Here is a 56111-nt window from a genome sequence, read left to right on the forward strand (position 1 = left end):
TGAAGAAGAAAAGATGAAACAACAATTCTCTACAGCCAGCAGTTACAGTGAAGCCTGTGACCTGCTGCGTTCCGGGTACGTTAAGCACGTGCGCCTGAACTGGAATATCGGTAGTGATGAGTTTTTTCGCATTGCTTCCGACTGGTGTGAAACCGGCGCAAAAATTAAAAAAGATGACGATGGCTTTATTATTTCGCTAAAAGGTTTTCCTATTCCGCGCCAGCATTAATGAAATCACTACACCGCTGTCATCGTAATGACATGCGGCGTGGGCAAGATGGAACTGCAATTTTATAAAACATCTCATATTCATCATGGATGGTGGTTTTTGACGGGCTGATCGCAGCCCGTCGATATTTTATTATATAATTTTACGTGTTCTCGCCATTTCTTTCTGTTGCGTAAGAGTCTGCCACAGCGGTTGTAAAATGCTGAAGGCGTTGCGCAATTCCGTATCTGGTAGCGTGAAAGGCAAACGTAAATAACGGTCGAAGGCACCTTCCAGACCGAATCGCGTACCGGTGCCGATATGAATGCCGGCATTCTCAGCGCGCACCGAGAACTGCGTTGCCAACATCTCCGGCAGCTCCACCCAAAACGATAGCCCGCCCTCGGGGACGGAAAAGCGCCAGTGGGGAAAATATTCCGCCATCAACGCAGCGCACATATCACGACGCGCGGCCAGCATTGCCCGCCGTTGCGGCAACAGTGTTTGTTCGTTCTCAAGTAGCCAACAACAAGCCAGCTGTTCCAGCAGCGGCGAACCGAGATCGAGCGTATCCCGCGCCTGGATGAGCGAGGCAATAGTCCGCGCCGGGGCGCGGATCCAGCCAATTCGCAGTCCTCCCCAGAACGTTTTACCCGCTGAACCAATAGTGATTATTGGCGCTTCCGGATTGAAAGCCGCCAGCGGCGCCGGCGGCGGGGCGTTGTACCATAAATCGACCATCGTTTCGTCGGCGACCAGCGTCGTTCGCGTGCTGGCGGCCAAATCGGCGACGCGCTGCCGGGTTTCGCTATCCATGCAGCGACCGGTGGGATTATGAAAATCCGGCATCATAAAGGCCAGCCGCGGCGAAGTTTGCGCAATGGTCGCCGCCAGGCCGTCGCAGTCCCAGCCCTTTTCCGGTAACGCGACGCCTACCGGTCGGCAGGAGGCGCCGCGAATAGCGTTAATCGCCATCGGGTAAGAGGGCGCGTCAACCACCACCCGGTCGCCAGGCCCGGTTAACAGACGCAGTACCAGGGCAAATCCGCTCAGCGCGCCATTCACAATCATCACTTCATCCGCCTGCGTCGGCAGGCCGCGTTCGCTATAGCGGCGGGCAATGACTGCGCGCAAATCGACTAACCCCTGCTGATCATACCCGGTATAGGACAAATACTGCGGCATCAGCGTCAGCGCGTGGCTGTAGGCTTGATGAATCTCCGGTCCGGCGCTGAGGGCGGCGGTGGCGAGATTGACCGATGGCGCCGAAAGCGTCTGCTCGCCGGGAAGTAGCGGACCGGCAGGTAGCGCAATGCGTGAACCACTCCCCTGGCGACTTTGCAGATAGCCTTCTTCTCGCAATAACCCCAGCGCGCTGGCGATAGTGGTGCGGCTAACATTTAGCGCCGTCGCCAGTTCTCGTTCGCCGGGCAGACGGGTCTCCAGCGCCAGCCGTCCATCGAGGATCAACAGACGCAGCGCTTCCGCCAGCTGCCGCCACAGCGGCGCGCGCGAGGAAGGGGACTGCCAGTTGCCGAGCAGGCGTACCAGTGATTGTGTTCCAAAACGACGTACTGACATAGCGATCCACTTTTAAAAAACTGGCCATTAATTACCAATCCATTTTTGCTGATGATGGGGGCATTCGCAATACATACTGAGGTGTTTATGGTCCGTCGCTTGCTACAACTTTATATTGGTCTGGTTCTCTATGGCGTGTCGACGGCGTTATTCGTCCATGCCAACCTCGGGGCCGATCCGTGGGATGTGTTTCATCTGGGGGTGGCGAAACAGCTTAATATCAGTTTCGGCACGGTGATTATTGTGACCGGCGCCGCGGTGCTGCTGCTGTGGATCCCGCTGCGTCAGATGCCGGGTCTCGGTACCATTAGCAATGTCATCGTGCTTGGCCTTGCTGCCGATGCCACGCTCGCGGTACTTCCGCCGCTGGAATCGCTGCCCGCGCGTAGTCTGCTGCTAGCCGGCGCGGTAGTGATGAATGCGATAGCTACCGGGATGTATATCGGCGCCGGTTTTGGTCCCGGGCCGCGTGATGGCCTGATGACCGGATTGCATGCGCGAACCGGCTGGTCTTTGCGTGGTATCCGTACCGCCATCGAAGTCTCGGTGCTGCTAATTGGCTGGCTGCTGGGCGGCAAAGTAGGGGTCGGCACCGTGGTTTACGCCTTTGCTATCGGCCCGCTGATCCAGCTGTTTTTACCCTGGTTCCGTCAACCGCGGCCAGTCAGCGCGGCGGTGAAAAGCCGGGAGCTGGCGTCCTGAAATCGCCGTTCGCGATAGCAGCGACTAAACTTATCACTCAGACGCCGACGGATATGCCGCCGGCGCTGTTCACTTCGGAGACTCACTCATGAAGTATGTTGATGGTTTTGTCGTTGCCGTCCCTGCGGAAAATAAGGAGGCATACCGCGAACTGGCAGCAAAATCGGCGCCGCTATTTAAAGAGTTTGGCGCCACGCGCGTGGTGGAGTGTTGGTCGGATGATGTCCCGGAAGGGAAGCTGACGGATTTCCGCATGTCGGTTAAAGCGCAGGCGGATGAGGAAGTGGTTTTCAGTTGGATCGAGTACCCGTCTAAGGAGATCAGGGATGCGGCCAATGCGAAAATGATGAGCGACCCGCGGATCAAAGCGCTTAGCGATAGCTTGCCTTTTGACGGCAAGCGTATGATCTTCGGTGGGTTTGCGCCGATTCTTGACGAGTAAATCCGGCGGCGCGACTGGTTGCCAGCGCGCCGCACATGAATTAATGCGCTTTAATATTATGTTCCGCCCACTGAACAAATTCCTCTTTCGGTAGCGCCTTACAATACAGCCAGCCTTGCGCGTAATTGACGCCATGCGCGCGCAGCCAGTCGCGCTGAGCGGGCGTTTCCACCCCTTCGGCGACAATCGCCAGATTCAGCGCCTTCGCCATCTCAATGATATGCGGCGTCAGCGGCTTATATTCCAGCGTATCGACAAATGACTTGTCGATCTTCAGCGTATCCACATCCAGCGTCTGCAGGTAGCTGAGGCTGGAATAGCCGGTGCCGAAATCATCGATCGAGATCCGGTGTCCCGCCTGGCGATAGCCAATAATTACCGGCAGGGTGGTTTGCGGATCGACAAAACCGCGTTCGGTAAGCTCAAGAGGGATCTGTTCCGCATTGACTCCCCAGCGCGCCAGCTGCTCCTTGAGTAGCGTGGGTAATGTAGGCGAGCGCAGGTCATCAACCGACAGATTTATGGAGACATGCATCTGCGGATGTTGGCGCAGCCAGGGGCCGAGGTCGGCGAAGATTTTGCGCACAATATCTTCGGTCAACCGGGTGATAAGCCCGGTTTGCTCAGCCAGCGGGATAAAGATATCGGGTGATAAAAAAGTGCCATCCGGCTGCTGCCAGCGGGCCAGCGCTTCTGCGCCGGCGATTTTGCCATCTTCCAGCGAGACTATCGGCTGATAGTAAACCTGGATGGCATCGGATTGCAGCGCATCCAGCATGCCATAACGTGGCGAACGTAATCTGCGCAGCAGGCGTAGAAGTAAAAAAGAGGTCAACAGGCTGGTAAAGAGCCCTATCGGCAGCCATAACAGCAGCTGCTGGCGAAGGCGCGCATCCAGGGGCTGCGTGGACGACCAACTTGCGACGCCAAGACCCAGTTCCGGGATAATATGCACGCGATAGACGGTGTCATTCAGCGTTAGCGTCTCGCTATGGAGGTTTTTAATTCGCGTCCAAACCGCGGGATCGAGAGGTTGGCTGCTGATCACCACCTGATCGTGCTCAGAGCCGAATAATATCGTATGGATCTTTTCCTGGCCGCTGGCAATAACATCAATAAATGATATCGGGTCGATCATCACAATATGATTTTTGTTGCCGAAGGCGGTCATGCGATGTTGCAGGCCGAGGTCATTGATCGAGGTAAGCCAGGTACTGTAGCCGTCGGCGGTCACGTGATCGGGTTGTGGGAATGTCACTGAAACCCGATGATCTTCAAGTGATGAGCACATCGGTACCGAATTACGCAACCATAGTACCTCCTGCACGTAGCGATGGGTGTAGGCAATGCGGCGCATATTCAGCAAATGTTCTGGTGAACAGGCGGTGGCGCTGTGAGCATCGGCTTCTTGTAATGCTTCTTTGGCCTGAGTGGCGACCTGTTCCACGCGCATCACAATACGCTTTGAGTAGTGGTCGAGCTCGCTATAAAACTGCGCCTGCGCCTGACGCATTGCCAGCCAGATGCTTAGGGCGATGGGGAGTACGATAGCGAGAATAAGCACCCCTGTAACCAGACTCATTAAATGGCGAGTCGTCATGGGTATGTCCTTATTTTAACGGGGATTGCACAGAGTATACGCGAAAGCGGAAAAAAGACTCGGATCGCGAATACCGCGATTTGGAGGGGAGGGGGCCGCAAATCATCGTCCATTGAGGCTCCGCGTGGTGCTCGTTGAAGCCGCTAATTTCGTATGGTTGATCTTTAGCTATGAACGGTGTACCTTAATTGTTATGTTATAACATATTGATTGAGGTTCGCCATGAAAGCTAATATTCATCCGCACTACCGTACCGTCGTTTTCCACGATACGAGCGTGAACGAGTACTTCAAAGTGGGATCCACCATTAAAACCGAGCGTGAGATTGAACTGGATGGCGTGACCTATCCGTATGTCACCTTAGATGTTTCGTCTAAATCCCATCCGTATTACACCGGTAAGCAGAAAACGCATGCCACCGAAGGTAGCGCCGCCCGTTTCCGTCAGCGCTTCGGTGGTTTTATTGATGCCAAAAGGAGCTAAATATGCAGGTACTGAACTCATTGCGTAGCGCTAAACAGCGCCACCCGGATTGCCAGATAGTGAAACGCAAAGGGCGGTTGTACGTTATCTGCAAAAGTAACCCGCGCTTTAAAGCGGTGCAGGGGCGTAAAAAACGGCGTTAATTCGTAGGCTTGCGAAAGCTCTCCAGCGTGCGATATTGCTGGCCGTTGGCATCAAAATTACCGGCGGCCAGCCACTGACGCATTGCGCTATCCACCTGCGGCCACTCGCTATCAATAATGGAAAACCAGTCGGTATCGCGATTGTGGCCTTTTATCACCAGCGCTTGTCGAAAGCGCCCCTCGAACTGAAAGCCTAAGCGCAGCGCCGCGCGCCGCGATGGTTCATTCAGGCTATTGCATTTCCACTCATAGCGGCGGTAGCCGAGCGACTCAAAGACATAACGCATCAGCAGCCACTGTGCTTCGGTGGCCATTGCTTTGCGGCTTAGCAGCGGCGAAAAGTGAACATGGCCGACTTCAACGACGCCGTTTTTGGCGTCAATACGCATCAGCGCTAGCGATCCGACCGGTTGCCCACTGCGTTCATCAATCACCGCGAAGTGAAGCGGATCGTTTAGCTCGCTGATGCTGGCAATCCAGGCGCTGAACTCGGCAACGCTGTTTTCCGGTTCACGCAAAAGCCAGGTCCAGGCGCGGGTATCAGGCGCCTGTCGATAGGCGTTGAACAGCGCTTGCGCGTGTTTAACGGCAAGCGGTTCCAGGCGGCATGACTGTCCTTGCAAGGTCTGGCGCTGCGGCCAGGGACGCGGCTGCCAGTCAGGTAAAGCGTCGCCAACGAGTTGGTTAAATTGGTTGTATTGCGTCATCGGTCAAGTCCTGTTTGCGGGAAGAGTCCTGAGATTAAACGTCTACTGGTTCCATAAAAAGGGCCATAAGGGTATCTTTTGATGGTGCCACGAGGAGCCATGATGAATATTCCGGACGATGCTTTTTTTACCCTGCTGACGCGCGGGATACAGCAGCGGGGAGACGCGACGCTACAGCGCGCGCTCTATCAGGCGCTGCGCGAGGCCATTTTACAGGGCGAGCTACTCAGTCATAGCCGGTTGTCGGGGGCGCGCGTTATTGCTCAGCGTGCTGGCGTATCGCGCAATACCGTGAACAGCGCGCTAGAACAGCTGGCGATAGAGGGATATCTGATCCGCAGTCGTCAGGGGACTTATGTCGCGGCGCTCAATACGCTGGTGGAAAGCGAACCGACGCCGCCAAAGGTTGTGTTACCTGAGCGCTTGCGCGCACTACCGCTGCCGGGGCGACGGGATTCGCCGGCACTGTTGCTGACTACCGGCATGCCCGCGGTGAACTACTTCCCGCTGGCTATCTGGCGCCGTTTGCTCGATCGGGTGCTGCGCGAGGACGGCAGCACGATTCTTGGGTATGGGGAGGCGGCCGGTGAACCGGCGCTGCGCGAGGCGATTGCCCGTCATCTGACCTTATCCCGGGGCATTCGCTGCACAGCGCGGCAAATTGTGATCACTGAAGGCGCGCTGGAGGGGGTTAATCTTTGCACGCATCTGCTGAGCGAGGCGGGGGATACCGCCTGGGTCGAAGAGCCCGGTTATTTCGGCGCCAAAAGCGTGTTTATTAAAGCCGGTCTGCAAATAAAGGGAATTGCGGTTGATAGCGATGGCATGCGGCCAGATACCGCGGAAGAGCGGGCGCCGAGGCTTATTTTTACCTCACCTTCGCACCAGTATCCGAGCGGGGCGGTGATGAGCGCCGGGCGCCGTCTGGCGTTGCTGGAGTATGCCCGCCAGCATGATGCGTGGATTATTGAAGATGACTATGACAGCGAGTTTCGCTACAGCGGCGAACCCATTCAGGCGATGCTCGGCATGGTGGCGCAGGCGCCGGTGGTTTACCTTGGTACCTTCAGTAAAACGCTCTTCCCGTCACTTAGGATAGGATTTGCAGTAATGCCTCCGGCGCTGGCCGAGGCGGCGCAGGAGGCGATCGGCGCGCTGTTGCGCGGCGGCCATCGGCTGGAGCAGCGTGCGCTGGCGCTGTTCATCGAAGAGGGGCATTATGCGCGCCATCTGGCTTCAATGCGCCGGTTGTATCGTCGGCGTCAGCAGCTGTTACGCGAGGCGGTCGCAAGCGAATTCGCGCTGGCGAATGAGATTTGGGGCGGAGAGGGCGGGCTGCATTTAACCGTCGCCATTGATGGCATCGACGATGTGCAAATTGTCGAGCAGGCGCGACGTTATCAAATGGCACCAGCGGCGCTAAGCCGCTTTTATCTTAACCAGCAGACCGCGCGTAGCGGCCTGGTGTTGGGATATGGTAATACATCAGCGGCGCATTTCGTACCGGCGCTGCGGACGTTGAACCGGCTAATCAAGCAGCAACGCGGGTCAAGGTGAAAACATCGTAGAACGAGAGTTCACCTTTCGTGGCGATCATTTTCTGCAGTTGGGCTTTCTGCTCATGAGCGACCTGCGGCGATTGCAGAATACCGTCAATCAGCTGCTCAGGGACGAAACGGGTGTTATACCATTCGCCGTTATAACAGACGCGAAAATCGAGCACGTCGATATCTTCATAACGGTAACGCGGGTAGACGTCAAAGAAGAAAAAGCCGTTCAACAGAACAAACAGGACGACCAGCAGCCATACGGAATCAACCAGCGTCTCAGAGCGCAGCATGACGACGAGAGTGGCCAAAAAGGCGGCGTACATGGCGACAAATAGCCACGGGTGATTGCGAATAAAACTGATACTAAAACGCGGGCGATTATCGCGTTTTTCTTTTTCGTTCAGTTCCTCAATGGTGTTGGTTAGCAGGCGCTGTATTTCTGTCATTTTAATCCCCGAATTCTTCGTAGAGCCCGGCATTTCAGGCTCTACGGCTCAGTTTGGCAGTTATTTTATGTTGCCGGAGACTGGGGTTAAAGTAACAGATCAGTTACAGAAAAGCATAACAGTTACTATTATTCGGTTAATAGCTGCTTGATGATTTTTGCAGGATTACCGCCGACCACCGCATTGGCCGGCACATCTTTCACCACCACGGCGCCGGATGCGATAACCGCGTTGTCGCCGATTGTTACGCCGGGGTTGATAACCGCCCGGCCGCCAATCCACACGTTATGGCCGATAACCACCGGTTTTCCGTACTCAATACCGCTATTGCGTTCCGTCGGATCCAGTGGATGGGTGGCGGTATAGATATGCACGCCCGGCGCCAGCATACAGTTATCGCCAATCCGGATCGGGCAAACATCGAGCATCACGCAGTCAAAGTTAGCGTAAAAATTGGCGCCGAGGCTGATGTTATAGCCGTAATCGCAGCGGAAAGTGGGTTCAATATAGGCGTCGGTCGCCTTGCCAAAAAGTTCAGCCAGCAGCGTGGCGCGTATTTCGCGTTCATCCGGCACAGAGTGATTGTAACGGTGCAGTACCTGCCTGGCGTGCAGGCGGTCTGCTTTTAAGGTGGCGTCTCCAGCCAGATATGGCTCGCCGGCGATCATTTTCCTTTTCTCTTCGCTCATGGTCTTCTCCTGGTTAAAGAAGAAACAGTATAAAGCGAAACCGGTTTCATATGCAGCAATACGGGACTCAGACGTTTAATATTCTGATCAATCCCTGTTGAGGTGCCGTTGTATTAATGACAGAAAATGAACTAGCGGATAAATTTCCATACTGAAGTTGGGATTTTGTCGTATAGCTTATTCATGGTCAATTCAGCAAGACGATGATCGGCTGCTGAGTAAAATACCGCCAATTCATTGTCGGAAAGTTCATATTTATTCTTTTCAATTACGCGCTCCAGCGTATCAATTGTCTGACAGCGGCGTAAACGCATCAAATAGTCTGTTTTAGTTAATGGTTTACCAGACATCATTTCACCTTTTGAATGTAATAATTCTAACAAGAAAGACTCGCCGGGTTCTCCCGGCTGGCGTTGACAAAGCATCGGAATAGGCGATTGCCTGATTTGCGCCATTTTTGGAGATCGCTTGTGTTTATGCCATAACTACTGAACAGCATAAAAGTGTCATCCAGGTATTCGTCAAGCTGAGAAATCAGCTTATTATCCTCAGCATACTTAATTTTATAATTAAGCGCGTAAGTTGCTATGTGCTCGATCAATTCATTTAATTGAAGATTCACCGCCGAAGTGGGGTCGTTAACCCAGCCGCGGTTGCTCTCTTCCAGGTTTGCAAGGCAGTCATGATACAGGGTTTCGCAGAGATATCTAAGCTGCGCGATATCATGTCTTTTTGGCGAGTACTCGTCCATAACACATCCCCTTGTAAGTGGTTTAAACGACGACTAACAAACACCGTTGTGGGATGAAGACCAGGCTCAAACATTGTAATCCTGTGATTTAACTATAATCCAGTCTCAAAAACATTTCACCGTGCTATTACGAAAAATTACAATAAATACGGTTAATTTATCTTAAAAAAACAGATCCTATTATACGGATTCCTTTTATGTTTGGCGAAACTGGAACGTCAGCCTTATATATCATCAGTTTATCTGATTGACGCCTGCCTGCAGCGAGAAGGTTGTCGGGAAGTTGTTGGTGATTAAGAATATTCTGAATAAAGCCTGATGGTGAAGCCGATAACGGAAATCTTGATAAAGATAGAACAACGTTCATCAATGTATATTATATGTCAGAACGTAAAATAAACAATAACAATGTGTGCGTTTAAATACCCCTAAAGAAAAAGGGCCGCAAACGCGGCCCTTAGCTTAAGCAAGATTAATGATGCTCAACCGGATGGTTATGCTCAATATCTTCAGTTTTCTTACTGAAGCGGCGACGAACCACCACGAAGAACACCGGCACGAAGAAGATCGCCAGAACCGTCGCGGTCACCATCCCGCCCATTACGCCGGTACCGACAGCGTTCTGCGCGCCGGAACCTGCGCCTGAGCTGATAACCAGTGGCATTACCCCGAGGATAAACGCCAGAGAGGTCATCAGGATTGGGCGCAGACGCATACGAACCGCTTCCAGCGTCGCTTCAATCAGGCCTTTGCCTTCTTTTTCCATCAGGTCTTTGGCGAATTCAACGATAAGTATCGCGTTCTTCGCCGACAGGCCGATGGTCGTCAGCAGGCCGACCTGGAAGTAAACGTCGTTAGTCAGCCCGCGGAAGGTTGCCGCTAACAGCGCGCCAACAACACCCAACGGTACCACCAGCATGACGGAGAACGGAATCGACCAGCTCTCGTACAACGCCGCCAGACACAGGAAGACGACGATAAGCGAGATAGCGTACAGCGCCGGGGCCTGGTTGCCTGACAGGCGTTCCTGATAGGACATACCGGTCCAGTCGTAGCCGACGCCAGAAGGCAGTTTGCTTGCCAGCTGTTCCATCATCGCCATCGCTTCACCCGTACTGCGGCCCGGGGCTGCCTGACCGAGGATTTCCATCGATGGCAGACCGTTGTAACGCTCCAGACGCGGTGAACCATATTCCCAGTGGGAAGTGGAGAAGGCGGAGAACGGCACCATTTGGCCATCGCTGCCGCGTACATACCAGTTGCCGATATCTTCTGGCAGCATACGGTATTTCGCTTCAGACATGACGTACACTTTCTTCACGCGACCGCGGTCGATGAAGTCGTTGACGTAGCTGCCGCCCCACGCTGCGCCGAGGGTGGTGTTAATGTCGCTAATTGAAACACCCAGCGCCTGCGCTTTTTCCTGATCGATATCGATCTTGAACTGCGGCGTATCTTCCAGGCCGTTAGGACGCACGCCGACCAGCAGATCGGGATGCTGCGCGACCATACCAAACAGCTGGTTACGCGCCTGAGTTAATTTCTCATGCCCTAAACCACCCTGATCGATAAGCTGGAAGTCAAAGCCGGTAGCGGTACCCAGTTCGACGATCGCCGGCAGGTTAAAGGCGAAGACCATCGCATCTTTAATCTGCGAGAAACGGGCCATCGCGCGACCGGTAATCGCTTCAACTTTGTTTTCTGAACCCGGGCGTTCGCTCCAGTCTTTTAACGACACGAAGGCGATACCGGTGTTCTGACCGCGACCTGCAAAACCAAAACCGTTAACCGCGAACACCGATTCAACGTTGTTCTTCTCTTTGGTCAGGTAGTAGTCAGTCATCTCGTCGAGGACTTTCTGCGTACGTTCCTGACTCGCGCCCGCCGGAAGCTGCGCCATACTCAAGAACACGCCCTGGTCTTCGTCCGGCAAGAAGGAGCTTGGCAGACGAACGAACAGGTAGGCCATACCGACGACGATAATCAGATACAGCACCAGGTAACGACCGGTACTACGCAGAATGTTGCCTACGCTGTCGGTGTAATGGTGCGTGCTCTTATCGAACATGCGGTTAAACCAGCCAAAGAAGCCTTTGTGCTCGCCATGGCCGCCTTTCTGAATCGGTTTCAGCATGGTGGCGCACAGCGCTGGCGTCAGAATCAGCGCTACCAGTACCGACAGCGCCATCGCGGAAACGATAGTGATCGAGAACTGGCGATAAATCGCGCCGGTTGAACCGCCGAAGAAGGCCATCGGGATAAATACCGCAGACAGCACCATCGCGATACCGACCAGCGCGCCCTGAATCTGACCCATCGACTTACGGGTCGCTTCTTTCGGCGGCAATCCTTCCTCCGCCATTACGCGCTCGACGTTTTCTACTACCACGATGGCGTCATCCACCAGCAAGCCGATGGCCAGCACCATCCCGAACATCGTCAGGGTGTTTATCGAGAAGCCAAACACCGCCAGGATGGCGAATGTCCCAAGCAATACCACCGGTACTGCAATGGTCGGGATCAGCGTGGCGCGGAAGTTCTGCAGGAACAGATACATGACCAGGAACACCAGGATGATCGCTTCCACCAGCGTTTTTACCACTTCATGAATAGAGATTTTCACGAACGGGGTAGTATCGTACGGGTAGACGATTTTCAGGCCTGACGGGAAGTACGGTTCCATCTTCGCCAGCTCGGCACGGATGGCGTTGGCGGTATCCAGGGCGTTAGCGCCGGTGGCCAGTTTAATCCCCAGACCGGAAGCCGGTTGGCCGTTAAACTTCGCGATGATGTCGTAGTTTTCGCCGCCGAGCTCAACTTTCGCCACGTCGCGCAGACGAACCTGTGAACCATCCTGATTGACTTTCAGCAGAATCTTACTGAATTCATCAGCGGAAGTCAGACGCGTCTGGGCGATGATCGAGGCGTTCAACTGCTGGCCTTTCACCGGCGGCGTACCGCCTAACTGACCTGCCGCGACCTGGGCGTTCTGCGCTTTAATGGCGTTGATGACATCTACCGGAGTCAACTGGAAGTTGTTTAGCTTCGTCGGGTCCATCCAGATACGCATCGCGTACTGGGAACCGAACAGCTGAACGTCGCCGACGCCGGAGGTACGGCTGATGGCATCCTTCATATTGGCGCCCACGTAGTCGGAAATATCCTCCTGCGTCATGGTGCCGTTAGTGTTGATAACCCCGACAACCATCAGGAAGCTACTGGAGGATTTCTCCACGCTCACGCCCTGTTGTTGTACTTCCTGCGGCAGCAGCGGCATCGCCAGCTGCAGCTTATTCTGCACCTGTACCTGGGCGATATCTGCGTCAGTACCGGACTGGAAGGTAAGGGTGATCTGCACCGTACCGGTGGAGTCACTGTTTGAGGACATGTACATCAGGTTATCGATACCGTTCATGTTCTGTTCGATAACCTGTGTCACGGTATCCTGCACCGTTTTCGCATCAGCCCCCGGGTAGGTGGCCGAGATCGTCACTGCTGGCGGCGCAATCGTTGGATATTGCGCCACGGGGAGTTTCATAATTGAAAGCCCCCCGGCCAACATGATGATTATGGCGATCACCCATGCAAATATGGGGCGATCGATAAAGAAATTAGGCATGTCTTAACGGCTCCTGTTTAAGTTAAGACTTGGTTTGTTCAGACTGAGCGTTCGCGTTGCCGGCGGTTTGCTGTTGGTTGTCTGAAGCTACTTCCTGCGCTTTTACCTGTACGCCTGGTTTGACTTTTTGCAGGCCAGCGACGATCACGCGATCGCCTGATTTCAGACCCTCGGTCACTAACCACTTATCGCCGATAGCCTGAGTTGCGGTGACCTGGCGAACTTCAACTTTGTCGCCTTCGCCGACCACCATTACGCTGGCATCGCCGCGCGGGGTACGGGTAACGCCCTGTTGTGGAACCAGCAGCGCATCCGGGTTAATACCTTCTTCCAGACGTGCGCGGACGAACATCCCTGGCAGCAGAGTGTGGTCCGGGTTCGGGAAGATAGCGCGCAGCGTGATAGAACCGGTGGTCTGGTCAACGGTAACATCGGAGAATTCCAGCGTACCCTCTTGCGGGTACTTCAGGCCGTCATTGGTGACCAGTTCGACTTTGGCCTTACCGTTTTCCTGCTTCAGTTTACCGTTCGCCAGTTCCTGTTTCAGACGCAGGAAATCGTTGCTCGATTGGGTAACGTCAACATAGATAGGATCCAACTGCTGAACGGTAGCCAGCGCGGTAGTTTGCCCGTTTTGCACCAGCGCGCCTTCGGTGACCGTAGATTTACCGATGCGTCCGCTGATTGGCGAAGTCACTTTGGTATAAGCCAGATTGATACGCGCAGTTTCAACAGCAGCCTTGGCGGCAACGACGGCGGCGTTGCTTTGCTGAGCATCGGCAACGGCTGAATCATATTCTTGTTGGCTGATGTATTTGGTACCAACCAGTTTCTGGTAGCGTTTAACCGTCAACTGAGCGATGTTTGCGGCGGCCTGGGCTTTCGCTAAGTCGCCTTTGGCGCTTTCATAGCTTGCCTGATAGGTTGCCGGATCGATCTGATAAAGAGACACCCCCGCCTGAATATCGCTGCCTTCAGTGAAGTTACGTTTCAGAATAATGCCACTTACCTGAGGACGGACTTCTGCGACACGATAAGCATTGGTACGACCAGGAAGTTCAGTGGTGATTTGTAGAGGTGCGGATTTGAGCGTGACAATACCGACTTCCGGCATTTGCTGGGCTCCTTGTTGAGCCGGTTTATCGTCACATCCTGTTAGCGCTAAGCTGCCTGAGAGCATCAGAACGACCGCCAGAGGCGTTAACCCTCTGTTTTTGTTCATATGTAAACCTCGAGTGTCCAATTTCAAATTTTCAGTGGCTCAAACGTCCACAAACCCACTTCAGTCTTTCTATTATGGTCATGCTATGGTACATACATTCACAAATGTATGTAAACGCAACCTCTGTAAAGTCATCAACCTATGGCACGAAAAACCAAACAACAGGCACTTGAAACCCGGCAACTGATTCTTGACGTTGCCCTGCGTTTGTTTTCGCAGCAAGGCGTATCATCTACCTCGTTGGCCGCGATTGCAAAAGCTGCCGGAGTGACCAGGGGCGCGATTTACTGGCATTTCAAAAACAAATCCGATCTGTTTAATGAAATATGGAGTCTCTCTGACGCCAGCATTAGCGATCTCGAAGTTGAGTATCGGGCAAAATTCCCTAACGATCCACTGTCAGTTGTTCGCGAAATACTGGTCTATATCCTCGAAGCGACGGTAGTAGAGGAACGTAGACGCCTGATGATGGAAATCATCTTCCATAAATGCGAATTTGTCGGAGAAATGGCCGTTGTCCAACAAGCACAGCGCAGTTTATGGCTTGAAAGCTACGATCGTATTGAGCAAACATTAAAAGAGTGTATCACTGCTCAACAATTACCTGCGAATTTACTCACTCGCCGTGCGGCAATTCTGATGCGCAGTTATCTTTCCGGATTAATGGAAAATTGGCTCTTTGCGCCCGAGACCTTTAATCTCCATGCGGAAGCCCGCGCTTATGTAGACACGCTCATTGAGATGTACCAAACCTGTCCATCGTTGCGTAGCCCGTCTGCAATTGTGGCCTGACGACCAGCAGTAAATAAAGGTAAATTTTACTTATCTCTGCCGCTATTCGTGCGCAGGGAGAAGTGCTATTCTGCGCGCTGCGACGACCCCCGGTATTCTCCGGCATTTGCAACCATTCATGTTAATACTATGCAGCATACAAATCGTTGGCCTCATGCTATTTCCACCATTGTCTTTGCACTGGTCCTTATAGTTGGCACTCTGAGCTTCAGCCAGGTTCAGGCTGCAGATTTACCTGACCGTTCTGACATTCAAAGCCAGCTCACTACGCTAAATAAGCAAAAAGAACTCACGCCGCAGGAAAAATTAGTTCAGCAGGACCTGACTCAGACTTTAGAAACGCTCGATAAGATTGAACGTATAAAGTCTGAAACCGTTCAACTGCGTCAGCAGGTTGAACAGGCGCCGGCGAAAATGCGTCAGGCGGTAGACAGTCTGAATGCGCTGAGCGACGTTCCTGATGATGAAGTCACCCGTAAAACTCTGAGCACGTTGTCGCTGCGACAGCTTGAGTCGCGCGTGTCCCAGGCGCTCGACGATCTGCAAAGCGCGCAGAACGATCTGGCGACCTACAACAGCCAATTAGTTTCGCTGCAGACTCAGCCGGAGCGCGTGCAGAACGCGATGTATTCTGCCTCTCAGCAATTACAGCAAATTCGTAACCGCCTCAACGGCACCGCGCCGGGCGAAGAGACGTTGCGCCCGACGCAGCAGGGGTTGCTGCTGGCGCAGCAGGCGTTGCTGAATGCGGAGATCGAACAGCAGCGTAAGAGCCTGGAAGGCAATACCGTTCTGCAGGATACGCTGCAGAAACAGCGCGACTACGTCACCGCCCACAGCAACCGGTTGGAACATCAGCTACAGCTCTTACAGGAAGCGGTGAACAGCAAGCGACTGACGCTCACCGAGAAAACCGCTCAGGAAGCGGTCTCGCCGGAGGAGACTACGCGGATCCAAAATAATCCGCTGGTTAAGCAGGAGCTTGATGTCAACCACCAGCTCAGCGAAAAGCTGATTCAGGCGACCGAAAACGGCAACCAGCTGGTGCAGCGTAATATCAGAGTCAAAAACTGGCTCGACCGCGCGCTGCAGTCCGAACGCGATATCAAAGAGCAGATTTCCGTATTGAAAGGCAGCCTGCTGCTGTCGCGTATCCTTTATCAGCAGCAGCAAACGTTGCCATCAGCGGATGAGCTGCAGGATATGACCAACCGCATCGCCGACCTACGCCTGGAGCAGTTTGAAGTTAACCAGCAGCGCGATGCGTTATTCCAGAGCGATGCCTTCGTGGCAAAACTGGAAGAGGGCCATAGCAGCGAAGTCACGCCGGAGGTTCACGCCGCCCTGTTGGAGGTTGTGGACATGCGCCGTGAATTGCTCGACCAGTTTAACAAACAGCTGGGGAACCAGCTGATGATGGCCATCAACCTGCAGATTAACCAGCAGCAGTTGATGAGCGTCTCCAGCAATCTGAAATCAATTCTGACCCAGCAGATTTTCTGGGTGAACAGCAATAAGCCGATGGATTGGGAGTGGATTAAATCCTTCCCGGAAGCGCTGAAAGGCCAGTTCAAATCGATGAAAATCACCGTCAACTGGGAAAAAGCCTGGCCGGCGGTGTTTATCGCGTTCCTTGCCGGGCTGCCGCTGCTGCTGATTGCCGGTCTCATCCGCTGGCGCCTGCAGTGGCTGCGTGATTACCAGGCGAAGCTGGCCTCTCAGGTAGGTCAGTTACGCAACGATACCCAGCTCAACACGCCAAAAGCGATCCTGATTGATTTGATCAGAGCGCTGCCGGTGGTGCTGCTCATCCTCGCCGTCGGGCTTATCCTGCTGACCATGCAGCTGAATGTCAGCAACCTGCTGTGGGCTTACAGTAAGAAGCTGGCGATGTTCTGGCTGGTGTTCGGCCTGTGCTGGAAGGTACTGGAAAAAGACGGCGTGGCGGTGAAGCATTTCAATATGCCCGCGCAGCTAACCAGCCACTGGCGACGGCAGATCGTCCGCGTCAGCCTGGCGCTGCTGCCGCTGAATTTCTGGTCGGTTGTTTCTGAGCTCTCTCCGCTTAATTTGATGGACGATGTACTTGGGCAGTTTGTTATCTTCGTCAACCTGCTGCTGATTGCGGTGCTGGTGTGGCCGATGTGCCGCGAAAGCTGGCGTGACAAAGAGTCGCACAGCCTACGCCTGCTGACGGTGACCGTGCTGTCGATTGTACCCGTCGCGCTGATGGTCCTCACGGCGACCGGTTACTTCTATACCACGCTGCGTCTGGCTGGCCGCTGGATTGAGACCGTCTATCTGGTAATGATGTGGAACCTGCTGTACCAGACCGTGCTGCGCGGCCTGAGCGTAGCGGCGCGACGTATTGCCTGGCGCCGGGCGCTGGCGCGTCGCCAGCATCTGGTGAAAGAAGGGGCGGAAGGCGCTGAACCGCAGGAAGAGCCAACGATCGCGCTCGAACAGGTTAACCAGCAAACGCTGCGTATTACCATGCTGGTGATGGTGGCGCTGTTCGCGGTGCTGTTCTGGGCGATTTGGTCCGATCTGATAACCGTGTTCGCCTATCTCGACAGCATTACGCTCTGGCACTACAACGGCACTGAAGCCGGGGCCAGCGTGATGAAAAGCGTGACCATGGGCAGCCTGCTGTTTGCGATTGTCGCCTCGATGGTCGCCTGGGCGCTGATCCGTAACTTACCGGGCCTGCTTGAAGTGCTGGTGCTGTCGCGTCTTAATATGCGCCAGGGCGCTTCCTATGCGATAACGACGATCCTCAACTACGCGATTATCGCCATCGGCGCGATGACGGTATTCGGCTCGTTAGGCGTGTCGTGGGATAAATTGCAGTGGCTGGCCGCGGCGCTGTCGGTTGGTTTAGGTTTTGGCTTACAGGAGATCTTCGGTAACTTCGTCTCCGGCCTGATCATTCTCTTCGAACGCCCGGTGCGTATCGGCGATACGGTCACTATCGGTACCTTCTCAGGCACCGTCAGTAAGATCCGTATCCGCGCGACGACCATCACCGATTTCGATCGCAAAGAGGTGATTATTCCGAACAAGGCCTTCGTGACGGAACGGCTGATCAACTGGTCGCTCTCCGATACCATCACCCGCGTGGTGATTCGCCTGGGCGTGGCTTATGGATCCGATCTCGATAAAGTTAAAGAAGTGCTGCTGCAGGCGGCGCATGAACATCCGAAAGTGATGCAGGAACCGGCGCCGTCGGTCTTCTTTACCACCTTCGGCGCCAGCACGCTGGATCATGAACTGCGCCTCTACGTGCGTGAACTGCGCGATCGCAGCTACGCTGTGGACGAACTTAACCGCTCGATCGATCGCCTGTGCCGTGAAAACAATATCGATATTGCCTTCAACCAGCTGGAAGTTCATCTGCGTAACGAGAAGGGAGATGAAGTGACGGAAGTGAAGCGCGATAATAAAGGGGATGATACGGCGCCAGGCGTCGCATAATCGCTAATCGGGGTGGCATATGCCGCCCCGATTCGTTTTATTCTTCTGACAAAGGCGCGTCAGGTTGGGCATTTTTCAGTTTGTTTTCATAGTCGCGCTTAATAATATCTAACGCTCCCAGCACCGTTTTTGCGCTGACCCGGTTTTCCTCCAGCAACATGATTAAATCGACGGCCAGTTTGACCTCGTCGGGTGCATTTTCCAGCGACATAATCCTCTCCTGTTAGCGCGTTAAACGCGCCAGTACGTTTTCAATTTTTTCCAGCGCATCGCGACAGCGGGCCAGGCGCCCGGCATAGGCCTCGACCTCTTTCGTTAGCCGTTGCTGTTCAGCAAGGGTTGTTGCCGACGCCAGCTGGCGTTGACGATCGTTGCGCATCGCCAACAGGCGGCGCTCATACTCCTGGTGCTGCAGGCGGCGGCGTTGCCAGCGGTTTAGCGTCGGCGAGGCGCTGTCCCATTGGCGTAACGACCAGGTCGCCGTCTCACGGCTAATGGCGGCAATTTGCGCCACCAGCCGCTCGGCGAGCCAGGCGACCTGGGGCAGATGCTGATGCTCAACGGCATGCTGGAGTTCGGCGAGATTGTGCCGCGCTTCGTCGAGATATGCCTGCATCTGCGTGTCGCGGGTACGGAACAGCTGGCGGTCGAAACGCGGGCTCAGCGTAGCGTGGCTGGACAGCGGCTCCACCTGAAGCGCCAGCTCGGCCAGCTGATTTTTCAGCGTTTGTAAAAGCCGGGTTGTTTTCAAATAACTCCTCCATTCCCTACTCAGCAACTGTGCTACAGTAGCGACATCTGCTTGATAACGATTCGCATTATGCCACGTATTATTTTAATCATCATTGGCTGGCTGGCGGTAGTGCTGGGGACGCTGGGCGTCTTCTTACCGCTGTTACCGACAACGCCATTTATCCTGCTCGCCGCGTGGTGTTTTGCCCGCTCGTCGCCGCGCTTTCACCACTGGCTTTTGTATCGCTCGTGGTTTGGCGGCTATCTTCGCCACTGGCAGCAATACCGGGCGATGCCGCCGGGAGCCAAGCCGCGAGCCATTATCATGATTTTACTGACCTTTGCCATTTCTCTGTGGCTGGTTAAGCTTATGTGGGTGCGCATCCTGTTGCTGGCAATCCTCGCCTGCCTGCTGATATTTATGTGGCGCATTCCGGTGGTTGACGCAAAGCAACAAAAGCACTGATGCGCAATAATGCCTGTTGCAATTGTTGGCGACAGCCAGTAAATTCTGGCGTTTTCGAGCGCGGGTAAGCCTGGTCAAAGGTTAAACAAATGTTTCTTTGGCCCATTTTGCACGCCCGTGGGTAACACCGTTTCAATCAGGCATACACTTATGACCGCAACTGCACAGCAGCTTGAATATCTGAAAAACAGCATCCAAAGCGTCCAGGATTATCCGAAACCGGGCATCCTTTTCCGCGATGTCACCAGCTTGCTGGAAGACCCTAAAGCCTATGCGCTTAGCATTGAACTGCTAACCGAGCGTTATAAAGACGCCGGCATCACCAAAGTGGTGGGGACCGAAGCGCGTGGTTTTCTGTTCGGCGCCCCGGTTGCGTTGGCGCTGGGCGTTGGCTTTGTTCCGGTTCGTAAGCCGCGCAAGTTGCCGCGCGAAACCATCGCCGAAAGCTATGAGCTTGAATATGGCACCGATCAGCTGGAAATCCACGTTGATGCCATCAAAAAAGGCGATAAAGTGCTGGTCGTTGATGACCTGCTGGCGACCGGCGGCACCATTGACGCCACCGTGAAGCTGATTCGTCGCCTGGGCGGCGAAGTTCACGATGCCGCTTTTATTATCAATCTTTTCGATCTGGGCGGCGAACAGCGCCTGGAAAAACTGGGCATCAATTGCTTTAGCCTGGTGCCTTTCCCGGGCCACTAAGCAAATCCCGACACATAGCCTCGCCGATCCGGCGGGGCTGTGATAGCATTACCCCCTCGTGAATTCACCTTCCAGCGTTTCAGAGCCAGCCCATGAGTTATCAGGTCTTAGCCCGTAAATGGCGCCCACAAACCTTTGCTGACGTCGTCGGCCAGGAACATGTGCTGACCGCACTGGCGAACGGCTTATCGTTAGGGCGCATCCATCACGCATATCTCTTTTCCGGTACCCGCGGAGTAGGGAAAACCTCCATCGCCCGGCTGTTGGCGAAGGGGTTAAACTGCGAAAGCGGTATTACCGCGACGCCGTGCGGCGTCTGCGATAACTGTCGCGAAATAGAACAAGGCCGCTTTGTCGATCTGATCGAGATCGATGCCGCCTCGCGCACCAAAGTGGAAGATACCCGCGATCTGCTTGACAACGTCCAGTACGCGCCGGCCCGCGGTCGCTTCAAGGTCTACCTGATCGATGAAGTGCACATGCTGTCGCGTCACAGCTTCAACGCGTTATTGAAAACGCTGGAGGAGCCGCCCGCGCACGTCAAATTCCTGCTGGCGACTACCGATCCGCAAAAACTGCCGGTGACGATTTTATCCCGCTGCCTGCAGTTCCACCTCAAGGCGCTGGATGTCGAACAGATCCGCCATCAGCTTGAACACATTCTTGGCGAAGAGCAGATCGCGTTTGAGCCGCGCGCGCTGCAGCTGCTGTCGCGCGCCGCGGATGGCAGCCTGCGCGATGCGTTAAGCCTGACCGATCAGGCCATCGCCAGCGGCGATGGCCGCTTAAGCGCGCAGTCCGTCAGCGAAATGCTCGGCACCCTCGATGACGATCAGGCGCTATCCTTGATAGAAGCGCTGGTGGCCGCCGACGGCGAGCGCGTGATGGCAGGCGTCAGCGACGCCGCCGCGCGCGGCGTTGAGTGGGAAGCGCTGCTGGTGGAAATGCAAAGCCTGCTGCACCGTATCGCGATGGTCCAGCTCTCGCCATCGGCGCTGGGGGCGGATATGGCCGCCGTCGAGCTACGAATGCGCGAGCTGGCTCGTACCGTACCGCCGGCTGATGTGCAGCTTTACTATCAGACGCTGCTGATTGGCCGCAAAGAGCTGCCTTATGCGCCGGACCGGCGTATGGGAGTTGAAATGACGCTGCTGCGCGCGCTGGCGTTTCATCCTCGCCAGCCGCTGCCGGAGCCGGAAGTGAAGCCCGTTCAGGTTCCAACCTCTGCGCCGGTACCACAAGCGGCACCGCCCGTATCGTCGCCATCAGCGCCGCCGCAGAATCTGCCGCAAAGCACCAGCCAGGTGCTGGCGGCGCGCAGTCGGCTGCAGCGAACCCCGGGAGCGACCACCCCAAAAAAGAGTGAACCGGCAGCCGCATCCCGCGCGCGGCCGGTGAATAACGCTGCGCTGGAACGACTGAGTTCGATTACCGAGCGCGTACAGGCTCGTCCGGCTGCGGCCGCGCTTGAGCAGGCCCCGGCGAAAAAAGAAGCCTATCGCTGGAAATCGACGGCTCCGATTGAAGAGACCAAAGTCGAAGTCGCCACGCCAAAAGCGTTGAAAAAAGCGCTGGAGCATGAAAAAACGCCGGAGCTGGCGGCGAAACTGGCCGTGGAAGCGGTCGAGCGCGATAGCTGGGCGGCGGAAGTGAGCCAATTGGTGGTACCGAAACTGGTTGAGCAGGTCGCGCTGAACGCGTGGAAAGAGCAGGACGGCAACCGCATTTGCCTGCATCTGCGCCCGAGTCAGCGGCATCTTAATTCCGCCGGCGCACAGCAGAAACTGGCCGAAGCGCTGGGCGTGTTGTACGGCGCGCCGGTTGAATTGACCATCGTTGAAGACGATAATTCGGCGATGCGTACGCCGCTGGAGTGGCGGCAGGCAATTTATGAAGAGAAGCTCGCGCAGGCGCGCGAGGCGATTATTGCGGATAACAACATCCAGACCCTGCGGAGATTCTTCGATGCCGATCTGGATGAAGAGAGTATCCGCCCCATTTGATCGCCAGTCTGACTGGCGTTCAGTACCCTTAACGATGACTTACTGAGAGAGAAGCCTATGTTTGGTGGAAAAGGCGGCCTGGGTAACCTGATGAAACAGGCCCAGCAGATGCAAGACAAAATGCAGAAAATGCAGGAAGAGATCGCGCAGCTGGAAGTGACCGGTGAGTCCGGCGCGGGTCTGGTAAAAGTGACCATCAACGGCGCGCATAACTGCCGTCGCGTGGAAATCGACCCAAGCCTGCTGGAAGACGACAAAGAGATGCTGGAAGATCTGGTGGCTGCCGCGTTCAACGACGCTGCGCGCCGCATTGAAGAGACCCAGAAAGAGAAAATGGCCTCCGTTTCTGCCGGCATGCAGCTGCCGCCAGGCTTCAAGATGCCGTTCTGATGCAAACCAGCCCGCTGTTAACTCAGCTTATGGAAGCGCTTCGCTGTCTGCCGGGCGTTGGCCCCAAGTCGGCGCAGCGCATGGCGTTTACGCTACTGCAGCGCGATCGCAGCGGCGGTATGCGTCTGGCGCAGGCGCTGACGCGCGCAATGTCGGAAATCGGCCACTGCGCCGATTGCCGCACCTTCACCGAGCAGGAGGTGTGCAATATTTGCAGCAATCCGCGTCGCAAGGAAAACGGTCAGATCTGCGTGGTGGAGAGTCCAGCGGACATCTACGCCATTGAGCAGACCGGGCAGTATTCCGGCCGCTACTTCGTGCTGATGGGCCACCTGTCGCCGCTTGACGGCATCGGGCCGGATGACATCGGGCTCGATCGTCTTGAACAACGTCTTGAAGCCGAGTCAATCAGCGAGCTGATCCTCGCCACCAACCCAACGGTTGAAGGCGAGGCGACGGCCAACTACATCGCTGAGCTCTGCGCGCAGTATGGCGTTGACGCCAGCCGCATCGCCCACGGCGTTCCGGTTGGCGGCGAGCTGGAAATGGTCGACGGCACCACGCTGTCGCACTCACTGGCCGGGCGTCACAAGATTATTTTCTGAACAAATGGAGGCTGCGTTCGCCGCCTCCGCTTGAAAAATCTCGCACCTATCCCCATCTCCTCCCCAACACGTTATTTCCATTAATAATAAATGGCATTGTTGAGGTCGACTTACATGAAAGGACAAGAAACCCGTGGTTTCCAGTCAGAAGTGAAACAGCTTCTGCACCTGATGATCCATTCTCTTTATTCCAACAAAGAAATCTTCCTGCGCGAGCTCATCTCCAACGCCTCGGATGCGGCGGATAAGCTGCGTTTCCGCGCGCTTTCCCAGCCGGATCTGTATGAAGGCGACGGCGAACTGCGCGTACGCGTATCGTTTGATAAAGACAACCGTACGCTGACCATCGCCGATAACGGCATCGGCATGAACCGCGACGAGGTCATTGACCATCTCGGAACCATCGCCAAATCCGGCACCAAGGCGTTCCTCGAATCAATGGGCTCCGATCAGGCGAAAGACAGCCAGCTGATTGGCCAGTTCGGCGTCGGCTTCTATTCGGCCTTCATCGTTGCCGACAAAGTCACCGTGCGCACCCGCGCCGCGGGCGACAAACCGGAAAACGGCGTATTCTGGGAATCGGCTGGTGAAGGCGAATATACCGTCGCCGATATCACCAAAGCCGATCGTGGGACCGAAATCACGCTGCATCTGCGTGAAGGCGAAGATGATTTCCTTAACGACTGGCGCGTGCGTTCTATCATCAGCAAATACTCTGACCATATCGCGCTGCCGGTTGAGATTGAAAAACGCGAAGACGTGGACGGCGAAACCGTTATTTCGTGGGAAAAAATCAACAAGGCGCAGGCGCTGTGGACCCGCAGCAAATCTGAAGTCAGCGACGACGAATACAAAGAGTTCTATAAGCATATTGCCCATGATTTCAGCGATCCGCTGACCTGGAGCCACAACCGCGTCGAAGGTAAGCAGGAGTACACCAGCCTGCTGTATATTCCGTCGCAGGCGCCGTGGGATATGTGGAACCGCGATCATAAGCACGGCCTGAAGCTGTACGTACAGCGCGTCTTCATCATGGACGACGCCGAGCAGTTTATGCCGAACTACCTGCGTTTCGTTCGCGGCCTGATAGACTCCAACGATCTGCCGCTGAACGTGTCGCGTGAAATCCTGCAGGATAGCAACGTTACCCGCAACCTGCGTACCGCGCTGACCAAACGCGTGCTGCAAATGCTTGAAAAGCTGGCGAAAGACGACGCCGAAAAATATCAGACCTTCTGGAAACAGTTTGGCCTGGTGCTGAAAGAAGGCCCGGCGGAAGATGCCTCCAACCAGCAAGCCATTGCTAAACTGCTGCGCTTCGCCACGACGCATACCGATTCTTCCGCGCAGACCGTGTCGCTGGAAGAGTACGTTTCGCGCATGAAAGAAGGACAGGAGAAGATCTACTACATCACCGCCGACAGCTATGCGGCGGCGAAGAGCAGCCCGCATCTCGAGCTGCTGCGTAAGAAAGGTATCGAAGTTCTGCTGCTGTCCGATCGCATTGACGAGTGGATGATGAGCTACCTGACCGAGTTCGACGGCAAGGCGTTCCAGTCGGTCGCCAAAGCCGACGAGTCGCTGGAGAAACTGGCGGACGAAGTTGACGAATCCGCCAAAGAAGCTGAAAAAGCGCTGGAGCCGTTCGTTGAGCGCGTGAAAGGCCTGCTTGGCGAGCGCGTGAAAGAGGTGCGTCTGACGCATCGTCTGACCGACACTCCGGCGATTGTCACCACCGATGCCGACGAAATGAGCACCCAGATGGCGAAGCTGTTCGCCGCTGCCGGTCAGGCGGCGCCGGAAGTGAAGTACATCTTCGAGCTGAACCCGGCGCATCCGCTGGTGAAACGCGCCGCCGATACCCAGGACGACGCGCAGTTTGGCGAGTGGGTTGAGCTGCTGCTGGATCAGGCGCTGCTGGCGGAACGCGGCACGCTGGAGGACCCTAACCAGTTCATCCGTCGTATGAACCAACTGTTGGCATCCTAAGCTTTACCCTCACCCTAACCCTCTCCCTAAAGGGAGAGGGGACTGCTCGCCGCAGAGGGGCTTTTCTCCCTCTCCCTGCGGGAGAGGGCCGGGGTGAGGGCCTTAATCTTCCTCAACCGTAAAATATCTCACCATTAACCGTTTCAGCCGCACCGCCTTCCTTGAGCCATGGCCGTTCTGGTGGTATGGTTTAGCGTTTTTTGAAAAATTGAAACGACATTTGAGGGGATTTTCGTAATGCGTATTATTCTGCTTGGCGCTCCGGGCGCGGGTAAAGGAACTCAGGCTCAGTTCATCATGGAGAAATACGGTATTCCGCAAATCTCCACCGGCGATATGCTGCGCGCCGCGGTAAAATCCGGCTCCGAGCTCGGTAAACAAGCGAAAGACATTATGGACGCCGGCAAACTGGTTACCGATGAGCTGGTCATCGCGCTGGTGAAAGAGCGTATCGCCCAGGAAGATTGCCGTAACGGTTTCCTGCTGGACGGCTTCCCGCGCACTATCCCGCAGGCTGACGCCATGAAAGAAGCCGGCATCGCCGTTGACTACGTTCTGGAGTTCGCGGTACCGGACGAACTGATCGTCGATCGTATCGTGGGCCGCCGCGTACACGCTGCTTCCGGCCGCGTCTATCACATTAAATTCAACCCGCCGAAGGTTGAAGGTAAAGACGATGTGACCGGCGAAGAGCTGACCACCCGTAAAGACGATCAGGAAGAGACCGTACGTAAGCGTCTGGTGGAATACCATCAGATGACTGCGCCGCTGATCGGCTACTATCAGAAAGAAGCGCAAGCGGGTAACACCCAGTACGCGAAAGTCGACGGCACCAAAGCGGTGGCAGACGTGCGCGCCGAACTGGAAAAAATCCTCGGCTAATTAAGCCCTTTCTCATCCTGCTGCGGCAGGATGAGAACACCTCTCATTTCTACCTTTTGCTATGATTGGTTCCGTTTAACGCCATTTACGCTACAATTGTCAGCGATTCAAATGGTTAAGAGGCGGTAATGCATCAGACGAAAACAGGTATTTTGCTAGCCAATTTAGGCACTCCCGATGCGCCCACGCCCGATGCGGTGAAGCGCTATCTGCGACAATTTCTTAGCGACAAACGGGTAGTGGATACGCCTCGTCTGCTGTGGTGGCCGCTGCTGCGCGGCATCATACTGCCGATTCGCGCTCCCCGCGTGGCGAAACTCTATCAGTCCGTATGGATGGCGGAAGGCTCGCCGTTGATGGTGTATAGCCGTCAGCAGCAGCAGGCGCTGGCGGCCAGATTACCGGATGTCCCGGTGGCCCTGGGGATGAGCTATGGCTCGCCGTCGCTGGCAAGCGCTGTCGATGAGCTATTGGCTCAGGACGTTGACCATATCGTGGTATTGCCGCTGTATCCGCAATATTCGTGTTCTACCGTGGCGGCGGTATGGGATGAACTGGCGCGGATCCTCGCGAAAAAGCGCGCCATCCCGGGCGTTTCGTTTATCCGTGACTATGCCGATGACGCTGACTATATCCACGCGCTGGCGGCCAGCGTGCGCGCTTCGTTTGCCGTTCACGGCGAACCGGATGTGCTGCTGCTCTCCTATCACGGTATACCGCAACGCTACGCCCATGAGGGCGATGATTACCCGCAGCGCTGCCGGGTAACGACCCGCGAGCTGGTCTCAGTGCTCGGGCTGCCGCCGGAGCGGGTGATGATGACCTTCCAGTCGCGCTTTGGCCGTGAACCCTGGTTGACGCCGTACACCGACGAAACGCTAAAAATGCTCGGCGAGAAGGGCACAAAGCACGTTCAGGTTATCTGTCCGGGCTTCTCCGCCGACTGTCTGGAAACGCTGGAAGAAATCGCGGTGCAGAACCGGGAAATTTTCCTTGAGGCCGGCGGTAAGCAATATGAGTATATTCCGGCGCTTAATGCCGATCCTGCGCATATTGAGATGATGGTGAACCTGACCGCGTCGTATCGCTGATCGCACGCGTAGCGGGGAATATGCTACTATTCCCCGCTTGTTCCCTGTCATTAAATCGCCACTATGAAATTTCCCGGTAAACGCAAATCTAAACACTATTTCCCCGTTAGCGCTCGCGATCCGCTGCTGCAACAAATTCAGCCAGAAAATGAGTCCAACGTCTCCTGGGTGGTTGGCATCGACCAGACGCTGGTGGATATCGAAGCGAAAGTGGATGAGGCGTTTATCGTACGCTACGGCCTGAGCGCCGGCCATTCGCTGGTGATTGAAGATGATGTCGCCGAAGCGCTGTATCAGGAACTGGTACGCGACGGCCTGATCACCCATCAATTTGCCGGCGGCACCATTGGCAATACCATGCACAATTATTCGGTGCTGGCGGACGACCGTTCGGTGCTGCTCGGCGTGATGTGCAGCAACATTGAGATCGGCGGCTACGCTTATCGCTACCTGTGCAATACTTCCAGCCGTACCGATCTCAACTACCTGCAGGGCGTCGATGGCGCCATTGGCCGCTGTTTTACGCTGATTAGCGATAGCGGCGAACGTACCTTTGCCATCAGTCCAGGCCACATGAACAAGCTGCGTCCGGAAAGCATCCCGGAAGAGGTGATTGCCGGCGCTTCCGCGCTGGTGCTGACCTCCTACCTTGTGCGCTGTAAGCCGGGCGAGCCGATGCCGGACGCGACGATGAAAGCCATTGAGTATGCCAAAAAGCATGATGTGCCGGTGGTGCTGACGCTGGGAACGAAATACGTGATTGCCGACAACCCGCAATGGTGGCAGCAGTTTCTCAAGGAACACGTTTCGATTCTGGCGATGAATGAAGAAGAAGCGGAAGCGCTGACCGGTATCGCCGACCCGCTCACCGCGGCGGATAAAGCGCTGGACTGGGTCGACCTGGTGCTATGTACCGCAGGACCGGCGGGTCTCTATATGGCGAGCTTCACCGAAGAGGAAGCGAAGCGTAAAACGCAGCATCCACTTCTGCCGGGGGCGATTGCCGAGTTCAACCAGTATGAATTCAGCCGCGCGATGCGCCATCAGGATTGTGTTAATCCGCTGCGTATCTATTCGCACATCGCGCCTTATATGGGCGGCCCGGAGAAGATCATGAACACCAACGGCGCAGGCGACGGCGCGCTGGCGGCGTTGTTGCATGATATCACCGCCAATAACTACCATCGTAATAACGTGCCGAACTCCAGCAAACATAAATGCAAATGGCTGACTTATTCATCGCTGGCGCAGGTGTGCAAATACGCCAACCGCGTCAGCTATCAGGTGCTGAATCAGCATTCACCGCGTTTAACGCGTGGCCTGCCGGAGCGGGAAGATAGTCTGGAAGAGGCCTACTGGGACCGTTAATCCCGTGGATAAGAGTACGCCCCGCGAGCGGGGCGTCGGATCAACCGGTAACAATCTCGCCAGCCGGCGGCGTTTCCAGCAGACGTAACATCGCCCGTGCGATTTCGCGTTCCCCCATCACCACCTGATTGGCTCCGCGTTCGGTAATATAATCGACCTCATCGTCGTAATGGGCGCGGGCGATAATCTCAATGTTCGGGCATTTTTCCCGCGCTGAGGCGACAATTTCACCGGCTTCATAGCCGTTAGGAATGGTCAGCAGCAGCCAGCGGGCGCAGTCGAGATGCGCCAAATTCATGATCTCTTCGTTGGCGGCATTGCCCAACACGGCGCTGATGCCGCGCTCACGCAGCTCATCCACGCGGGTGCGGGAGGTTTCAATCACCACCAGCGGGATCCCCTGGGCCATCAGTTTCTCGCCAAGCAGGCTGCCGACGCGGCCAAAGCCGACCAGCAGCGCATGGTTGCAGATATCCACCGGCACCTGTTTTTCGTCTTCCAGCACCTCTTCCAGCGTCTGTTCGTCGAGCGTTTCGGTTTTATCGAGATATTTTTCCAGCAGGGTAAACAGCACCGGGTTGAGCATAATCGAAATTATCGCCCCGGCCAGCACCAGGTTCTGCCCGGCCTGCGGCAGCAGATCCAGCGCCATGCCGAGACCGGCAAGAATAAAGGCGAATTCCCCGATTTGCGCCAGGCTGGCGGCGATGGTCAGGGCGGTACGCGGCGAGTGACCGAACATACGTACCAGGAAGAAAGCGGCGGCGGATTTACCAAAGATGATAATCGCCAGCGTCGCCAGCACCGCCAGCGGCTGTTCGACCAGGATCATCGGGTCAAATAGCATCCCGACGGAGACAAAGAACAGCACCGCGAAGGCGTCGCGCAGCGGCAGCGTATCGTGAGCGGCGCGGTGGCTGAGTTCGGATTCGTTAAGCACCATCCCGGCGAAGAATGCGCCCAGTGCGAAGGAGACGTCGAACAGCTCAACGGCGCCGAAGGCGATGCCGAGCGCCAGCGCCAGTACCGACAAGGTAAACAGTTCGCGAGAGCCGGTTGCCGCGCTGCGCGACATGATCCACGGCACCAGACGGCGGCCCACCAGCATCATAATGGCAATAAAGGCGACGACTTTACCGATGGTAATACCCATATCGAGCGCCAGCGATGCCAGCCCAACATCGCCTTTTTCCACCATTCCGGCGATAGCGGGCAGCAGCACCAGCGTCAGTACCATCACTAAATCTTCAACGATCAGCCAGCCGATGGCGATTTGCCCACGCTGGCTATCAATAAGCTGCCGTTCCTCCAGCGCGCGCAGCAACACCACGGTGCTGGCGGTGGAAAGACACAGGCCAAAAACGATGCCGGTCATCAGCGACCAGCCGAGCAGGGAAGAGAGCGCCATCCCGAGCAGCGTCGCCACGGCTATCTGGGCGATGGCCCCGGGAATGGCTATCGACTTTACCGCCATGAGATCTTTCAGCGAAAAGTGCAGCCCGACGCCAAACATCAGCAAGATGACGCCAAGTTCGGCCAGTTCAGGCGCAAGCTTGGTATCCGCAACAAAACCAGGAGTAAATGGACCGGCCAGCACGCCCGCTAATAAATATCCTACCAGTGGAGAAATACGTAGCTTATTGGCAATCATGCCGAGAATAAAGGCGAGCACAAGGCCGCCGACAATGGTGGTGATTAGCGGTGTTGCGTGATGCATTCCGTCTCCTTGCGTGTGGTGAGCCGATCCATTTTCGCTACTTAAAGCAAAAAACCGATTAATAGTTTATGACACTTTTGCTCGTTTTGTTTATGAATAATTATTGAAATTTGCGAAAAATTGGAATTACGGCAGAAAAAAGCACAGACAGGAAAATGGCGGCAGGTCATGGCGGCGTAATGCTGATGGGATAAGGGATTGCGGCGGCCAAACTTTCACTTTGGCCGCCAGATACTCAGGCTTTTTGATGGTTATTAGGCAGGAATATCGTCAGAATGCCAAGAAGCGGCAGGAAAGCACAGATTTTATAGACCAGATCGATGCTGGTATGGTCGGCTAACAACCCCAACACCGCGGCGCCAAGGCCGCCCATGCCAAACGCGAATCCGAAGAACAGGCCGGAAACCATACCGATTCTCCCCGGCAACAGCTCCTGGGCATAGACCAGGATAGCGGAAAAGGCTGATGCGAGGATAAAACCAATTATCACCGTCAGGATCCCGGTCCATTCCAGCGATGCGTACGGTAAAATAAGGGTAAATGGCGCCACACCGAGGATAGAGCCCCAAATTACATATTTACGACCTATCTTATCGCCAACAGGCCCGCCAATCACCGTACCTGCGGCTACTGCAAACAGGAAGGCGAACAAGTGAAGTTGGGCGTTTTGCACCGATAATCCGAACTTATGCATAAGATAAAAGGTGTAATAGCTACTGATACTCGCCATGTAGAAGTATTTGGAGAAAATCAGCATTAACAGGATGCAGACGGCAAGGATGACTTTGTTACGCGGCAGCGGATTAACGATAACCGGCTTCGGTTTGCCTTTATTCATCCGGTGTTGCGCGGCGTACCAGCGGCTGATTTGCGACAGCACGACGATCGCCAGCAGCGCGGCCAGCACGAACCAGGCGACGTTGCCTTTGCCGTAGGGAGCGATGATCACCGCCGCCAGCAGCGGCCCCAGCGAGCTGCCGAAGTTGCCGCCAACCTGGAATAGTGATTGCGCCAGACCGTGACGGCCGCCGGAAGCCATCCGCGCCACGCGTGAGGATTCCGGATGGAAGACCGAAGAGCCGGTGCCGACAAGCGCAGCGGCCAGCAGCACCATGCCGAAGCTGCCGGCCAGCGCTAACAGAATTAAGCCGCAGAGGGTGAAACACATCCCCACCGGTAATGACCACGGCATCGAGCGTTTATCGGTGATGTAGCCAATCACCGGCTGGAAAAGCGATGACGTCAGCTGGAAGGTGAGGGTGATCATGCCGATCTGCACGAAAGTTAACGAGAATTCCGCCTGCAGCAGCGGATAAATCGCCAGGATGAGCGACTGGATCATGTCGTTTAGCAGATGGGAGAGGCTGATTGCCCCCAGGATGCCAAATGAGGTGCGCGCTTTTTGCGGCGGCGCGCCGGTACCGGGTAAGGACTGAGCGGATTGGTTGGTTGTCATAGGTTCACTTCAGCGAGTTCTATTTGTTGTAGAGAATGCAGGTTGATACCCTAAATAATTCGAGTTGCAAGAAGGCGGCGACACAGAGAATCCCCAGGAGCTTACTCTAGTAAGTGACTGGGGTGAGCGAGGAAAGCCAACGCACATGCAACTTGAAGTATGACGGGTAGAATTATTATCAGACTAACATACCTGTCCCCAAGGTTTGAAGGAAGTCGCAATTCTGAAAACATATTTGTCAAAGCGACTGACTCGCTATACTTTCGGCACTTGTTATTAAGTCAGGGAGTGAAACATGCATTATTTAAAACGCGGCGTGGCGCTGGCGTTATTCGCCGCCTTATCGCTGGGAAGCCTGTCAGCGCAGGCCTATGAGCAGGACAAAACCTATAAAATCACCATCCTGCACACCAACGACCACCACGGTCATTTCTGGCGCAACGACTATGGCGAATATGGCCTTGCGGCGCAGAAGACGCTGGTGGACGGTATCCGCAAAGAGGTGGCGGCCGAAGGCGGTAGCGTCCTGCTGCTGTCCGGCGGCGATATCAATACCGGGGTGCCGGAATCCGATTTACAGGATGCAGAACCTGATTTTCGCGGCATGAACCTGATAGGTTACGATGCCATGGCGGTCGGCAACCATGAGTTTGATAACCCACTCAGCGTGCTGCGCCAGCAGGAAAAGTGGTCGAAGTTCCCTTTCCTGTCGGCCAATATCTATCAGAAAAGCACCGGCGAACGCCTGTTTAAACCTTGGGCGCTGTTTAAGCGCGGCGGGCTGAAGATTGCGGTGATTGGCTTAACCACCGATGATACGGCGAAAATCGGCAACCCGGAATATTTCACCGATATCGAATTCCGTAATCCGGCGGCAGAAGCCAAGCTGGTTATCCAGGAATTACAGCAAAATGAAAAGCCGGACGTGATTCTGGCGACCACCCACATGGGCCACTATGACAACGGCAATCACGGCTCTAACGCGCCGGGCGACGTTGAAATGGCGCGGAGCCTACCTGCGGGATCGCTGGCGATGATCGTCGGCGGCCACTCGCAGGATCCGGTATGCATGGCGTCGGAGAATAAAAAGCAGGTCGATTATGTCCCCGGAACCCCGTGCGCGCCGGATCGCCAGAATGGCATCTGGATCGTGCAGGCTCACGAGTGGGGAAAATATGTCGGCCGCGCCGATTTTGAATTCCGCAACGGTGAGATGAAGCTGGTGCACTATCAGCTAATCCCGGTCAACCTGAAGAAGAAAGTGACCTGGGACAACGGTCAGAGCGAGCGCGTGTTGTATACGCCGCAAATTGCCGAAAACCCGCAGATGCTCTCGCTGTTAACGCCGTTCCAGAATAAAGGCAAGGCGCAGTTACAGGTGAAAATAGGCAGCGTCAACGGCCATCTTGAAGGCGATCGCAGCAAAGTTCGCTTCGTACAAACCAATATGGGGCGTCTGCTGCTGGCGGCGCAGATGGCGCGCAGCAATGCTGATTTCGCGGTGATGAGCGGCGGCGGTATTCGCGACTCCATCGAAGCGGGTGATATTACCTATAAAGACGTGATGAAAGTGCAGCCGTTCGGCAACGTGCTGACTTACGTCGATATGAGCGGTAAAGAGGTGATTGAGTACCTGACCGCCGTCGCGCAGATGAAGCCGGATTCCGGCGCTTATCCGCAGTTCGCCAACGTCAGTTTCGTTGCCAAAGACGGCAAGCTTAACGATCTGAAAATCAAAGGTGAACCGGTTGATCCGGCGAAAACTTACCGTATGGCGACGCTGAACTTTAACGCCACCGGCGGTGACGGCTACCCGCACATCGATAATAAACCGGGATACGTCAATACCGGTTTTATCGATGCCGAGGTGCTGAAAGAGTATATCGAGAAGAACTCGCCGCTGGATGCGGTGGCCTACGAGCCGAAGGGCGAGGTCAGCTGGCAGTAAGCCATCGCTTAGCGGGGCCCGGATAGGGCGCGTGCGCCGCTATCCGGGACGGTGTGCTTAATCGCGGCGGGCGATATCGGCGAACTTCGCGTCCAGAAGCTTCGCCAGATCGCTTGCCGCCAGTTCAATATCCAGCCCGCGTTTGCCGCCGGAAATATAGATGGTGGCAAATTCCTGCGCCGGGGCATCAATCACCGTCGGCAGACGCTTTTTCTGCCCCAGCGGGCTGATGCCGCCGACCAGATATCCGGTGATCCGCTGTGCGACCATTGGGTCGGCCATATCTACCTTCTTGGCGCCCAGCGCTTTGGCCACTTTTTTCAAATCCAGTTGACCGGCAACCGGGGTGACGGCGACCGCCAGATGTTTCATATCGCCGTTAACGGCCACTAATAGCGTCTTGTAAACCTGATCCGCATTGAGCCCCAGCTTGCGAACCACTTCATCGCCAAAATTGGTCTCTTGAGGATCGTGTTCGTAGCTGTGGATCTGAAAGGTAATTTTGTTTTTTTCGAGTAATTTAACGGCGGGAGTCATAGTAATCCTTCTTACCAACCGACCTAACGTATGACCAGCATACGCGTGAGGGTTGTATAAAAAATAGTACCATCTTGCGCAATAGTATTGGCAGTGATGGTCACTTTGAGCGACAATCAGACGATCCGGGATGTATATCCCGGGATAATAATAATGATGAAATTCCTCTTTGACGGGCCAATAGCAATATTGGCCATTTTTTTACGTCAACATATCCGGCAGGTTCCCTTCGCCATACAGATGCAGCGCGCCGACGGCGACGACGTAACGCCCCGGCGGCAGGGCAAGCAGCGTGTCGCGCCAGGCTATGTTGCGCTGATGCATCAGTACATCATATAAAGACTGGCTGAAGGTCGTCGGCAGCGTTTCCGCGCCGCGCGACGGCGGTTGTTCCAGCCACCAGCCGATCATCACCTGCAGTAAACGGGCGTTGGTGCGCCAGTGGCTCAGCGTATCTTCCAGCAGCGCCTTACCGCCGTCAGGCAGATTGCGTAACAGCGCGATTTGGCTATCGGCGCCTTCCAGCTCCATTACCCTTATGTTGCTCTCGCGGGCAGCCATCAGCAACTGATAATCAATGCCGTAATCGGGTCGTAACCCCAGCTTTTGCGCCTGAGTGGCTTGTAGCACCATCGCCACCTGCCATAGCGGCTGGCTATCGAAAAGATCGACCGACAAACCCAGTTCGCCGGCGCGTGAGCGTAATTCTGCTAATTGTGTTTCGCTCAGACGTTCAGCCAGCGGGGGATAGGAGGGGAGATTACTGAAAGGCGTTTCATTACCGGTGATATCTGCTTCGACGATTAAGGCGTCGGCCTGACGTATCTTTTTCAGTAGCTTAGCCGGCGGCGGCGCCATGTCGCGGGTGCCCATATGGATGCTGCCGACGAGGTGTAAATAACGGTCGCCGGGCAGGACGATATCCATTGCAGGCCAGGAATAAGACGAGCCGACGGCGGCTCGCCACAGCATTTTTATTCGGTTTAACAGGCCCATACGCGCTCCGAAGTGTGAGGCATTCATGCTAGCGCATCTGGTGGTGGCCGTCATCTTTCCCGCGGGTTTTTATTGCCGCCAATAAATAAACGGGCGCTGAGTAACCTCACCGCCCGTTTTCCTGTGGCTGTGCCTATTCTTTCGGTTTAAAGCGCAGCAGGCGGTTAGCGTTACTCACCACGGTGATTGACGACAGCGCCATTGCCGCGCCGGCGACCACCGGGTTCAGCAGGGTACCGGTCAGCGGCCAGAGGATCCCAGCGGCAATCGGGATGCCTAACGAGTTATAAACAAATGCGCCCAGCAGGTTCTGTTTCATATTGCGTAACGTCGCCTTCGAAATCGCTAAAGCATCGGCCACGCCGTTAAGACTATGGCGCATCAGGGTGATCGCCGCGGTTTCAATCGCGACATCGCTGCCGCCGCCCATGGCGATACCGACATCCGCCTGCGCCAGTGCCGGGGCATCGTTAATACCGTCGCCGACCATCGCCACTTTGTGCCCCTGGCTCTGCAGACGTTTAATGGCATCGGCTTTACCGTCCGGCAGCACGCCGGCTATCACTTCATCAATGCCCGCTTCTTTGGCGATGGCATTGGCGGTGGTCGGGTTATCCCCGGTCAGCATGACCAGCCGGTAGCCCTGACGATGCAGGCGCGCCAGCGCGTCGATGCTATCTTCACGTAGCGGGTCGCGGATGGCGAACAGCGCGGCGGCCTGACCATCGATCGCCAGCAGTACCGGCGTGGCGCCGCGCGAGGCCTGTGTCGTCATCTCGCTTTCCAGCTCGGCGGTGGCGATATGCTGCTCGTTAAGCAGCGCCTGGTTGCCGAGCAGCAGTCGATGGCCTTCCGCTTCACCGCTGACGCCGAGCCCGCGCAGGGTACGGAAGCCGCTTACCTCCGGTAAAGTGCTGTCGGCGGCTTTATCAAGGATCGCCCGCGCCAGCGGATGGCTTGAACCCTGCTCGAGCGCGGCGGCAAGACGCACCGCGGTTGTTTCATCAACCCCTGCAAAGGTTTTCACGGCCACCACCTGCGGCTTGCCTTCGGTCAGGGTGCCGGTTTTATCAAACACCAGCGTATCGAGTTCGCTGGCGCGCTGCAGAGCATCGGCGTCACGCACCAGAACGCCATATTCTGCCGCCCGGCCGACGCCGGAAATAATCGACATCGGTGTTGCCAGGCCTAACGCGCATGGACAGGCGATAATCAGTACCGTGGTGGCAATGACCAGGGTATAGACGATTTGCGGCGCCGGGCCGAAGAAGTACCAGATAGCGGCGCTAATCAGCGCAATGGCTACCACTGCCGGAACAAATACCGCCGAGATTTTATCCGCCAGTTGGCCGATTTCCGGTTTGCTACTTTGCGCCTGGCGCACCATGCGAATAATCCGCGCCAGCGTGGTCTGGCTGCCGACGGCGCTGGCGGTAAACAGCACGCTGCCATCCTGCACCACGGTACCGGCATGAATGGCGTCGCCATCGCCTTTTTGCTGCGGCACCGGCTCGCCGGTGAGCATCGCTTCATCAAACCAGGCTTCGCCCTGGCTTATCACGCCGTCAACCGGAACGCGATCGCCAGTGGTCAGGCGCAGCGTCATACCCGCCTCAACTTCCGCGAGCGGCAGATCTTTCTCGCCTTCAGGCGTCACGACGCGTGCCGAAGGCGGCGTCAGGTCGAGCAGTTTTTCCAGCGCTTTCGAGGAGCGCTGGCGCGCGCGGGCTTCCAGCATATGGCCGAGGTTGATAAGACCAATGATCATTGCGCTGGCTTCGTAATACAGGTGGCGCGCTTCCATCGGAAACCACTGCGGCCATAGGTTGACGCTCATTGAATATAGCCAGGCGACACCAGTCCCCAGGGCGACCAGCGTATCCATGGTGGCGGTGCCGTTTTTCAGGCTTTTCCAGGCGCTGCGGTAGAAGTGACCGCCTGCGAAGACCATCACCGCGAGGGTGATAAGGCCGATGACCAGCCACAGCGATCGATTGTCGTCGCTGACCATCATGTTATCGCCGATCATGCCCCAGACCATAACCGGTACGCCGACCAGCAGGGCGACAATCGCCTGCCAGCGAAAACGTTTCATGGTGGCGATGGCGGTTTCCTGCTGTCGTTCGCGGCGTTCGAGATCGTCTTCGATAGCCTCCGCGCCGTAGCCGGCTTTTTCCACCGCCTGCACTAATTCGGCGGCGGACGCACTGCCCATTACCAGCGCCGTGCGTTCCGCCAGGTTTACCCGCGCCTGTGAGACTCCCGGCACCGCGGCAAGCGCGTTTTGTACCCGGGAAACGCAGCTGGCGCAGCTCATGCCGTTGATCAGCAGCTGTTGACTGTCATCCTCGTCATGGGCTGCCGGAAGCTCGGGAGTGGCCGCTGTCAGTGCTTCCGACGGGATTGATGATTCTGCCAGCGGTTTAGCCTTTGGGTGGCTCAGCTCCGCGCCGTATCCGGCTTGTTTGATGGTCTCAATCAGGGCTTCAGCGCTGGCGCTGCCCGTGACGTGGGCTTCGGTAACGGTAACATCAGCCTGTTCAACGTCGGGACGTTGTTCGAGGCTCTCTTTCACGCGTTTAACGCAGTGGCCGCAGGAGAGGCCATCAAGCGTCAGGTCGATAGTGTTAGACATAAATAACTCCTGAATAATTTCCGGTTAATGATTGACCGAACACACTCTTTCATCGAGTATTAAGAAGGTTAAACCTTCCAGCAAGGGGAAGGTCAAGGGGGAAAAATGAATATTAGCGATGTGGCGAAAAAAACCGGCTTAACCAGCAAAGCGATTCGTTTTTACGAAGAGAAAGGGCTGGTGACGGCGCCGCTGCGTAGCGATAACGGCTACCGTACCTATAGTCAGAAGCATCTGGATGAACTGACGCTGCTGCGCCAGGCGCGGCAGGTGGGATTTAATCTGGAAGAGTGCCGCGAGCTGGTGGCGTTATTCAACGATCCGTCGCGGCACAGCGCCGATGTGAAAAAAAGAACGCTGGAGAAAGTCGCGGATATTGAGAACCATATCCGCGAGTTGCAAAACATGCGCGCGCATCTGCTGGCGCTGGCGGACGCCTGCCCAGGCGATGACAGCGCGGATTGTCCAATAATGGATAACCTCTCCGGCTGCTGTCACCGCAAAGCGCAGGCTTAACGGACGGCGGCTCTTACCCGCAAGGTAATTCCTTCGATGGCGACCACTTCAACCTTGCTGCCCGCCGCGAGGTCCTCATCGGCAATCACCGGCCAGGAGCTATCGCCGACGCGGACGTGGCCACGACCGTTTTCCAGCGCGTTGTCGAGAGTGAAACGACGGCCAACCAGCTGCTGGCCGCGCTGGTTAAGCTGCGCGTCGGCGGGGCGCTGCTGCCTCATACGTTTACGCAGCCATTTTGACCACAGCCAGGCCGCCAGCAGGGTAAGAACGGCAAACAGCGTCCCTTGCCATTCCCAACTGAACGGAATAGCCCAGGTCAGCAGGCCGGTGACGACGCCAGCTACGCCGCTCCACAGCAGGTAGCCATTGCTTCCGAGCATCTCTGCCGCCAGCAATAGCCCGCCGAGAGTCAGCCAGAAAATATGCGGATGGGCGAGGATCAGGGCGATCATGATTTTTTCCGTTCGGCGCTGCTCTCTTTCAACAGTTCGCCGATCCCGGCTATCGAGCCCATCAGGCTGCTGGCATCCAGCGGCATCAGTACCACTTTGCTGTTGTTGGCGGCGCCAATCTGCTGCAGCGCGTCGGTATATTTCTGCGCCACGAAGTAGTTAATCGCCTGAATGTCCCCTGAGGCAATCGCCGATGACACCATCTGGGTGGCGCGGGCTTCCGCTTCGGCGGAACGTTCGCGGGCTTCCGCCTGCAGGAAGGCTGACTGACGTTCACCTTCGGCTTTGAGGATTTGCGACTGCTTTTCGCCTTCGGCTTTGAGAATTTCCGCCTGGCGCACCCCTTCAGCCTCCAGGATGTAGGCGCGTTTGGTTCGCTCGGCTTTCATCTGGGCGTTCATTGAGGAGATAAGTTCCGCAGGCGGACGAACGTCGCGGATTTCGACGCGGGTGATTTTTACCCCCCACGGATTGGTGGCGTCGTCGACGATATGCAGCAGGCGGGTGTTAATGCTATCGCGCTGGGAGAGCATTTCATCCAGCTCCATCGAGCCGAGCACGGTACGAATATTGGTCATCGTCAGATTGACGATTGCCAGCTCAAGATTGCTGACTTCATAGGCGGCTTTTGGCGCATCGATAACCTGAATGAAGCACACGGCGTCAATGGTGACGTTGGCGTTATCGCGGGAGATGACCTCCTGTGAAGGGATATCCAGCACCTGCTCCATCATGTTCACTTTACGGCCGATGCGGTCCATAAACGGCACCACTAAACTTAAGCCCGGCTGCAGCGTCTGCGTGTAGCGGCCAAAGCGTTCGACGGTCCATTGATATCCCTGCGGCACGATTTTTACTGCCGCCCCCACAATGACCAGTGCGACAAAAATAAGAACGGGGATAAAAATCAGCATCAAAAACCTCCTGTCTTGTTGCCTGATGGGCGCCGCAGCGAAATGGCGCATGTTTAAACAGAGTATAACTTTCTCCTTGTTCCGGTGAAAGAAAACTGGAGTAAACTGTCTGGGTTTGAGGAAATAAACTGGACATATAATGAAGGAAAATAACGCGATTTTACGTCTCGAGGGTGTTGGTTTTAAAACCGACGACGCGGTCATCCTGAATAATATCGATCTCCGGATTGCGGCCGGGGAATTTAAGTTGATTACCGGGCCATCCGGATGCGGCAAAAGTACGCTGCTGAAAATTATCGCCTCGCTGCTGAGCCCGACCAGCGGAGAGATTTTTTTCAATGACAAAAATATCACTACGCTGACGCCAGAAAACTATCGCCAGCAGGTCTCTTACTGCGCGCAAACCCCGGCGCTATTCGGCGATTCGGTCTATGACAACCTGGTCTTCCCATGGCAGATCCGCAACAAACAGCCGGATCCTAAAGCGCTGATTGCCGACCTCGAACGATTCGGGCTGGCGGATAACACGTTGGAGAAATCCATTAATGAGCTTTCCGGCGGTGAAAAGCAGCGGGTCTCGCTCATTCGTAATTTGCAGTTTCTACCGCAGGTTTTGCTGCTTGATGAAATTACCAGCGCGCTGGATGAAAGTAATAAGCGCAACGTTAACGAGATTATTCATCGCTACGCGACGGAAAAAGGGATGGCCATTCTGTGGGTCACTCACGACCAGAACGAAATTGCCCATGCTGATGAAGTCATTACGCTACAGCCTGCCGGCGGGAAAATGCAGGAGGTGAAAAATGAACGGGCATAATATTACTAACGAATCACTGGCGCTCTCGATGGTGCTGGTGCTGGTAGCGATCGTCGTCAGCTATCGAGAAAAGCTAGCGCTGGAAAAAGATATCATCTGGAGTATTTGCCGGGCGATAGTGCAATTAATTATCGTCGGCTACGTGCTGAAATATATCTTTAACGTCAACCATGAGGTGTTGACGCTATTGATGGTGCTGTTTATCTGCTTCAACGCGGCGTGGAATGCGAAGAAGCGCAGTAAATATATCGACAAAGCTTTTGTTTCATCGTTTATCGCTATTACCACCGGCGCTGGACTAACGTTGGCGGTACTGGTCTTCTCGGGGTCGATCGCCTTTGTGCCGATGCAGGTTATTCCGATTGCCGGCATGGTGGCCGGTAACGCTATGGTGGCGGTAGGACTGTGCTACAACAATATGGGCCAGCGTTTTAACAGCGAGCAGCAGCAGATTCAGGAGAAGCTAAGCCTCGGCGCGACGCCGAAGATGGCCTCCGCGCGGCTGATTCGCGACAGCATACGCGCTTCGTTGATTCCCACGGTAGATTCGGCGAAAACGGTCGGGCTGGTGAGTTTACCGGGCATGATGTCGGGACTGATTTTCGCCGGGATTGATCCGGTGAAGGCGATTAAGTATCAGATTATGGTCACGTTTATGTTGCTATCGACCGCCAGCCTGTCGACGATTATTGCCGGTTATCTGACCTACCGGAAGTTCTTCAATGCCCGCCATCAATTGGTGGTGACGCAGTTGAAAAAGCGCCCGTAAGTATTCCCGGGTTACGGCTTACGCCTTACCCGGGCTACCACGGCGTAATCTGTAGCCCGGATAAGCGTAGCGCTATCCGGGTCAGCGCCTCTGATTAATACAGCAGTGAATACAGCTGGCGGCGGTACTTCGCCGCCAGGGCGTCGCCGGTGCCGAGCGCCGCGAGGATCTCTTGCAGCATTTTGCGCACCTGGCCATCGCCGGCGCCTAAATCTTTTTGCAGATGCGTGAAGAGCAGCGCCAGCGCTTCTTCGTTGCGCCCGACCTGGTGCAGCTGCAACGCCAACTGAGACGCCAGCGCCGCGTCGTCCGGGTTCTGCTCGACCTGCTGCTGAAGTTGCTGGATTTCCGGGGTATCAGCGGCCTGCTTAAGCAGGTCAATCTGCGCCACCAGCCCCTGATAACGGGTGTCTTGATCCTGCAGCGGCACGGTTTTCAGCACACCTTCGGCCTCATCGGAACGCTGCAGGGCAATTAGCGTTTCCGCCAGCAGCAGGCCAATCTGGCTATCCTGGTTAGACAACTGCCAGGCCTCTTTCAGCAGCGGCAGCGCGTCGGCGTATTTTTCTTCCTGCATCAGCGCCAGCGCTTCCTGCGCTTTCAATTCTTCTTCGCGCGGCAGCACTTTATCCAGCAGGGCGCGGATAGCCTCTTCCGGCTGCGGGCCTTCAAAACCATCTACCGGCTGGCCGTTCTGGAACAGATACACCGTTGGGATCGCGCGCAGACCAAACTGCGAGGCCAGCATCTGCTCCGCGTCGCAATCTACTTTCGCCAGCGTAAACTGACCGTGATATTGGGCGGCCAGGCGCTCAAGCACCAGCGTCAGCTGTTCGCAGTGCTGGCTGCGGGCGGACCAGAAGTAAAACAGCACCGGCGCATTCATGGATTGCTGCAGCGTCTGCTGCAGATTAGCTTCGGTAATATTGACAATATTCTGTTCGGACATGAGCGTATCTCGTTGGTCGATTTCTGTTTTAGATGGGGGCGACATTCAGCGCTTCAACTCAGCCCTGGATAATTTTGTCCATCGCACGGGCCGGTAGCAGGCGTTTTAACCAGCCTACTGCGTGGGTGACCAGCGTCACCGGATAGCGCAGTTTCGGTTTGTCGCTGACGAAGGCATGACGCACTTTTTCCACCACCGCCTCCGGGCCGAGCGTAAAGCGCGCGGCAATACCGGGATTTTCTACCGTCTTGTCGCCGGTCTGGTTAACATTGTTGGTAAAGCGGGTGCGGATTGGCCCAGGCTCAATCAGGCTGACTTTTATGCCGCTGTGGCGGAGTTCCATACGCAGCGCATCGGACCACGCCTCCAGCGCGTATTTACTGGCGGCATAGGCGCCGCGACCGGGGCTGGAAATCAGGCCCATCACCGAAGAGGTCATCACGATGCGGCCTTCGCCGTGCGGCTGCATGGCGGGCAGCAATAGCATGGTGAGCTGATGGGCGCCAAAAAAGTTGGCGGAAAACTGCTGTTCCATCTGCTGACGGCTGATGGTGGTGAGCGGGCCATAGACGCCGTAGCCTGCATTATTGAACAGGCCATACAGGCGGTTATCGGTCAGCGCGATGACTTCGGCGGCGGCATTTTCGACGCTTTGCGGGTCATCAAGATCCAACAAAATACCGGTCAGACCCAGTTCCTGCATACGAGCGACATCCTCCCCCTTACGGCAGGCGGCCAGTACGCGGAAGCCCTGGCGCTTTAAATCAAGGGCGCTTTCGAGGCCAATTCCGCTGGAACATCCTGTAACTAAAACCGATTTTTGCATAACTTTACCTGTGAATGACTCCCGGCGTTCAGGAGTCATGATTAACTAAGGGAGCCAACCGGGTTGCCATCCAGTCGGCAATAAACGGTTGCGCATCGCGATTAGGATGAATGCCGTCGTCCTGCATCCATTGTGGCTTGAGATAAACCTCCTCCATAAAAAAGGGCAGTAGAGGAATATCGAACTCTTTGGCCAGTTGCGGATAAATCGCGCTAAAGGCTTCATTATAACGGCGCCCATAGTTAGCGGGCAGGCGTATTTGCATCAGCAGCGGCTGGGCCTTCGCCGCTTTGATATCCTGAATAACGGTGCGTAGCGTCTGCTCCGTTTGCTGCGGCGGGAAACCGCGCAGCCCGTCGTTGCCGCCCAGTTCCACCAGCACCCAGCGCGGTTGGTGCTGCTTCAGTAGCGCCGGCAGGCGCGCCAGGCCCTGCTGCGATGTATCGCCGCTGATACTGGCATTGACCACCGTCGTTTTGGCCTGCCACTTATCATTGAGCAGAGCAGGCCAGGCAGTATTCGCCGCCATCCGATAGCCGGCGCTCAGGCTATCGCCAAGCACTAACAGCGTATCCGCCGCCATTGCGCGGCAGGTAAACAGAACCATAAACAGGAAAGGCAAATGCCAGCGGAAAACATACTTGAAGTTCATCATCTTAAGAAATCCGTCGGTCAGGGAGAGCATCAGTTGTCCATCCTTACCGGAGTTGAGCTGGTTGTCAAACCGGCGCAAACCATCGCCCTGATTGGCGAGTCCGGTTCCGGGAAATCCACGCTGCTGGCGATTCTCGCCGGGCTTGACGACGGCAGCAGCGGGGAAGTGTCTCTTCTGGGGCAGCCGCTGCATCAAATGGATGAAGAGGCGCGCGCGAGGCTACGCGCAAAGCACGTAGGCTTTGTCTTTCAATCGTTTATGTTGATTCCGACGCTAAACGCCCTTGAGAACGTCGAGCTGCCGGCATTGCTGCGCGGCGCCAGCGATAGCCAGAGCCGTGGCGATGCGCGCGCGCTGCTTGAACAACTGGGGCTTGGCAAACGGCTGCACCATTTGCCGGCGCAGCTTTCCGGCGGCGAGCAGCAGCGAGTGGCGCTGGCCCGCGCCTTTAACGGCCGTCCGGCGCTGCTGTTTGCCGATGAGCCGACCGGCAATCTCGACCGTCACACCGGCGATAAAATCGCCGATCTGCTGTTCTCGCTCAACCGCGAACACGGTACCACGCTGATTCTGGTGACCCACGATCCGCTACTGGCGGCGCGCTGCGATCGTCGCTTACGCCTGGTGGATGGCAAGCTGCAGGAGGAAGCATGATAGCCCGCTGGTTCTGGCGCGAATGGCGCTCGCCTTCGCTGCTCATCGTCTGGTTGGCATTAAGCATGGCGGTGGCCTGCGTGCTGGCGCTGGGCTCAATCAGCGACCGTATGGAAAAAGGGCTTAGCCAGCAAAGCCGCGAATTCATGGCCGGGGATCGCACCCTGCGCAGTTCACGCGAAGTGCCTGCCGAGTGGCTCGCCCAGGCGCGTACGCTAGGGTTAACCGTCGGCGAACAGCTGAACTTCGCCACCATGACTTTCGCTGTAGATACCCCGCAGCTGTCGGACGTGAAGGCGGTTGATGATACTTATCCGCTGTACGGCACGCTGGAGACCGCACCGGCGGGATTAAAACCGCAGCGCGGCAGCGTCCTGCTGGCCCCAAGGCTGATGGCGCTGCTGAATCTAAAAACCGGCGATAACATTGATGTTGGCGACGCTACCTTGCGCATCGCTGGCGAGGTCATTCAGGAGCCTGACGCCGGCTTCAACCCCTTCCAGATGGCGCCGCGGTTGCTGATGAATATCGCCGACGTGGCGAAAACCGGCGCAGTACAGCCCGGCAGCCGCGTCTCCTGGCGCTATAAGTTCGCCGGTAGCGCGCAGCAACTGGCGGCTTACGAGCGGTGGCTGCTGCCGAAACTTGGCGCGGAACATCGCTGGATTGGTCTGGAGCAGGATGATAGCGCGCTGGGGAAATCTCTGGAACGCTCGCAGCAATTTTTGCTGCTGTCCGCGTTATTAACGTTGCTGCTGGCGGTCGCTGCGGTAGCGGTCGCGATGGGGCATTACTGCCGCAGCCGCTATGATTTGGTCGCCATCCTTAAGACGCTGGGCGCCGGGCGGGCGCAGCTACGTAAACTTATCGTCGGTCAGTGGCTGATGTTGCTGGCGCTGGCGGTGGCGGCGGGGGGCGCGATGGGGCTGCTGCTGGAAAAAGCCCTGCTGTTGATGCTTAAACCGGTGCTGCCCGCCGCGCTGCCGCCGGCCAGCGGCTGGCCGTGGCTATGGGCTATCGGCGCGATGGTGGTAATTTCGCTGCTGGTTGGTTGGCGGCCCTATCGGCTGCTGCTGGCGACCCTGCCGCTACGGGTATTACGGCAAGATGTGGTGGCTAACGTCTGGCCGCTGAAACACTATATTCCCGTGGTCTGCGCGGTTGTCGTGGGCGGACTAGCCTGGCTGATGGGCGGTAGTCCGCTGCTATGGTCGGTGTTGGTCGGGGCGCTGGTGCTGGCGCTGCTGTGCGGGCTGGTAGGCTGGGCCTTGCTGTGGTTGCTCAAGCGCTTAACGCTGAAAGCGTTACCGCTACGCCTGGCGGTGAACCGCCTGTTGCGCCAGCCGTGGTCAACGCTGAGCCAACTGGCGGCGTTTTCACTGTCGTTTATGCTGCTGGCTCTGCTGTTGGTGTTACGCGGCGATTTGCTCGAACGCTGGCAGCAGCAGCTGCCGCCGGAAAGCCCGAACTACTTCCTGATTAATATCGCACCCGAACAGGTAGTGCCGGTGAAGACATTCCTTGCCGAACACCAGACCCGGGCGGCGGAGTTTTACCCCATCGTGCGCGCGCGGCTGACGCAGATTAACGGTCAAACCACCGAGGGCAATAAAGACGAAGCGCTAAACCGCGAGCTTAATCTCACCTGGAGCGAGCAGCGCCCGGATCATAATCCGCTGGTGGCCGGCAGTTGGCCGCCGAAGGCGGGCGAGGTGTCGATTGAAGAGGGGCTGGCGCAGCGGTTGGGCGTCAGGATCGGTGATAGCGTCACCTTTACCGGCGACACTCAGCAATTTAACGCTAAGGTGACCAGCGTGCGCAAAGTTGACTGGGAGAGCCTGCGGCCAAACTTCTTCTTTATTTTCCCGCCAGGGGCGCTGGATGGGCAGCCGCAAAGCTGGCTCACCAGCTTCCGCTGGGATAATGGCAACGCGATGCTGACCCAGCTTAATCGCGAATTCCCCACCGTTAGCCTGCTGGATATCGGCGCCATCCTGCGCCAGGTAGGCCAGGTGTTGACGCAGGTAAGTCGCGCGCTGGAGGTCATGGTGGTGCTGGTCACCGCCTGCGGCGTGCTATTGCTGCTGGCCCAGGTGCAGGTCGGGATGCGTCAGCGGCATCAGGAGCTGGTCGTCTGGCGGACGCTGGGGGCCGGTAAAACCTTGCTACGTACCACGCTGTGGGCGGAGTTCGCTCTGCTTGGCGTGGTGTCGGGGCTGGTGGCGGCCATTGGCGCCGAGGTGGCGCTGGCGATGCTGCAAACCAAAGTGTTTGATTTTCCATGGACGCCGGACTGGCGGCTGTGGGTTATGCTGCCATTATCCGGCGCTATATTATTATCGTTGTGCGGCGGATGGTTGGGATTACGCTTATTAAAAGGAAAAGCGTTATTCCGACAATTTAACCAGTAAATAGATTTCATTTTTATGAAGCGCCGCGCAATTTCGCGGCGCTTTTATTTTAACGGCACAAAATGATAATTCCTTGATTTTTAAGCGCACAAAACATTAAAAACCCAACAACACGTCGTGCTAATTCGCAGTTAATATTCAACTGGCAAATATAAGGTTGCTTATTACTCAAGGAAAAAGCATGGTACATAAAATAAAAGCGCTGGCGATCTCGATCGGCGCAGCATTAGCGTTAACTTCTTTTGCATCCCAGGCTGAGATTACGCTGCTGAAACAAGATCCGCAGGCGGGCGATCCGTTAAGCCGCCTTAACTTTACCGTCGGCGGCAGTATTCGTCCGCAGTTCAACATGATGACCGGCGATGGCGATAAAGGTTCCTACAAGCGTAACGGTTTCGATGGCGGCACCCGTTTCCGTTTTGCGGCTGATTACTATCTGTTTGATGATATTAGCTGGATCAGCTACTACGAACTGGGCGTCAATATTCCGGCGCTGTTCGATTGGGACAATCACTACGCGGAAGGGGCGAACAATACCTCCCGTCGTATGCTCTATACCGGTCTGAAGAGTGATACCTGGGGTACCTTAACCTACGGTCAGCAGAACAGTATTTACTATGATGTCGTCGGCGTGAAAACCGATATCTGGGACTACGATATGATTGGTCAGGCCCCGGGTAACGGTATCAATGGCGACTACGATGGTTCTTATCGTTCACGCAATATGTTGAAATATAAGAAAACCGTGGGCGATGTCGATCTGTACGGATCCTATTTGTTTGAAGATAGCGAATATCTGCCGGGTAATGGCCTACGCTACAAGCGTAAAGGCGGCGGTTCTATCGGTGCGGATTACCACATCATGAAGGACCTGACCTGGGGTACCGCGTGGAACTACACCCGCGCCGAAATGCGCGACCCGTCAAGCTCCGATAGCAAAACCTATGACCAGAATATTGTTGGTACCGCGCTGAGCTGGACCCCGGATAACTGGACTTTCTCCTTCGGCGGCGGCTGGTATCAGAACTTCCTGACTACCAAGAAAACCGATGTTCATAACTACTTCGCCGGCGATGCCTGGGGTATTGAATACTTTGCCGGCTATAAATTCCCGATCAATCAATACGCTGTTAAATCTATTCAGCCGTACTTTATGGGCGACCGCCTGGAGTATGTGAATGGCCGCAACTATCAGCGTATTGATAACGGTTTGGGTATTAGCTTCCAGCTGGATTACGGTTTCCGTGTTGATTACGAGCACGTGTTTACCTCCAGCACCGATGATCTGGGCGATATGAACCTGGTGCGTCTGCGCTACGACTTCTGACGATGAGTTGCCGCAAGCTGGGAATTTCCCCGGCTTGCGCTACGTTAAGCGGGGGTAGCCCGGGTAAGGCGCTAGCCGCTACCCGGGAAGCCGTCTGGTTGGGGGAACTACTTCGCCAGCCAGGCGGCGACCTCTTGCCAGTTGCCGCGAAAAATGATTTTTCCGGCTTTTTTCCCCAACTGATAGCGATACATCGGGTCGTAGTATTCATTCAACAGCGGTACCAGCCAGGCGAAGTGCGCCTCGGTACTGGCGGAACGCTGCTGCTGCAACAGCGCCGCGTCGAGCAGTTCGGTTAACTGGGCAAAGCGCTGTAGCCCCAGCCGACGCCGGATGGCAAACAGCCCATGATGCAGATACTCGCTATATTCCTGCCAGCCTTTCTCTTCGCCATAGGCGGTAATAAAGTCGCGATGCATACGATCGAAGTACTCTTCGCGCAACCGTTCGAGACGAACGTCAAAGGGATCCTCCACCACCGCCAGCGGCGATTGCGCCATGCGGATGCGCAAGCACTCCGGCAGGTGGTTCGCGCCGATCATATGGCCTTCATCTTCCAGCACCCAACGTGTTTGTTGTTCCGCCTTTTTAAGCAGGGAGACCGCAAGATGGTTTTCGAACGTCGCCTGTGGGTATTGCTGCAGCAGCGTTCGGCCAAATGACGAGCCGCGGTGGTGGGCGTGGCCTTCGAGATCGATACCGTCCGGGCGCGAGCAAACCAGTTGGGTTTTGCCATTGCCGGTGCAGCCGCCAATCAGCACGATGGGGCGCTGTACCAGCTCCTCGGTAGCCTGTATTGCCGCCTGGCGTAGCGCTTTGTAGCCGCCGACAATCAGCGGATAATCGACGCCCGCTTCCCGCAGCCACTTCTGCACGATATGCGAGCGCTGGCCGCCGCGGGCGCAGCACAGATAACCCTGTGGATAGCGGGCGCAGGCTGTCAGCCACGCCTTCAGGCGGCTGGCGCGCAGGTCGCCATCGACCAGCTTATGGCCGAGGGATAATGCCGCTTCCGGCCCCTGGCGCTTGTAACAGGTACCGACGGCGGCGCGTTCTTCGTCGTTCATCAGCGGCAGGTTAATCGCCGCGGGCATCGCGCTTTGCTGGAATTCCACCGGCGCGCGAACGTCGATAAGCGGCGTATCCGCGCAGAGGATGGCGCGATAGTGTGTCCCATTTTCCATGGGTCGTCCTTTTGAGTTAAAACCAGATGTGCTTACTGCGAGGTGGGGATTCTACGCGCCGAAGGGCGTGCCGGGGAAGGGGATAGATCAAATCCCCGGCACGAATGGCTTAATTAAGCTGCGACTGCGCCCAGAAAACGCCGCTGGCGTATTCAACCGGCAGGAGTGGTTTTAGCGCTTCCAGCGTGGCGCTCAGGCGATCGGTATCGCTGTCGGTTAGATTCAGGTGCCCGACTTTACGCCCCGGACGGACTTCTTTGTCGTACCAGTGCAGATGCACCAGCGGCAGCTTCAGCCAGTCGTAGTTCAGATCGCTGCCGATCAGGTTGATCATCACCGACGGGCTATTGACCACCGGCGGCGGCAGCGGTAAATCGGTAATGGCGCGCAGATGCAGTTCAAACTGGCTAATGGAAGCGCCGTTTTGCGTCCAGTGGCCGCTGTTGTGCACGCGCGGCGCCAGTTCGTTGATCAGTAGTCCCTCGGCGGTGACGAAGCACTCCATGGCCATCACGCCCACGTAGTCGAGCTCGTTCATGATCGCCGTCAGCATGCTTTCGGCCTGCGCCTGTTGGCGCGCATTCGCCTGCGGGAAGGCGACGCTGGCGCGCAGAATGCCATCCTGGTGCAGGTTGCGGGTCAGCGGATAAAACACCGTACTGCCGTCGCGCCCGCGGGCGCCGACCAGCGACACTTCGCCGGAGAAGTTAATTCCCTGCTCGACGATGCACTCGCCGTAGTTATCATCCGGCAGTTGTGCGGTTTCGTCAGCGCGCAGGCGCCACTGCCCGCGGCCATCGTAGCCGCCGACGCGGCGCTTGACGATAGCCAGTTCGCCCAGGCGGGCAAACACGGCAGGCCACTCGCTTTTATCCGCCAGTAGCTGCCACGGCGCGGTGGCGAGGCCAAGTTTGTCGAACAACTGTTTCTGGGTCAGGCGGTCGGCGATGATCGGAAAAACGTCGCGGTTGACGAAAGCCGGATGGCGCGCCAGTTCGCGGGTCAGGGCGGTTTCCGGCCAGCGTTCGATTTCAGCGGTGATGACGCTTTGCTGGAATGGCACCGCTTCCGGGTCGGCTTCGAGACCGACCGGCCAGACGGCGATGCCCAGCGGTTCACCGGCCTGACGCAGCATGCGGCCTAACTGTCCGTTACCGAGGACGCAAACCTGTTTCATACCGCACCTCGCGGGTCCGGGTTATCCAGCACTTCATCGGTCTGCGCCTGACGCCAGGCGCTCAGGCGCTGGTGCAGTTCGGCATCATGCTGGGCGAGAATTTGCGCGGCGAGCAGGGCGGCGTTAGCGGCGCCGGCTTTACCGATGGCCAGCGTGCCGACCGGGATGCCGCGCGGCATTTGAACAATAGAGTAGAGGCTGTCAACGCCGCTTAACGCTGCGCTCTGAACCGGCACGCCGAGCACCGGCACCAGAGTTTTCGCTGCAATCATGCCCGGCAAATGCGCCGCGCCGCCCGCACCGGCGATGATCACCTGATAACCGTTGTTTTCCGCGCCTTCGGCGAAGCTAAACAGTTTATCGGGCGTACGGTGGGCGGAGACCACTTCAACATGGTGCGGAACGTTCAGGGTATCAAGGATTTCTGCGGCGAACTGCATGGTAGCCCAGTCGCTTTTGGACCCCATCACGATGGCGATACGCGCCGGATTATTGCGGGAAGACATGCGTCTGAAAACTCCTGTGGGTGTGCTTCACACTGCTTTAGAGGCCACAGAGAATAGCACGATATCCCGGCAAGGAAAACGGTTGCGTCTGCGGAAATACAGGGAAATCGTTGGCGAAATTAAAACGGGAAATAGATGAGTTCGACGCCGTCGGCGCTGACTTTAACCATTGACCCTTCGCTGTGCCACGCGCCGAGGACCACGCGCCACGCGGGCTGCCCGTTGGCCAGCAGTTCATGGACGGCCGGGCGATGGGTATGGCCGTGAATCAGCCACTGCACCTGATGCCGCTCCATCGCGTCAATTACCGCCTGCGGATTCACATCCATAATTTCCATCGCTTTGCTGCTGTTGGCGGCTTGGCTATCGGCGCGCATTTTGGCGGCGATGCGGCGGCGGATAAACAGCGGCAGGGCGAGAAACAGACGTTGGATCCACGGGGTGTGGACTTTAGCGCGAAACGCCAGGTAACCGGGGTCATCGGTACATAAGGTGTCGCCATGCATAATCAACACTTCACGGCCATAGAGGTCCAGCCGCTCTTCTTCGGCGAGCAGGATCATGCCGCTCTGGCGGGCGAAGCGCTGGCCGACGAGAAAATCGCGGTTGCCGTGGATGAAGTAGCAGGGAACGCCGGCGTCGACGACGGCTTTGATTGCCGAAGCGATTTGCTGATGCAGCGGGTTCGGATCGTCATCGCCGATCCAGGCCTCGAACAGGTCGCCGAGAATATACAGCGCTTCCGCTTCGCGGGCGCTGCCGGCTAAAAAGCGCAGAAAACCGGCGGTGATCGCCGGTTCTTCTGTTTGCAGATGCAGGTCTGCAATAAAAAGTGTCGCCACGAATTATTCGCTGACGGTGACGCTTTTGATCACAACATCTTCTTTCGGCACATCCTGGTGCATGCCGCTGCGGCCGGTGGCAACCGCTTTGATTTTGTCGACCACGTCCATACCTTCAACCACTTCGGCAAAGACGCAGTAGCCCCAACCCTGCAGGCTTTCGCCAGAGAAGTTCAGGAAGTCGTTGTCGACCACGTTGATGAAGAACTGCGCGGTGGCGGAGTGCGGGGCCTGAGTACGGGCCATCGCCAGCGTACCACGGGTGTTTTTCAGACCGTTGTTGGCTTCGTTCTGAATCGGAGATTTGGTCGCTTTCTGATTCATGCCCGGTTCAAAACCGCCGCCCTGAATCATGAAGCCGTTGATAACACGGTGGAAAATGGTGTTGTCGTAGAAACCTTCGCGGCAGTAGTCCAGGAAGTTTTTAACTGTTTCCGGCGCTTTGTCGTCAAACGTTTTGATTACGATATCGCCATGATTGGTGTGGAAAGTAACCATTTTTGCATCCTGTTCCGATGATTGTAGTGCTGAACCCAAGGTTGGGTATGACATAGGTGGCTGTTATAGCATAACCGCGGGGGTCGATGCACCTTGCAATGTGTGCTGCTTCCGGTTTGAATTAGGGTTAGAATAAGCGACTTATATCCACACACGTCTACACGGAATCTTCGATGTTAAAAATTTTTAATACACTGACGCGCCAAAAAGAAGAATTTAAACCTATTCATGCCGGGGAAGTTGGCATGTACGTGTGTGGAATTACCGTTTACGATCTCTGTCATATCGGCCATGGCCGCACCTTCGTCTCCTTCGACGTTGTCGCTCGCTACCTGCGCTTCCTTGGTTACAAGCTGAAGTACGTGCGCAACATTACCGATATCGACGATAAAATCATTAAGCGCGCTAATGAAAACGGCGAAAGCTTTGTCGCGCTGGTCGATCGCATGATCGCTGAAATGCACAAAGATTTTGATGCCCTCAACATTCTGCGCCCGGACAACGAGCCGCGCGCCACCCACCATATCGCCGAAATTATCGAAATCACCGAGCAGCTGATCGCCCGTGGTCACGCTTATGTGGCGGATAACGGCGACGTGATGTTCGACGTACCAACCGACCCTAACTACGGTCTGTTGTCGCGCCAGGATCTCGACCAGCTGCAGGCGGGCGCTCGCGTCGACGTGGTTGACGTCAAGCGTAACCCAATGGACTTCGTCTTGTGGAAGATGTCGAAAGAGGGCGAGCCGAGCTGGCCGTCTCCGTGGGGCGAAGGGCGTCCGGGCTGGCACATTGAGTGCTCGGCGATGAACTGCAAACAGCTGGGTAATCACTTTGATATTCACGGCGGCGGTTCGGATCTGATGTTCCCGCATCACGAAAACGAAATCGCGCAATCGACCTGCGCCCACGACGGCGAATACGTCAACTACTGGATGCACTCCGGAATGGTGATGGTCGATCGCGAGAAAATGTCGAAATCGTTGGGTAACTTCTTCACCGTCCGCGATGTGCTGAAGTACTACGATGCCGAAACCATCCGCTACTTCCTGATGTCCGGCCACTATCGCAGCCAGTTGAACTACAGCGAAGAGAACCTCAAGCAGGCGCGTTCGGCGCTGGAGCGTCTGTACACCGCGCTGCGCGGGACCGACAAATCTGCACAGCCTGCGGGCGGCGAAGCTTTCGAAGCACGCTTTATCGAAGCAATGGATGACGACTTCAACACCCCGGAAGCCTATTCGGTACTGTTCGATATGGCGCGTGAAGTAAACCGTCTGAAAACGGAAGACGCGGCTGCCGCGAACGCGCTGGCGGCCCATATGCGTAAGCTCTCATCGGTGCTGGGTCTGCTTGAACAGGAACCGGACGCTTTCCTGCAGAGCGGCGCGCAGGCCGATGATGGCGAAGTGGCGGAAATCGAAGGGCTTATCCAACAGCGTCTGGATGCGCGTAAAGCGAAAGACTGGGCGGCGGCGGATGCGGCGCGCGACCGTCTTAACGAGATGGGTATCGTGCTGGAGGATGGTCCGCAGGGTACCACCTGGCGTCGTAAGTAAGCGCCATTGCTAATGAAAAGGCCACGCTTGCGTGGCCTTTTTGCGTTAGGGACTGACTTCCAGTGGTGTTGGCTGAAAAACGCATACGGATTCGGGCAGATTCAGATGCTGGCAGGAGGATATTTTGCGGCTGTAACGGGCAATAAACTGAATAACGCTATCGCCGCTGTTTAAACCTACTTTGCCATTTGCCAATAGTTGTTCCGGCTGATCGTCGGTAAAAACATTGTTGGCAACCATTTTTGCCCCAAGGCGTTCGAAAAGCGTGACCTTAACTAACGAGGGTTGATAACCCTGCTGTAAGAGCCAATGTCTGGCCTGTTCACGTGACCAGATATTGCTATCGCCCGCTCGGGCAAAGACTTCCAGCAGCCAGCCGTTAGAGTTCTGATACGGCCCGGAGAAGGGCCAGGCGATCAGGTTATAGCGCGGGCTGTGGAACAGGTTCAGTTTGACAGGACTGTGCAAAAGCGCTTGTAAGGCGGCGTTAAGTTCGCCGCGCGGGCGTAAAATCGCTATCTGCTGATTAACCAGTTCATCGGCGAGAAACTCATATAATCCCTGCACGTACAGCGCTGACCGCGCGGTGCCGCAGGTATTCAGATTATGATAAACCCGCCAGCTGTTATCGGGCTGTCGCAGGGCGTAGCCGGCATGGGACCAGGTTAACCCGCGGCTGGACATATCCTGACCCTGGCGGACTAAAATAACCACCGCTTCCGGCTCGCTATTTAATTGTTGTTTGAGCAACTGTGCCTGATGCATGGTTGCGGCAATGGTTTCCGCCGATGGCGACCCCGTGCCGCAATCGGTGCTGGCGGCCGTTGCGCTTACTGATGTCACGCTCAGGCACAAGGCGAGCGCCAGGCGCTTCATTTCGCCGACAACGGTTGGTTAGCGGAGAGCGAGGCGTCCTCTTGATTCACCATATGGGCCAGGACTTTATCTTCTTTTTTCAGCAACGCGCCGGTGCCTTCCGGGGCTTTATCCAGCGTCAGCTTGTCCCCGGCTTTAAGCTCCGCCTCTTCGACCACCTGCAGCGGCAGCACCATTTTGACGGTGTTCTGCTTAAGATCTTTGGTGGTCAATAGCGCGGTTTTCTGCTCTTTATTTTTGTCGACAGAAGCGGCGATCAGCGCGGCGGGAAGCAGGACCGGGGAGAGAATGATGCCGCTCACCAGCACTGAACTGCCGATACTGGTAATGGTCGAAGAGACGGCATAGGCGTTGGTATGATCCTCGGCGCGAATGGTGGAAGAAACCGCCAGCAGTGCTGCAGCGGCGAGGATGGTCGTTTTATGCATGTTAATCCCTTAACGTTGAATAGATTGACGATACAACCAGAGTAGTAACGCCAGTACGCAACCAGGCAGCCAGACCCACTGCAGCTCGGAGAGGATCACCTGATGTCCATAAGGCGTGGCATAGCGTGATAGCGCGAATGGCGCCACTTTAATCACCTGCCAGGGCAGGAAGAAGCGTTGATCGGACCAGGGCCACAGCCAGCCGACGCCTTTACCACCATCGGTGATGGCATCGAGCAGGCTATGGGATAACAGGCAGACGCTAAGAAATGCCCAACTGCGCGCCGGCCCGCAGTGAAACCTCCTGCCAACCATCACCATGCACAGCAAAGGAACCACGAAGGCGAACAATAAAGAGTGGGTAAATCCGCGGTGGCCGAAAATATTGCCGTAGGCGACGCCGAATTTAAACGCCAGCACGTCGGCATCCGGCAATATTGCCAACGCCACGCCAGCCAGCAGCAGGCGAGGAGGAATGATTTTGCATCCCAGCCCTAACCCCAGACACAGTGGAACAGCGGCATGAGTGACGATAGTTGGCATTGGCTTATATTCTACAAATAAAAGCCTATTATCAGTAGGGTATTTGAGAATTACATCCCCGCATTTTTCTGATTTTCCAGCGGGAGAGCGCTGGCGCCGGGACCGGCGCCAGAGAGGGTTAGGCGATAACGGTAATGCTTTGACCGTCAAAGGTCACCGTTTGGCCGGCGACGATTTTACAGCGTTTGCGGGTTTCCACCGCGCCGTCGACTTTCACCAGCCCTTCAGCGATAAAGATTTTGGCCTGCGCGCCGCTTTCGCTCCAGCCTTCCAGCTTCA

The 56111-nt window shown here is 56.1% G+C and carries 56 protein-coding genes and 1 other annotated feature (2 of these 57 running past the window's edge); of the genes, 26 read left to right on the plus strand and 30 right to left on the minus strand.

The window, feature by feature from the left end; genetic code table 11:
* Both ACSEMK_RS00815 and ACSEMK_RS00820 read left to right on the plus strand, forming a co-directional pair.
* Positions 1–17, plus strand: partial view of a hypothetical protein gene (locus tag ACSEMK_RS00815; RefSeq protein WP_015367929.1) — the 3' end only. The gene continues 241 nt to the left of window position 1, outside the view; only the last 17 of its 258 coding nucleotides appear in the window; its start codon lies beyond the left edge, outside the window; its stop codon occupies positions 15–17.
* Positions 14–229, plus strand: a complete 216-nt coding sequence (locus ACSEMK_RS00820) for a hypothetical protein (RefSeq protein WP_015367928.1) — start codon at positions 14–16, stop codon at positions 227–229. Before ACSEMK_RS00815 ends, ACSEMK_RS00820 begins: the two co-directional genes overlap by 4 nt.
* 132 nt (positions 230–361) lie before the next feature.
* Here ACSEMK_RS00820 and ACSEMK_RS00825 read toward each other — a convergent pair whose 3' ends face one another.
* The gene (locus ACSEMK_RS00825; RefSeq protein ID WP_087860364.1) at positions 362–1789 is read right to left on the minus strand and encodes a PLP-dependent aminotransferase family protein; all 1428 of its coding nucleotides are present in this window, start codon (positions 1787–1789) and stop codon (positions 362–364) included.
* Positions 1790–1876: 87 nt separating this feature from the next.
* Here ACSEMK_RS00825 and ACSEMK_RS00830 point away from each other — a divergent pair, with 87 nt between their 5' ends.
* Together ACSEMK_RS00830 and ACSEMK_RS00835 are read left to right on the plus strand one after the other, a co-directional pair.
* A complete protein-coding gene (locus ACSEMK_RS00830) occupies positions 1877–2491 on the plus strand; it encodes a YczE/YyaS/YitT family protein (RefSeq protein WP_087860363.1) in 615 nt (204 codons plus the stop codon).
* Positions 2492–2579: 88 nt separating this feature from the next.
* The gene (locus ACSEMK_RS00835; RefSeq protein ID WP_015367925.1) at positions 2580–2933 is read left to right on the plus strand and encodes a DUF1428 domain-containing protein; all 354 of its coding nucleotides are present in this window, start codon (positions 2580–2582) and stop codon (positions 2931–2933) included.
* Positions 2934–2973: 40 nt separating this feature from the next.
* Here ACSEMK_RS00835 and ACSEMK_RS00840 read toward each other — a convergent pair whose 3' ends face one another.
* On the minus strand, positions 2974–4533 hold the full coding sequence (locus ACSEMK_RS00840; protein WP_271032004.1) for an EAL domain-containing protein: 1560 nt from the start codon (positions 4531–4533) through the stop codon (positions 2974–2976).
* A gap of 222 nt (positions 4534–4755) precedes the next feature.
* Between ACSEMK_RS00840 and ACSEMK_RS00845 the strand changes: the two genes are divergently transcribed.
* Positions 4756–5016: a type B 50S ribosomal protein L31 gene (locus ACSEMK_RS00845; RefSeq protein ID WP_015367923.1), complete on the plus strand. Its 261-nt coding sequence runs from the start codon at positions 4756–4758 to the stop codon at positions 5014–5016.
* Positions 5017–5018: 2 nt separating this feature from the next.
* Complete coding sequence (ykgO, locus tag ACSEMK_RS00850) at positions 5019–5159, plus strand: type B 50S ribosomal protein L36 (RefSeq protein ID WP_003859006.1); 141 nt, start codon at positions 5019–5021, stop codon at positions 5157–5159.
* Here ykgO and ACSEMK_RS00855 read toward each other — a convergent pair.
* A complete protein-coding gene (locus ACSEMK_RS00855) occupies positions 5156–5866 on the minus strand; it encodes a GNAT family N-acetyltransferase (RefSeq protein WP_087860360.1) in 711 nt (236 codons plus the stop codon). The two genes, ykgO and ACSEMK_RS00855, sit on opposite strands and share 4 nt — an antisense overlap.
* A gap of 102 nt (positions 5867–5968) precedes the next feature.
* On the opposite strand from ACSEMK_RS00855, the gene ACSEMK_RS00860 reads away from it, so the two are divergent.
* A complete protein-coding gene (locus tag ACSEMK_RS00860; protein ID WP_430914479.1) occupies positions 5969–7423 on the plus strand; it encodes a PLP-dependent aminotransferase family protein in 1455 nt (484 codons plus the stop codon).
* Here the strand turns inward: ACSEMK_RS00860 and ACSEMK_RS00865 are convergent.
* From ACSEMK_RS00865 to acrA, 6 genes are all read right to left on the minus strand, one after another.
* Positions 7398–7862, minus strand: a complete 465-nt coding sequence (locus ACSEMK_RS00865) for a YlaC family protein (RefSeq protein WP_087860358.1) — start codon at positions 7860–7862, stop codon at positions 7398–7400. The genes ACSEMK_RS00860 and ACSEMK_RS00865 overlap by 26 nt on opposite strands.
* A 128-nt stretch (positions 7863–7990) precedes the next feature.
* Positions 7991–8551 carry a maltose O-acetyltransferase gene (gene maa / locus ACSEMK_RS00870; RefSeq protein ID WP_213317116.1) on the minus strand — a complete coding sequence of 187 codons (561 nt, stop codon included), beginning with the start codon at positions 8549–8551 and terminating at the stop codon, positions 7991–7993.
* Between the two features lie 131 nt (positions 8552–8682).
* Entirely contained in the window at positions 8683–8901 is a 219-nt protein-coding gene (locus ACSEMK_RS00875) for an HHA domain-containing protein (protein WP_015367918.1), read from the minus strand.
* 26 nt (positions 8902–8927) lie between these two features.
* The gene (gene tomB, locus ACSEMK_RS00880; RefSeq protein ID WP_271032005.1) at positions 8928–9302 is read right to left on the minus strand and encodes an Hha toxicity modulator TomB; all 375 of its coding nucleotides are present in this window, start codon (positions 9300–9302) and stop codon (positions 8928–8930) included.
* A gap of 472 nt (positions 9303–9774) precedes the next feature.
* Positions 9775–12921: a multidrug efflux RND transporter permease subunit AcrB gene (acrB, locus tag ACSEMK_RS00885; protein WP_015704610.1), complete on the minus strand. Its 3147-nt coding sequence runs from the start codon at positions 12919–12921 to the stop codon at positions 9775–9777.
* Between the two features lie 22 nt (positions 12922–12943).
* A complete protein-coding gene (gene acrA, locus ACSEMK_RS00890; protein ID WP_087860356.1) occupies positions 12944–14143 on the minus strand; it encodes a multidrug efflux RND transporter periplasmic adaptor subunit AcrA in 1200 nt (399 codons plus the stop codon).
* Positions 14144–14284: 141 nt separating this feature from the next.
* Here acrA and acrR point away from each other — a divergent pair, with 141 nt between their 5' ends.
* Positions 14285–14935 (plus strand): multidrug efflux transporter transcriptional repressor AcrR, encoded by a 651-nt coding sequence (acrR, locus tag ACSEMK_RS00895; RefSeq protein WP_045393528.1) that lies wholly within the window; start codon positions 14285–14287, stop codon positions 14933–14935.
* A 129-nt stretch (positions 14936–15064) separates the two neighbouring features.
* A complete protein-coding gene (gene mscK, locus ACSEMK_RS00900) occupies positions 15065–18409 on the plus strand; it encodes a mechanosensitive channel MscK (protein ID WP_430914434.1) in 3345 nt (1114 codons plus the stop codon).
* Between the two features lie 37 nt (positions 18410–18446).
* Here mscK and rsmS read toward each other — a convergent pair whose 3' ends face one another.
* Together rsmS and priC are read right to left on the minus strand one after the other, a co-directional pair.
* On the minus strand, positions 18447–18620 hold the full coding sequence (rsmS, locus tag ACSEMK_RS00905; RefSeq protein ID WP_015704613.1) for a pleiotropic regulatory protein RsmS: 174 nt from the start codon (positions 18618–18620) through the stop codon (positions 18447–18449).
* Between the two features lie 12 nt (positions 18621–18632).
* Positions 18633–19160 (minus strand): primosomal replication protein N'', encoded by a 528-nt coding sequence (priC, locus tag ACSEMK_RS00910; RefSeq protein WP_213317119.1) that lies wholly within the window; start codon positions 19158–19160, stop codon positions 18633–18635.
* A 69-nt stretch (positions 19161–19229) separates the two neighbouring features.
* On the opposite strand from priC, the gene ACSEMK_RS00915 reads away from it, so the two are divergent.
* The 9 genes from ACSEMK_RS00915 to ACSEMK_RS00955 all read left to right on the plus strand — a co-directional run bounded on the left by ACSEMK_RS00915 (position 19230) and on the right by ACSEMK_RS00955 (position 28637).
* Positions 19230–19607 (plus strand): DUF454 family protein, encoded by a 378-nt coding sequence (locus ACSEMK_RS00915; protein ID WP_015704615.1) that lies wholly within the window; start codon positions 19230–19232, stop codon positions 19605–19607.
* Positions 19608–19757: 150 nt separating this feature from the next.
* Positions 19758–20309 (plus strand): adenine phosphoribosyltransferase, encoded by a 552-nt coding sequence (gene apt / locus ACSEMK_RS00920; RefSeq protein ID WP_047076200.1) that lies wholly within the window; start codon positions 19758–19760, stop codon positions 20307–20309.
* Positions 20310–20401: 92 nt separating this feature from the next.
* Positions 20402–22312: a DNA polymerase III subunit gamma/tau gene (gene dnaX / locus ACSEMK_RS00925; protein WP_430914433.1), complete on the plus strand. Its 1911-nt coding sequence runs from the start codon at positions 20402–20404 to the stop codon at positions 22310–22312.
* Positions 21645–21709 (plus strand) — a sequence feature (DnaX frameshifting element). Its footprint overlaps the gene before it by 65 nt.
* A gap of 57 nt (positions 22313–22369) precedes the next feature.
* Positions 22370–22702, plus strand: coding sequence for a YbaB/EbfC family nucleoid-associated protein (locus ACSEMK_RS00930; RefSeq protein ID WP_008805448.1), 333 nt, complete (start codon positions 22370–22372; stop codon positions 22700–22702).
* The gene (recR, locus tag ACSEMK_RS00935) at positions 22702–23307 is read left to right on the plus strand and encodes a recombination mediator RecR (protein WP_113373763.1); all 606 of its coding nucleotides are present in this window, start codon (positions 22702–22704) and stop codon (positions 23305–23307) included. Before ACSEMK_RS00930 ends, recR begins: the two co-directional genes overlap by 1 nt.
* A 114-nt stretch (positions 23308–23421) precedes the next feature.
* A complete protein-coding gene (gene htpG, locus ACSEMK_RS00940; protein WP_430914432.1) occupies positions 23422–25296 on the plus strand; it encodes a molecular chaperone HtpG in 1875 nt (624 codons plus the stop codon).
* A gap of 237 nt (positions 25297–25533) precedes the next feature.
* Complete coding sequence (adk, locus tag ACSEMK_RS00945; protein ID WP_320904769.1) at positions 25534–26178, plus strand: adenylate kinase; 645 nt, start codon at positions 25534–25536, stop codon at positions 26176–26178.
* 128 nt (positions 26179–26306) lie between these two features.
* Positions 26307–27269 carry a ferrochelatase gene (gene hemH, locus ACSEMK_RS00950; RefSeq protein WP_087860353.1) on the plus strand — a complete coding sequence of 321 codons (963 nt, stop codon included), beginning with the start codon at positions 26307–26309 and terminating at the stop codon, positions 27267–27269.
* 63 nt (positions 27270–27332) lie between these two features.
* A complete protein-coding gene (locus tag ACSEMK_RS00955) occupies positions 27333–28637 on the plus strand; it encodes an inosine/guanosine kinase (protein WP_015367902.1) in 1305 nt (434 codons plus the stop codon).
* 40 nt (positions 28638–28677) lie between these two features.
* On the opposite strand, the gene ybaL is transcribed toward ACSEMK_RS00955, so the two are convergent.
* Together ybaL and ACSEMK_RS00965 are read right to left on the minus strand one after the other, a co-directional pair.
* Positions 28678–30354 carry a YbaL family putative K(+) efflux transporter gene (gene ybaL, locus ACSEMK_RS00960; protein ID WP_015367901.1) on the minus strand — a complete coding sequence of 559 codons (1677 nt, stop codon included), beginning with the start codon at positions 30352–30354 and terminating at the stop codon, positions 28678–28680.
* A gap of 235 nt (positions 30355–30589) precedes the next feature.
* The gene (locus tag ACSEMK_RS00965) at positions 30590–31810 is read right to left on the minus strand and encodes an MFS transporter (RefSeq protein WP_045393513.1); all 1221 of its coding nucleotides are present in this window, start codon (positions 31808–31810) and stop codon (positions 30590–30592) included.
* A gap of 295 nt (positions 31811–32105) precedes the next feature.
* On the opposite strand from ACSEMK_RS00965, the gene ushA reads away from it, so the two are divergent.
* On the plus strand, positions 32106–33758 hold the full coding sequence (gene ushA / locus ACSEMK_RS00970) for a bifunctional UDP-sugar hydrolase/5'-nucleotidase UshA (protein ID WP_113373764.1): 1653 nt from the start codon (positions 32106–32108) through the stop codon (positions 33756–33758).
* 57 nt (positions 33759–33815) lie between these two features.
* Here the strand turns inward: ushA and ybaK are convergent, their stop codons facing one another.
* The 3 genes from ybaK to copA all read right to left on the minus strand — a co-directional run bounded on the left by ybaK (position 33816) and on the right by copA (position 37926).
* Positions 33816–34295, minus strand: coding sequence for a Cys-tRNA(Pro)/Cys-tRNA(Cys) deacylase YbaK (ybaK, locus tag ACSEMK_RS00975; RefSeq protein WP_015367897.1), 480 nt, complete (start codon positions 34293–34295; stop codon positions 33816–33818).
* A 201-nt stretch (positions 34296–34496) separates the two neighbouring features.
* A complete protein-coding gene (locus ACSEMK_RS00980; protein ID WP_113373765.1) occupies positions 34497–35291 on the minus strand; it encodes a TraB/GumN family protein in 795 nt (264 codons plus the stop codon).
* Positions 35292–35424: 133 nt separating this feature from the next.
* Positions 35425–37926 carry a copper-exporting P-type ATPase CopA gene (copA, locus tag ACSEMK_RS00985; protein ID WP_411325643.1) on the minus strand — a complete coding sequence of 834 codons (2502 nt, stop codon included), beginning with the start codon at positions 37924–37926 and terminating at the stop codon, positions 35425–35427.
* Positions 37927–38031: 105 nt separating this feature from the next.
* On the opposite strand from copA, the gene cueR reads away from it, so the two are divergent.
* Complete coding sequence (gene cueR, locus ACSEMK_RS00990) at positions 38032–38442, plus strand: Cu(I)-responsive transcriptional regulator (protein ID WP_087860348.1); 411 nt, start codon at positions 38032–38034, stop codon at positions 38440–38442.
* Here cueR and ACSEMK_RS00995 read toward each other — a convergent pair.
* On the minus strand, positions 38439–38897 hold the full coding sequence (locus tag ACSEMK_RS00995; protein ID WP_213317124.1) for an NfeD family protein: 459 nt from the start codon (positions 38895–38897) through the stop codon (positions 38439–38441). The two genes, cueR and ACSEMK_RS00995, sit on opposite strands and share 4 nt — an antisense overlap.
* Positions 38894–39811 carry an SPFH domain-containing protein gene (locus ACSEMK_RS01000; RefSeq protein ID WP_020079443.1) on the minus strand — a complete coding sequence of 306 codons (918 nt, stop codon included), beginning with the start codon at positions 39809–39811 and terminating at the stop codon, positions 38894–38896. Before ACSEMK_RS01000 ends, ACSEMK_RS00995 begins: the two co-directional genes overlap by 4 nt.
* 139 nt (positions 39812–39950) lie before the next feature.
* Here ACSEMK_RS01000 and fetA point away from each other — a divergent pair, with 139 nt between their 5' ends.
* Positions 39951–40628 (plus strand): iron efflux ABC transporter ATP-binding subunit FetA, encoded by a 678-nt coding sequence (gene fetA / locus ACSEMK_RS01005; RefSeq protein WP_113373767.1) that lies wholly within the window; start codon positions 39951–39953, stop codon positions 40626–40628.
* Positions 40615–41397 (plus strand): iron efflux ABC transporter permease subunit FetB, encoded by a 783-nt coding sequence (fetB, locus tag ACSEMK_RS01010; protein WP_113373768.1) that lies wholly within the window; start codon positions 40615–40617, stop codon positions 41395–41397. Before fetA ends, fetB begins: the two co-directional genes overlap by 14 nt.
* Before the next feature lie 94 nt (positions 41398–41491).
* On the opposite strand, the gene ACSEMK_RS01015 is transcribed toward fetB, so the two are convergent.
* From ACSEMK_RS01015 to tesA, 3 genes are read right to left on the minus strand one after another with little or no spacing between them, the layout of a single operon-like run.
* Entirely contained in the window at positions 41492–42346 is an 855-nt protein-coding gene (locus tag ACSEMK_RS01015) for a thioredoxin family protein (RefSeq protein ID WP_113373769.1), read from the minus strand.
* A 58-nt stretch (positions 42347–42404) separates the two neighbouring features.
* A complete protein-coding gene (locus tag ACSEMK_RS01020; protein WP_162750175.1) occupies positions 42405–43211 on the minus strand; it encodes an SDR family oxidoreductase in 807 nt (268 codons plus the stop codon).
* A complete protein-coding gene (tesA, locus tag ACSEMK_RS01025) occupies positions 43201–43827 on the minus strand; it encodes a multifunctional acyl-CoA thioesterase I/protease I/lysophospholipase L1 (protein ID WP_015704624.1) in 627 nt (208 codons plus the stop codon). Before tesA ends, ACSEMK_RS01020 begins: the two co-directional genes overlap by 11 nt.
* Between tesA and ybbA the strand changes: the two genes are divergently transcribed.
* The 3 genes from ybbA (at position 43795) to ACSEMK_RS01040 (ending at position 48219) form a co-directional block, all read left to right on the plus strand.
* Positions 43795–44481 (plus strand): putative ABC transporter ATP-binding protein YbbA, encoded by a 687-nt coding sequence (gene ybbA, locus ACSEMK_RS01030; RefSeq protein ID WP_015367886.1) that lies wholly within the window; start codon positions 43795–43797, stop codon positions 44479–44481. The two genes, tesA and ybbA, sit on opposite strands and share 33 nt — an antisense overlap.
* Complete coding sequence (gene ybbP / locus ACSEMK_RS01035; RefSeq protein ID WP_435336278.1) at positions 44478–46892, plus strand: putative ABC transporter permease subunit YbbP; 2415 nt, start codon at positions 44478–44480, stop codon at positions 46890–46892. Before ybbA ends, ybbP begins: the two co-directional genes overlap by 4 nt.
* 181 nt (positions 46893–47073) lie before the next feature.
* The gene (locus tag ACSEMK_RS01040; protein WP_435336279.1) at positions 47074–48219 is read left to right on the plus strand and encodes a porin; all 1146 of its coding nucleotides are present in this window, start codon (positions 47074–47076) and stop codon (positions 48217–48219) included.
* Positions 48220–48326: 107 nt separating this feature from the next.
* Here the strand turns inward: ACSEMK_RS01040 and mnmH are convergent, their stop codons facing one another.
* The 5 genes from mnmH to ppiB all read right to left on the minus strand — a co-directional run bounded on the left by mnmH (position 48327) and on the right by ppiB (position 52426).
* Positions 48327–49403, minus strand: coding sequence for a tRNA 2-selenouridine(34) synthase MnmH (gene mnmH / locus ACSEMK_RS01045; RefSeq protein ID WP_430914430.1), 1077 nt, complete (start codon positions 49401–49403; stop codon positions 48327–48329).
* 109 nt (positions 49404–49512) lie between these two features.
* Positions 49513–50580, minus strand: a complete 1068-nt coding sequence (gene purK / locus ACSEMK_RS01050; RefSeq protein WP_087860340.1) for a 5-(carboxyamino)imidazole ribonucleotide synthase — start codon at positions 50578–50580, stop codon at positions 49513–49515.
* A complete protein-coding gene (gene purE, locus ACSEMK_RS01055; protein WP_430914429.1) occupies positions 50577–51086 on the minus strand; it encodes a 5-(carboxyamino)imidazole ribonucleotide mutase in 510 nt (169 codons plus the stop codon). Before purE ends, purK begins: the two co-directional genes overlap by 4 nt.
* 119 nt (positions 51087–51205) lie before the next feature.
* Positions 51206–51928, minus strand: a complete 723-nt coding sequence (gene lpxH, locus ACSEMK_RS01060) for a UDP-2,3-diacylglucosamine diphosphatase (RefSeq protein WP_430914428.1) — start codon at positions 51926–51928, stop codon at positions 51206–51208.
* Between the two features lie 3 nt (positions 51929–51931).
* Positions 51932–52426 carry a peptidylprolyl isomerase B gene (gene ppiB, locus ACSEMK_RS01065; protein WP_015367878.1) on the minus strand — a complete coding sequence of 165 codons (495 nt, stop codon included), beginning with the start codon at positions 52424–52426 and terminating at the stop codon, positions 51932–51934.
* Between the two features lie 173 nt (positions 52427–52599).
* Here ppiB and cysS point away from each other — a divergent pair, with 173 nt between their 5' ends.
* The gene (gene cysS / locus ACSEMK_RS01070; RefSeq protein ID WP_045393462.1) at positions 52600–53985 is read left to right on the plus strand and encodes a cysteine--tRNA ligase; all 1386 of its coding nucleotides are present in this window, start codon (positions 52600–52602) and stop codon (positions 53983–53985) included.
* 45 nt (positions 53986–54030) lie between these two features.
* On the opposite strand, the gene ACSEMK_RS01075 is transcribed toward cysS, so the two are convergent.
* The 4 genes from ACSEMK_RS01075 to ybcJ form a co-directional block, all read right to left on the minus strand.
* Positions 54031–54861 (minus strand): DUF2145 domain-containing protein, encoded by an 831-nt coding sequence (locus ACSEMK_RS01075; protein ID WP_430914427.1) that lies wholly within the window; start codon positions 54859–54861, stop codon positions 54031–54033.
* Positions 54858–55289 (minus strand): STM0539 family protein, encoded by a 432-nt coding sequence (locus tag ACSEMK_RS01080; RefSeq protein ID WP_430914426.1) that lies wholly within the window; start codon positions 55287–55289, stop codon positions 54858–54860. Before ACSEMK_RS01080 ends, ACSEMK_RS01075 begins: the two co-directional genes overlap by 4 nt.
* A gap of 9 nt (positions 55290–55298) precedes the next feature.
* Positions 55299–55832 (minus strand): metal-dependent hydrolase, encoded by a 534-nt coding sequence (locus ACSEMK_RS01085; protein WP_087860333.1) that lies wholly within the window; start codon positions 55830–55832, stop codon positions 55299–55301.
* 118 nt (positions 55833–55950) lie between these two features.
* Positions 55951–56111, minus strand: the 3' portion of a protein-coding gene (ybcJ, locus tag ACSEMK_RS01090) for a ribosome-associated protein YbcJ (protein WP_015367876.1). The gene runs 52 nt beyond the window's last position; the window shows 161 of its 213 coding nt (coding positions 53–213); its start codon lies beyond the right edge, outside the window — the gene reads right to left on this strand; it ends in the stop codon at positions 55951–55953.

Source organism: Klebsiella sp. K-3, assembly GCF_051207495.1.
Classification (GTDB): domain Bacteria; phylum Pseudomonadota; class Gammaproteobacteria; order Enterobacterales; family Enterobacteriaceae; genus Klebsiella; species Klebsiella aerogenes.

Excerpts from the sequence above, each read along its gene's own strand:
- ybbA (WP_015367886.1), top strand. The coding sequence starts at position 43,795 with ATGCCAGCGGAAAACATACTTGAAGTTCATCATCTTAAGAAATCCGTC.
- ACSEMK_RS00915 (WP_015704615.1), top strand. The coding sequence starts at position 19,230 with ATGCCACGTATTATTTTAATCATCATTGGCTGGCTGGCGGTAGTGCTG.
- ybbP (WP_435336278.1), top strand. The coding sequence starts at position 44,478 with ATGATAGCCCGCTGGTTCTGGCGCGAATGGCGCTCGCCTTCGCTGCTC.
- ACSEMK_RS01000 (WP_020079443.1), bottom strand. The coding sequence starts at position 39,811 with ATGCTGATTTTTATCCCCGTTCTTATTTTTGTCGCACTGGTCATTGTG.
- ACSEMK_RS00980 (WP_113373765.1), bottom strand. The coding sequence starts at position 35,291 with ATGGGCCTGTTAAACCGAATAAAAATGCTGTGGCGAGCCGCCGTCGGC.
- acrA (WP_087860356.1), bottom strand. The coding sequence starts at position 14,143 with ATGAACAAAAACAGAGGGTTAACGCCTCTGGCGGTCGTTCTGATGCTC.
- dnaX (WP_430914433.1), top strand. The coding sequence starts at position 20,402 with ATGAGTTATCAGGTCTTAGCCCGTAAATGGCGCCCACAAACCTTTGCT.
- ACSEMK_RS01020 (WP_162750175.1), bottom strand. The coding sequence starts at position 43,211 with ATGACTCCTGAACGCCGGGAGTCATTCACAGGTAAAGTTATGCAAAAA.
- ACSEMK_RS00995 (WP_213317124.1), bottom strand. The coding sequence starts at position 38,897 with ATGATCGCCCTGATCCTCGCCCATCCGCATATTTTCTGGCTGACTCTC.
- htpG (WP_430914432.1), top strand. The coding sequence starts at position 23,422 with ATGAAAGGACAAGAAACCCGTGGTTTCCAGTCAGAAGTGAAACAGCTT.
- ACSEMK_RS00845 (WP_015367923.1), top strand. The coding sequence starts at position 4,756 with ATGAAAGCTAATATTCATCCGCACTACCGTACCGTCGTTTTCCACGAT.
- cysS (WP_045393462.1), top strand. The coding sequence starts at position 52,600 with ATGTTAAAAATTTTTAATACACTGACGCGCCAAAAAGAAGAATTTAAA.
- ACSEMK_RS00875 (WP_015367918.1), bottom strand. The coding sequence starts at position 8,901 with ATGTCTGGTAAACCATTAACTAAAACAGACTATTTGATGCGTTTACGC.
- ybaK (WP_015367897.1), bottom strand. The coding sequence starts at position 34,295 with ATGACTCCCGCCGTTAAATTACTCGAAAAAAACAAAATTACCTTTCAG.
- cueR (WP_087860348.1), top strand. The coding sequence starts at position 38,032 with ATGAATATTAGCGATGTGGCGAAAAAAACCGGCTTAACCAGCAAAGCG.
- fetB (WP_113373768.1), top strand. The coding sequence starts at position 40,615 with ATGAACGGGCATAATATTACTAACGAATCACTGGCGCTCTCGATGGTG.
- ushA (WP_113373764.1), top strand. The coding sequence starts at position 32,106 with ATGCATTATTTAAAACGCGGCGTGGCGCTGGCGTTATTCGCCGCCTTA.
- acrR (WP_045393528.1), top strand. The coding sequence starts at position 14,285 with ATGGCACGAAAAACCAAACAACAGGCACTTGAAACCCGGCAACTGATT.
- ACSEMK_RS00825 (WP_087860364.1), bottom strand. The coding sequence starts at position 1,789 with ATGTCAGTACGTCGTTTTGGAACACAATCACTGGTACGCCTGCTCGGC.
- ACSEMK_RS00830 (WP_087860363.1), top strand. The coding sequence starts at position 1,877 with ATGGTCCGTCGCTTGCTACAACTTTATATTGGTCTGGTTCTCTATGGC.
- ACSEMK_RS01085 (WP_087860333.1), bottom strand. The coding sequence starts at position 55,832 with ATGCCAACTATCGTCACTCATGCCGCTGTTCCACTGTGTCTGGGGTTA.
- ACSEMK_RS01080 (WP_430914426.1), bottom strand. The coding sequence starts at position 55,289 with ATGCATAAAACGACCATCCTCGCCGCTGCAGCACTGCTGGCGGTTTCT.
- ykgO (WP_003859006.1), top strand. The coding sequence starts at position 5,019 with ATGCAGGTACTGAACTCATTGCGTAGCGCTAAACAGCGCCACCCGGAT.
- ACSEMK_RS00840 (WP_271032004.1), bottom strand. The coding sequence starts at position 4,533 with ATGACGACTCGCCATTTAATGAGTCTGGTTACAGGGGTGCTTATTCTC.
- maa (WP_213317116.1), bottom strand. The coding sequence starts at position 8,551 with ATGAGCGAAGAGAAAAGGAAAATGATCGCCGGCGAGCCATATCTGGCT.
- ACSEMK_RS00965 (WP_045393513.1), bottom strand. The coding sequence starts at position 31,810 with ATGACAACCAACCAATCCGCTCAGTCCTTACCCGGTACCGGCGCGCCG.
- tesA (WP_015704624.1), bottom strand. The coding sequence starts at position 43,827 with ATGATGAACTTCAAGTATGTTTTCCGCTGGCATTTGCCTTTCCTGTTT.
- ACSEMK_RS00865 (WP_087860358.1), bottom strand. The coding sequence starts at position 7,862 with ATGACAGAAATACAGCGCCTGCTAACCAACACCATTGAGGAACTGAAC.
- hemH (WP_087860353.1), top strand. The coding sequence starts at position 26,307 with ATGCATCAGACGAAAACAGGTATTTTGCTAGCCAATTTAGGCACTCCC.
- ACSEMK_RS00820 (WP_015367928.1), top strand. The coding sequence starts at position 14 with ATGAAACAACAATTCTCTACAGCCAGCAGTTACAGTGAAGCCTGTGAC.
- tomB (WP_271032005.1), bottom strand. The coding sequence starts at position 9,302 with ATGGACGAGTACTCGCCAAAAAGACATGATATCGCGCAGCTTAGATAT.
- ACSEMK_RS01075 (WP_430914427.1), bottom strand. The coding sequence starts at position 54,861 with ATGAAGCGCCTGGCGCTCGCCTTGTGCCTGAGCGTGACATCAGTAAGC.
- adk (WP_320904769.1), top strand. The coding sequence starts at position 25,534 with ATGCGTATTATTCTGCTTGGCGCTCCGGGCGCGGGTAAAGGAACTCAG.
- purK (WP_087860340.1), bottom strand. The coding sequence starts at position 50,580 with ATGAAACAGGTTTGCGTCCTCGGTAACGGACAGTTAGGCCGCATGCTG.
- ACSEMK_RS00855 (WP_087860360.1), bottom strand. The coding sequence starts at position 5,866 with ATGACGCAATACAACCAATTTAACCAACTCGTTGGCGACGCTTTACCT.
- acrB (WP_015704610.1), bottom strand. The coding sequence starts at position 12,921 with ATGCCTAATTTCTTTATCGATCGCCCCATATTTGCATGGGTGATCGCC.
- ACSEMK_RS00860 (WP_430914479.1), top strand. The coding sequence starts at position 5,969 with ATGAATATTCCGGACGATGCTTTTTTTACCCTGCTGACGCGCGGGATA.
- fetA (WP_113373767.1), top strand. The coding sequence starts at position 39,951 with ATGAAGGAAAATAACGCGATTTTACGTCTCGAGGGTGTTGGTTTTAAA.
- ACSEMK_RS01040 (WP_435336279.1), top strand. The coding sequence starts at position 47,074 with ATGGTACATAAAATAAAAGCGCTGGCGATCTCGATCGGCGCAGCATTA.
- mnmH (WP_430914430.1), bottom strand. The coding sequence starts at position 49,403 with ATGGAAAATGGGACACACTATCGCGCCATCCTCTGCGCGGATACGCCG.
- ACSEMK_RS00955 (WP_015367902.1), top strand. The coding sequence starts at position 27,333 with ATGAAATTTCCCGGTAAACGCAAATCTAAACACTATTTCCCCGTTAGC.
- ppiB (WP_015367878.1), bottom strand. The coding sequence starts at position 52,426 with ATGGTTACTTTCCACACCAATCATGGCGATATCGTAATCAAAACGTTT.
- recR (WP_113373763.1), top strand. The coding sequence starts at position 22,702 with ATGCAAACCAGCCCGCTGTTAACTCAGCTTATGGAAGCGCTTCGCTGT.
- mscK (WP_430914434.1), top strand. The coding sequence starts at position 15,065 with ATGCAGCATACAAATCGTTGGCCTCATGCTATTTCCACCATTGTCTTT.
- copA (WP_411325643.1), bottom strand. The coding sequence starts at position 37,926 with ATGTCTAACACTATCGACCTGACGCTTGATGGCCTCTCCTGCGGCCAC.
- apt (WP_047076200.1), top strand. The coding sequence starts at position 19,758 with ATGACCGCAACTGCACAGCAGCTTGAATATCTGAAAAACAGCATCCAA.
- ybaL (WP_015367901.1), bottom strand. The coding sequence starts at position 30,354 with ATGCATCACGCAACACCGCTAATCACCACCATTGTCGGCGGCCTTGTG.
- ACSEMK_RS00835 (WP_015367925.1), top strand. The coding sequence starts at position 2,580 with ATGAAGTATGTTGATGGTTTTGTCGTTGCCGTCCCTGCGGAAAATAAG.
- ACSEMK_RS00930 (WP_008805448.1), top strand. The coding sequence starts at position 22,370 with ATGTTTGGTGGAAAAGGCGGCCTGGGTAACCTGATGAAACAGGCCCAG.
- purE (WP_430914429.1), bottom strand. The coding sequence starts at position 51,086 with ATGTCTTCCCGCAATAATCCGGCGCGTATCGCCATCGTGATGGGGTCC.
- rsmS (WP_015704613.1), bottom strand. The coding sequence starts at position 18,620 with ATGTCGCTGGAAAATGCACCCGACGAGGTCAAACTGGCCGTCGATTTA.
- ACSEMK_RS01015 (WP_113373769.1), bottom strand. The coding sequence starts at position 42,346 with ATGTCCGAACAGAATATTGTCAATATTACCGAAGCTAATCTGCAGCAG.